Here is a 56,226-nt window from a genome sequence, read left to right on the forward strand (position 1 = left end):
GAACTGCGGGGCCCTTCGACGTATTGCCCGGTGAGAGCAATGGCGGAGGATACGAGATTCGAACTCGTGAGGGGTTGCCCCCAACACGCTTTCCACATGTTCGTACGAGGGTCCGGAGGGGGTCGTATCCGTCCTGACCTGCGGCGGAGCGTTCGCCTTGGCTCCGTCTGGACGGGCCCGGACGGGGGCGAATGAGACCAGAACTGAGACCGGGCGCGGTGGGTCGGACCGCTCTCCCGGCCCCACTCGCCGCGGCTTTCGGTCTGTCCGTGCGGGGAGGGCCGTCTGTGGGATTGCCTTGACCGGGTCGGTCTCTCCCCTCCACACTAGGTGTATGACATTTGTACGACAGGTTGGAGGGGGCGTGGAGACCACAGGAGCTCACAAGAAGAAGGCAGCCAAAAAGGCCGCCGCGACCGCGGTGAAGCGAAATGCGGCGGCGGCCGTGCTCGGGCCCAGTCGGTTGGCGCAGGTCCGGCTCCGTGGCGATGAGATGCAGGCCCTTCAGGAGGTCATGCGGACACTGCACCTCAACTCGACCTCGGATGCTCTTCGCGAAGGGCTGAGGCTCCTCGCGCGGGAAGCGGCCGAGGTCGGGGCGGTCGAGGAGATCCGCGCCTTCTACCAGGATCAGGGTGTGCCTCTGCCCGAGGGCGTGGTCGAGCCGACCGATGATGAGCTTGCGGCAGCGGACGAGATGCAGTGGTGAGCCCGGGGACGGCGCTCCGTGGCGAAGTATGGGTCTGCGCACTGCCGCAACCGGTTGGGCCGCACCCCGTCGTCGTCCTCACCGTCAACCGGATCGCGGAGCCGCTCGCCTCGGTGACGGTCGCGCTGATCACCGGCACGTCCGGTCCACAGGTCACGCACGTTCCGATCGGGCCTGACGCCGGACTGACGAAGTACGACGAGTCGTACGTGAACTGCGCTGACCTCCACACGGTTACGAAGTCGAGGTTGCGAAGGAAGCTGGGGCTGCTTGCTCCGGGAGAACTGCACCGTGTGGAGGACTCGGTCCGTCTGATTCTCGGGCTGCAGCGCTGACCTGGTGCGGCCTGACCTACGTCGGCATGACGCCCTGGATGCGGGACAGCGTGAAGACTCGTACGGCGTCCCGCAGGTGGCACCACGCTTCGAGGTGGGGCGGGTCGAGTTCGAGGCGGCCGCGGCGGACGGCGGGCGCGCCTTCGCGGTCGTGGAGCCCGAGATCGTTCGGGCCCCGGTGCTGCGGGCGCTGGACGCGCCCGAGTCGGCGTTCTGGCGGATCGACGTGCCCCGCTGACGGCGACGGAGCTGACCGGCCGCTTGGGGCGCTGGAACCTGCGGACGGGCCGCCCGCTGGGTCCGTAGCGGGCGGGTGGTGGCCGGACCCCGCGCCCGGGACGGCGCGGGTTCGGCGGCATCCGCTCGCCTCGTCCGGGCGACGGCGCGATCCGGACGTGGCGCGCGGCGGTATCACGCTCGACGGCGTCGGAGGACCGGATCGGCGTCGTCCGAGAATGGCGTGGATCAGTGTTTCGAGTGAGGCGTTCATGGCCAAGTACTCCCACCATGGGCTTATCACCGGTTGCCGGTCATCCTGCTGTCGCTGTCTTTCGTGAGCCCCGGGGCGGGCGGCCCGCCCCGGCGCTGGGTCCGCAGGTCGACGCCGAGGCGAGACGTGCCGCGCGCGTGCTGGCCGGGGTGGCGACCCACGCCGGACCCGTCGAACGGACCCGCGCGCTGCGGCACGCCGCCGCGGCCGCCGGCGCGTTGGTGGCCGCGCTGTCGGACCTGGCTCCGGCCATCTCGGGTGAAGCACTGCCGGCCGACTCGATCAGCCAGTCCTTCTTCCGGGTCCGCGAGGAGGAGCTGTCCGATCAGCAGGCCGCCCTGCACGGCGCCCTGGTCGTCCACCGCGCTCTGGAGGACCTGTGCGACGCGCCGCTGTAGGGCGGTGACCTGGCACTGGAGTTGGCGGGGATGCGTCAGGCGGTGGCCGACCTCACCGGCGCGACACCGGACACCGGCCGTGACGCCGGCCGGCGGGAGGCCGCCCCCGAGCCTGGTACGCGGGCGTCGCGCAAGGACGTGTGGAGCGCTCGGTGGCTCATCGGACACCAGGTCCACGTCCTGTTCAACGTCTGTGCCGCAGTCGCCGTGGCCGACGCCGCCGGCTATCTGAGGCGCGGCGACAGCGACGCCGCGCTGCTGCGGCAGGCGGACGCGACGACGTACGTGCGGGGCTTTCCGGCCGCCATGACCCGATGCTCCCGACCCCTGAGGCCCTCATCCCCACGGTGCTGATGAACGCCCTCGCCGGGTCACCCGTTCCGGCGCTGTCAAACCTGGGCCGGGGGCGCGGTGGTGGTCACGGCCGGGGCGGGCGGGTGCGCCCGTAGCGGGCTCGGGCGCCGACAGCCCGCTGGTGGGTGACGGGCGTGTGGCCCGGAGCCGGTACGGGGGACTCGGACGTACGAGCCAGGGGTGAAGACCATCCGGTTCGGCCGGGCGGGTCCCGTTCGCGCTGCCAGACTTCTGGCAGGGAACGCGCTGGTGGTGGCGTGGGCGATGCGGGGGCGGCGAGACGGTGTGGGCGTGACCGAGTACGACAGGACCGGTCGCGCCGTTCCCGACGGGGCGGGCCCGGGTGTGACCGGCCATGGTGTGCCGCGCGGACGCGCGGCGACGGAGGACGGGTCCGGCGGCGGGACCGACGGGCGGCGGCCGGGCGACGATCCGGGCCGGGAGCGGTGGGGCGACGCGCCCGGTGGGCAGCGTCCGGACGGCGGGCCCGGTCGGGAAGGGCGTACCGAAGGGGCCGGGGAGTGGCGGCGGGACGGCGGGCCCGCGCGTGCGGTGCCCCGGCACGTGGCCTGCGTGATGGACGGCAACGGCCGCTGGGCGCAGCGGCGTTCACTGCCGCGCACGGCGGGCCATCGGGCCGCCGAGACCACCGTCATCGACATCATCGAGGCGGCCCGGGGCGCGGGCGTCGAGTGGCTCAGCCTGTACGCCTTCTCCACCGAGAACTGGAACAGGCCCGACGCCGAGGTCCACTATCTGATGCGCCTGGTCCGCCGGGTGGTGCGCAAACACGCGCCGCTGCTGCTCGCCCGCGGCATCCGCTGCCGCTTCCTCGGAGTCGCCGACGCGCGCATCCCCCGTGAACTGGCGCGGGACTTCGAGGACTTGGCGACGCTGACCGCGGACAACCGGGGTATGACGCTGACCGTCGCCTTCGACCACGGCGGGCGTCGGGACATCGTCGAGGCCGCGAGGTCGCTGATCCTCAGCGGGACGCCCGCCGACCAGGTGACCGAGCGGCTTTTCGCGGACCATCTGCCGTTCCCCGACACCCCCGATGTGGACCTCGTCATCCGCACCTCCGGCGAACAGCGCATCTCCAACTTCATGCTCTGGCAGGTCGCCTATGCCGAATGGGTCTTCCCCGAGGCGCTGTGGCCGGACTTCCGGGCCCCCGACTTCCTCGCCTGTCTGCACGCCTACCGGCGCCGCGACCGCCGCTTCGGCGGTGTGCCGCCCCTGACCACCGGAGAACCCTTATGAGCAACGGAGACCCCCTCATGACCACCGGCACCACGGGGACGACCGACGAGGCACCCCTGTTCGGCCCCGAATCGCAGTTCCACGCCTTCTTCGACGACCCGCGCTGGGCGCTGGCCATGATCCGCGCCACCGTACTGGAGGCGGCTCACCCGCAGATCGGCGCCGCGCTCGCCGACAACTCCACCTTCGTCGCCCACCCCTGGCGCCGGCTGCGCAACACCTTCCTCAGCATGCGGCGCATGTTCGGCGGCGACCCGGCGGAACGCGAACGCGAGGCCGCCCGCCTCAACCGTTTGCACGCCCGCATGAGCGGCTCCGACACCCGCGGCCGTCCTTACGACGCGATGGACCGCGCGGCCCGCGCCTGGGTGGTCGCCACCCTCTTCGAGAGCGCCGTCACCATGTGCCGGCTCAGCGGCCAGCCGCTTGGCCAGGACACCATGGAGCGGATGTACGCGGAGTACCGCGTGTTCCTCGCCGCGCTCGACGGTGACGCCGGGGGGCTCCCCGAGGAACTCCACGACTTCTGGGGGTACTTCGACCAGGTCGTGGAGAACGAGCTGGAGAACACCGAGGCGGCCCGCGTCATCCTCTACCGCCTCTTCGACCACCTGCCCGCCCCGGCGCTGCTCGGTGGCGCGCCGACGCTGTGGGCGGCCGGCCGGGCCGTCGCCGGTCCGCTCCTCGGTGCCATCACCGTCGCCTCGCTCCCCGAGCCCTACCGCCGCCGGGCCGGCCTGCCGGACATGCCGGGCGCCCCGACCCTCATGCAGGGCGCCTACTGCGCCGCCGGGCTCGCCCGCTTCCTGCCCCAGGGCTGGATCAACGCCGAGAGCATCATCGAACTCCTCTCGCTCTCACCCGACAGCGACGACCCCCGCGCCCGGACCATGGCCGCCCTGGGGGCCCGCATGAAGCGAGCCTCGGCCCTGCTCCGCCTCCTGATGCCCCTGGGCGGCGACGCCGACCCGGGGCCGGCGCCGTCGGCCGCCACGGGGGAGGGCCGGCGCTCGGCGGAGGAGTTCTTCCGCAGGGTGTTGGACCAGACCGGCGACGGCCACCTCGACTGGCCCGACCTCGCCGCCATGGCCCGCGAGCTCTCCACCCGCCTCGACCTGGACGAACCCGAGGAGACCCGGCTCTACGACGCCTTCGCCGCCTGGTGGCGCGAGCTCCAGGCAGCCCTGGACACGGACGGCGACGGCCGCGTCAGCGCCGACGAGTACGCGGCCGCCGTCCCCTCCCTCGCCGGGCCCGCGCTCATCCGCGTCGCCGAGGTGCTCTTCGACGCCACCGACAAGGACGGCAACGGCACCATCGACGCCGACGAGTACCGGGCCCTTTTCCACACCGGCTTCCACCGCGACCTCACCACCACCGACGGCACCTACGGCCGGAGCGCCTTCGTGGGCGACTTCGTCTCCTTCATGTCGGGCCGCCGCGCGAGCACCCCGTACGACCCGCTCCTCGCCGACGCGTAGGGACGAAGCCTCGTATCCTTCGAGGCCCGGGTGCCACAAGGCGCCCGGGCCTCTTGGCTCGGCGCGCCAACGCCGCGTACCGCCACCCCGCCGCGTGGACGAAGTCGGCCGCCGGGGCCCGACGGCCGGGAACCTCAGCGGACCGTGCGCCCGTTGCGGCCGGAGCGTCGAATGTGCAGGACCAGGTACACAAGCCCGGCGATGAACACCACGATGCCGATGAGCAGCAGATAGAACAGCCCCTTGACGACGACTCCGATGATGCCCAGCACGATCGCCGCGATGACGAGGAGCAGGAAGAACGTCATGACGCGTACACCTCTTTGTCGGGCCGGTCAGCGGCGGGCGAGCTGACGCTCACCGCTCGCACCCCGCTGGTAGGGCAGGCCGTAGTGTTCGAACACCGCTACCTCGTCCTCGGCGGGCAGGACGTCGTCCGTGCCGATCGCCGGGCACTTCTTCACCAGCGCCTTGTCGTAGTCGACCTTCACATAGCCGGGGCCGAGGATCGCACCGGTCAGGGGGACGAACACCAGACGGTGGCGGGTGGGCAGGCCGACCTGGACGGTGGCCATGGCCGGGTCGTCCGTGCTGGTGTCCACGTAGACGGCCTCCAGCGTGCCGATCCGGTGGCCGTCCGAGTCGACGACGTCGTGGGTCCGCCACTCACGGATGTCCGCGATCTGGATCATCCCGGGGTCCCCCTTCGCTTCTCGCGGTTGTGGACCGGAAGCCGGGTACCTCTCCCCGCCTGCCCCGCAAAGCCCACCCTCACCAGCGCGGTCGCCCCCGCCGCACCCATTGCGGCGGCCCCGACCTCTGGAAAGCCCCATGGGCCCGTCTTCCACGCGGGCTCCACGCCGACTCGGGCCGCGTCCCACCGATGCGGGGGCCCAGGCCATGAGGGGGCCGTGCCCGGTTCCCGGCGGAGGCGGTCGTCGCGGTGCGCGGGCGAGGGTGTCCTGGGTGATTTCGCGTTCGACGCGGACGCCGCCCTGCCCTCGTGGCGGGAGACCCGGGCCCCCTTGCCTGTTACCGATCCAGGGAGTGTTGCCTAATCACAGGAAAAACGTTGCCGTGATCCTGGCGTCACAGTGTGGTTCTCACGAATGCGGCACTGGGATCGCTGGCCACCCTTATCGACGCCGGCGAACCCGAACGCGCCACCCACCTGCTCCGCCACCGCCGCACTACCCGCCACCAGCGCACCTACGAAGACCTGCTCCTGACCCACCGCGCATAACAGTCCTCCTCGATTGGCACATTTCCTAGGTTGCTGCCGTGGGGTCGCCAGGCGGCCCGGCGGGTCAGCCGCGGGTGCAGCCGGTCCCACGCCTGTGCAGTCGCCTTCCCGTAGAGCCGGGTGTTCGTGACCGTCACGGCCTGCTCGGTGCCCCAGGTTGGGGGGTCGCCGAAGACGAACTTGCCGCCGTGCTTGGGCGGTCGGCCGCCCTTGGGGTTGGCCCGGTGGAACTCCTCGCGGGAGGGTGTCGGACGCCGCATCACCCGGTCTGAACGGAGCCGGCCGAGGATCTCGACGGGCAGGTCGCCCAGCAGGTGGGCGATGCGCGGGGCGTCATATCCGGCGTCCAGCACAGCCAGGATCGCCCGGCCGCCATTGGCCGGCGGTGTCCAGCCGCTCGACGACCTCACGGATCTGCACTCTGGTCATCGCGGCGTCGGCTCTCAGGGCCGTGGAGTTTCCGCTGGGCATCCTATTTTGTCCCTCTGGCAGTGAGGCCCTGGTCGCACTCTTCTGCTGCCGGGTCAAGGGACCGACTTGGGCTGGTGCCCGCGCCGCAGAGCCTCGTGGTGGTCGCCCAGGAGGACCCTGGTCCCGGTGCGGTCGACGATCACACTCCCCGTGACCTGCCGTTGACGGGGAGCAGGCGAAGACCGTTCGTAGAAGTCCACGGCCGTCCGCTGTGCGCAACTGAGACCACATACGTCGAAGGGCCCCACCGCGAACGGTGGGGCCCTTCGACATCGTGCCCGGTGAGGCACTGGCGGAGGATACGAGATTCGAACTCGTGAGGGGTTGCCCCCAACACGCTTTCCAACTGTTCGTCTGGGGGTCCGGCTGGGGTCATGGGTGTCCTGGCCTGCGGCGGAGCCTTCGGGCCAGGCTCGTCGGAATAGTCCTGAACAGAGGCGAACGAGACCAGGAATGAGACCAGGCCCCTGGCTTCCGATGATCCCTGAGAGGCCCTCGGGGCTTGTCAGGCGAGTGGGGTATCCGAGTCTTGGGCGAGCTGCCTCCGCGAGAGCGGCTATGCGTCCGACAATGGTCTTGCAGCCGGGCAATCTCGGTGTCCTGCCGTCGTCCTGACAAGGCCTCTGACAGGGCGGTGATGACGGTCTTCTGATGTGACCACGCGGCCCAGGTACTCGCCGGGCCTCGGGGTGTCATGGCGCGGACCGGTCGTGAGGGCTGCTCGTTGATCTCCATGCGCGAAACGTAGGAATCGCACACTCGCGTCAAGGTCAAGCGACGGTCACAGGCGGCGCTCCGAGCCTCCCGCAGGTATGCGCCGAGTGCCGCTTACTGATCGCCGAGAATCGCGATGTGCGCAGTGAGGCGATCGTGATGGCGCTGCACCTCGTGCAGGAACTCCGCGTGCAACATCGCCGTGCCGCCACCGGATTCGTCAGCGAGGCTGAGCAGAGCTTCCCTGATCTACCGCACGGACAGCCAGGACCCCAGCAGTGAGCGGATCACGAGCACCTGGTCGATGGTGGACCGGCAGTAGCCGCGAAACCCATTGCTGAAACGACCGGGGACGAACAGGCCTTCGTCTTCGCAATGCCGCAACGACCGCGCGCTCACGCCGCTGGCTCTGGAAGCTTCACTGATCTTCATACCTGGGGACAGCGTCCCGACGGGCCGCGACCTTCCTGCACTCATCACGGCGCGGGCGAGACGTGATCAGACGTCAGCAAAGCACGTCGCAACCCGGCCGCTCGCGACGGCCGGCCCTCCGCCCGCTTGGCCAAGACGCGTGACATTACTGTGTGGCGCACGGTATTGTGTCTCTCGTGTCTACTGAAGAACTGACCCTGGGCCAGGCCCAGGAGTTGCGCCGCGGCACTGTCGTGCTGGCATGTCTGGCGCTGCTCCGGGCACCGCAGTACGGCTATGCGCTCCTGGTGACGCTGAACGACGCCGGGGTCACCGCCGACGGCAACACCCTGTACCCGTTGTTGCGTCGGCTGGAGAAGCAGGGCCTGCTCACCAGCGAATGGAACACGGAGGAGGCCCGGCCGCGGAAGTTCTACCAGGTGAGCCCGGAAGGCTCCCGAGTACTCGCCGGACTTGTCCGCGAGTGGCAGGAGCTCGTTACCTCGATCTCACGACTTGTCAAGGAGAGCGGATGAGTACGAACACTACGAACACACTGACCGAGCGCTATGTACAGGAGGTCGTCCGCCGCATTCCGGCCGACCAGCGCGACGACATCGCCGACGAGTTACGTACCACGATCGCCGACACCGTCGAGGCGCACGGCTCGGCCGATGCCCGCTCCGCGGAGCGGGAGGTGCTCACGGAGATGGGGGACCCGATTCGGCAGGCCGCCCGGTACGCGGGCCGGCCGCTCGCGCTGATCGGGCCCGATTACTACCCGGCGTACATGCGGCTGCTGACGGTGCTGCTGTCCACCGTCCTGCCTGCCGTCACCATCGGCGTCATGGTCTTGGACATCGCCGACAACAGCAGCCTGGGGTCGGCGATCAGTAGCGGTATCGGCACCCTGCTCATGGTCGGCAGCCAGATGATCGCCTGGCTGACCCTGGTGTTCGCCCTGGTCGAGCGCGGTCGAACCCGAGAGGGACTTACCGCAATGACTACCAAGGCATGGACACCCGACGACCTGCCCGAGGAACGGCAGAAGGACACGACCAGTGTGCGCGCCTGCGTTTCGATGGCCTGGCACGCCCTGCTGGCCGGGGCGATCGTCTGGCAGCACGTCACGGAGCCCTACCGGGCGGACGGTGCCGACCGGAACGGCCAGCACCTGCAGATCCTCGACCCCGGCCTGTGGTCCGGCTGGATCTGGCCGGTGCTGGCAGGGCTGATGGCCCTCGTAATCGTCGAGTTGGTCCGGATCGCCTCGCGTGGCTGGACGGTTCGGCTGGCTTGCTGCTACGCCGCGGCCCAAGCCGTGTTCTCGCTGCCCCTCGTCTGGATCGTCTACCGTCAGATGTTCTTCAACCAGGCCTTCCTGACCGACGTCAACAAGGACTGGACGACTCCGAACGCGCTCTACAACGCCTTCGCCTTTGTGGTGCTCCTTTCTGGCGCCGCGTCGGTCGTCAGGCGTTTTCGCGCCGCCCGCGGCTGACACCAACTCGCCTCGAACGGGTAAGGGCCCGTCACGCGACCTCGGCTGCGACCAGCCGTTTCAGCTGTCTCCAGGAGATCAGGCACGCGCGGGAGGATGCCGACGCCCTCGCGCCGCGTGACGGCGTGCTACTGCGGGTGACCTGGTTCGACGATGATGTCCGGCAGGGGAGGCTGCTCGTTACCGTCCACCACCTGGCCGTGGACGCTGTCTCGTGGCACATCCTGCTCACCGACCTGTACACCGCGTGGGAGAGTCTGGCCGCAGGCTCCACCCCGCAGTTCGGCCCTGTGCCCCTGCCCATGCGGGACTGGGCCGGTGAGCTGCACACCGCGGCGAAGTCACCCGCCCTGCTCCGCGAACTTCCCTACTGGCACAGGACACTGGGCGCGAGCAGTATCGCTGTCACCGATGCCCGGCTTTCTCCTTCCCGCGACATCTACGCAACGGCCGGCGAGCTCAGTCTCACTCTTCCCGCGTCCCTGACCACGCCCCTGCTCACCACGGTCCCCGCGGCCCTGGGCACGGGCACAAACGAGGTCCTGCTCACCGGCCTGGCGCTCGCCGTCAGCGCCTGGCGCCGCGGGAGGGAACCGGGCGGCAGCACCGCCGTACTGCTCGACGTGGAAGGACACGGGCGCGAGCAGCTGACCGAGGGCGCCGACCCTTCGGGCACCGTCGGTTGGCTCACCTCGCTGTACCCGGTACGGATCGACACGGGAATCGATGACTGGCACCCGCACGACGGCGCGGCGTCGGTCACCCGGCTCGGCGAGGCGGTGCGCCGCGTGGCCGCTCAGTACGGTGATGTCCCCCAGCGCGGGCTCGGCTTCGGCCTGCTGCGCCATCTGAACCTGGACATAGGGCCCCAGCTGTCCGCTTATCCGAGTCCACAGATCGGCTACAACTACCTGGGCAGGCAGGATGGTCCCGGAGGCGGGCCCGCCCGGGCGGCCGCGGACTGGAACGTGGCGCCCGAATCGGACGCGCTGCCCGTCGGCGCCGATCCGCGGATGCCGATGCCGCACGTCGTCGAGCTGAACGCCGCAATCGACGGCGGCCCGGCGGGCCCCCGGCTGGTCGCCCACTGGCTCTGGGCACGTCTGATCCTTTCCGAGGAGGACGTCAACGGCCTGGCTGAGCTCTGGTTCGCGGCACTGCGCGCACTGGTCGGCCATGTGGCGAATGTGACGGCGCCCTCCCGTCCGGCCCTGGCCCTCCCGGGGGAGCGGGAGCCCGACGAGAAGGAACTCGTCCGGCTCGGCACCCGTATCGGCGCACCGGTCGTCCAGGTACTACCGATGACGCCGTTGCAGGAGGGGCTGCTCTTCCACGCCCGGTACGACAGCCGGGACCTCGACGTCTACAACGTGCAGATCTCTCTGGAGGTCCGGGGTCCGCTGGACGTCCACGCGCTCCAGGACGCCTGCGACGCCCTGCTGCACCGCCACCCGATGCTCCGTGCGGCATTCCTCCAGCGTGCCACGGGCGAGCCGGTGCAGGTCATCCCTGAGCGGACCCGGATGCCCTGGCACACCCACGATCTGACCGCCCTCGCCCCGCGCGAACAGGCCGAGCAGATGGCCACACTGCTGGACTCCGACCGGCGGCAGCGCTTCGACCCTTCCAAGCCTCCGTTGATGCGCTGCACACTGGTCACGCTCGCCGAAGATCGCCTGCACATCGTGCTGAGCATGCACCATCTGCTCGTCGACGGCTGGACCACCTCACTGCTGCTGCGCGACCTGCTCGCCCTCTATGTCCACCGCGGAGACGACGGTCGTCTGCCCGTGCCCGGCCACTACCCGGACTACCTGAGGTGGCTTGCCGCGCAGGACCAGGTCGAGGCGCGCGCCGTGTGGACCGAATCGCTGGCGGGCCTCGATGCGCCCACGCTGCTGTGCCCCGACGCGGACGCGGCTCGGATACGTGCCCTGCCCGAACGTACCGTCGTGGATCTGACCGAGGCGGAGACCTCCGCCCTGCTCGGCATGGGGCGACAGCAGGGCGTCACGCTCAACACGCTGGTCCGGGTGGCATGGGCGCTGTGCCTGCACCGGGAAACCGGGCTGCGTGACATTGTCTTCGGCGCCACCGTCTCGGGCCGGGTCGCCGAACTCCCCGGCGTGGAAGAGATGGTGGGTCTGTTCATCAATACCGTGCCGGTCCGGGTCCGTCTTGACCCCGCCGAATCCCTGGCCGATTTGTTCGAGCGCCTCCACACCGAACACGCCGGTCTCCTCCCGTACCACCACCTCGCGCTGCCCGAGATCCAGCGGGCGGCCGGCCTCGGGACACTCTTCGACTCCTGTGTCGTCTTCGAGAACTTCCCGACCACCGAGTCCCTGCCGGGGGGACCGGACAAAGACCTGCGGCTTCTGGAGGCCACCGGCCACGACGCCTACCACTACCCGCTGAAGCTGATGGCCGCCCCCGGGCCGCGGCTCCACCTGGAAGTCAGCCACCGCCCCGACCTGTTCGACGTCGGGTTCGGCGGCCGCACGGCCGACCTACTGCGCGAGTTGCTGCTCGCCCTGCCATCGGCGCCGGACTCCCCGACCGACCGCTTCCTGACCCCGGCCCCAGCGGCGGTGCACCCCGGACAACACCTTCTCCGCGAGCTGATCGCGGAGGTTTTGGGGCTCGACGCCGTCGGCGCGGACGACGACGTGTTCGTCCTCGGCTGCGACTCGCTCAGGGCGCTGCGCCTGGCCGGCCGGATCGAGGCCGCCTTGGGACATGCCGTCGACGTGGAGACCATCTTCCGCTGCCGTACGGCACGCACGCTCGGCAGTGCCCTCACCGAACACCGACACGAAAAGGACTGAAACCATGTCAAACCCCTTCGACAACGAGGACGGCACCTTCCACGTGCTCGTCAACGACGAGCGGCAGCACTGCCTGTGGCCAACGTTCGCCGTGGTGCCCGCGGGCTGGAACATCGTCCTGCCTGAGGCCGCCCGGCGGCACTGCCTCGACTACATCGAGAAGAACTGGACCGACATGCGTCCGGCCAGCCACATCGCAGCGACCACAGCGGTCTGATCCCACCTCGTTCGAAAGGCGTCACGTTCCATGCAGCGCATCATGCTTAAGTCGAAGATTCACCGCGCTACCGTCACCGAGGCCAATCTGCACTACGTCGGCTCGGTGACCATCGATCCCGACCTCATGGACGCGGCGGACCTGCTGGTGGGAGAGCAGGTGCACATCGTGGACGTGAACAACGGTTCCCGTCTGGAGACGTACGTCATCGAAGGCGAACGCGGAGCGGGAACCATCTGCATCAACGGCGCCGCGGCCCGTCTGGTGGCCCCCGGCGACACGGTCATCATCATCGGCTACATGTCGGTGGACGACGAGGAGGCCCGCAAGCTGGAGCCCCAGGTCGTCTTCGTCGACGAACACAACCGTGCACTCAGGACGGGCACCGACCCGGCCTCCTGACGCAGCGAGCGGCGGGCGAGGGGCCCGTTGAACACCTACCGATCCCCTCGCCCGCACCTTCGCGTGGCAGTGCGCCCCGTGCCGGATCCGGCACAGGCGGAACCGGCAGATGGCCGGCGCACGGGCGCCGACTGCACCGCCCGCGATCCCTCTCCTCCTGGCTCTCCGGGCGGCCCGCACTGCTCGGCCGACGGATTCAGGTCGGGCCGACGGGCGGCCTGGCCGTTCTCTGGCTGCTGGTGCGCCTCGACGTCCACAGTGGGTACGTCTGCGTCCCCTGGGGCTGACCGTCTCGGCGCTGAGGTGCGAAGTGTGCACCGCGGATTGCAACTGAGTACATGTGCAAGCCAGTTGGCCATACTGGGAGGCAATCGCCGCGTTCCGGGAGGATCCTGCGCCGGTCCGCCCGAAGCCCTACTGGACAGATCACCGGCCAGTACGTTCTGTGATCATCGCAGGACGATCCGGTCTCATCTGGCACGAGGCGTGAGGGCGAGCGCTACTGGTGACGCCAGAAGCAGGAGTCAAGTTCGCCGGCCGGTATGTACTGCAGGAAACCATCGACAGGGGCGGAACGGGCGTCGTCTGGCGTGCCTGAGACGAGCGGCTGGATCGACAGGTCGCGGTCAAGTTCACCCATCCGCACTTCGACCGGGCCACGCAGTAGGTCGGCATAGTCGTGTTGGAGAGGAGTTTAGCCGGCAGCCCGATGACGGCCCCGAGGTGGTCGTCGTCCAGGACTCGGAGGCGGATGGCTCCCTCTTCGCCACCGCGAAAGAGGACGCCGTGGGGCCAGGATGACGCCGGCGCGGCCCTTCTCCGGTGCCATTGCTGGCGATCATGTATTGCACGAAGGCCCACTCGGTCGACTTTGCTGCTGCGGTGCCGCCGATGGCGCGGGGGTCGTTGGCCCAGGGGCTGCGTCCCACAACCGGTCTCGATCTGCTGCTGGTCACCGTCGTCAGTCGGGGGCGTCCTTGCCCGTATTCGGGTGGCGCTCAGGAGCCGTGGAGTGTCCGCTGGGCATCCTATTGTGGTCCTCCGCCGATGAGGGCGTGGTCGCCCTCTCCGTTGGCCGCTTCAAGGAGTCGACTTGGCTGATACGGCTCGTGCGCTGTCGCGGGGCTCATGGCGGCCGCCCCACAGAGCCTTGGTGTTGACGCGCTCGACGATCACGACCTGGTGACCTGATCGTTGGCAGAGAGCAGCCGGTGCCTGTCCGGGGAAGTCCACGGCTGTCCGCCCTGCGTAGCTGAGACCACATATGTTGAAGGGCCCCACCGCGAACGGTGGGGCCCTTCGACATCGTGCCCGGTGAGGCACTGGCGGAGGATACGAGATTCGAACTCGTGAGGGGTTGCCCCCAACACGCTTTCCAACTGTCCGCGTGCCCGTACGGGGCAGTCCAGGAGGGGTCGCCTGGCAGGTCAGGAGGGGTGTGCGTACGGCAGTGAACGGTGGTGGCCGTCGGTGCACTGGACAAAGACCAGGACAACGAGGACTGCGGGTACGGCAGATGATGAGCCCTCGCTGGGCCACCGCAACTCGGCTGCTAGCTGCACAAGTTACTGGTGGCAGCCGATACTGAGGCGCAGGCGCAGGCGCAGGCGCAGGCGCAGGCGGGTGGCAGGGGAAGGGGAAGGGCATGGAGACGTTCGATCTGAGTCGGCTGACGGACTTCGACTTTGAGGCCGTCTGCAAGGACCTATTTGAAGAGGAGCTTGGCGTCAGGCTTGAGCTCTTCGCCGCTGGCGCCGACGGAGGAGTCGACCTGCGCCATCTCTCTTCGGAAGGAGAGTCACTTGTCGTCCAGTGCAAGCACTGGCACCGGTCCGGGCGTGCAAAGCTGATTGAGTACATAGAAAATACCGAGGCGGCAAAAGTAGCGAAGCTTAATCCGCAACGATACGTCCTTGCCACATCAGTCTCTCTGACTAGAAGTGCCAAGGATAAGCTGTTCGAAATCCTCCAGCCCTACGTTAAGACGCCCAGTGATATTTACGGGAAGGAGGAGATTGACGCCCTTCTGCGTAAGCGTGATCATATCGTCCGTCGACACCTTCGCCTGTGGCTCACGAGCGCTTCAGTTCTAAACTCGCTGCTCGCCAAGAACGTTGTGACCCGCTCTCAGGCATTGGCTGAAGAGTTTGACAGTACGCTACGAACCTATGCGGTCAACCCCAGTTACGACAGGGCTCTCGAACTTCTTGAGAATAGACACGTCTGCGTAATCGCAGGGCTCCCTGGAATCGGCAAGACAACCCTGAGTCAGGTCATCAGTGCCCACTACATGGCTATGGGGTATGAGCTTGTAGAGATCTCAGAGGATTCCGATGAGGCGAACCATCTGTGGAACGACGAGCTGAGCCAGGTCTACTACTACGATGACTTCCTTGGGCAGACGACGTTCGATGAGAAGCTTGCGAAAAATGAGGACAGTCGGCTTCTTTCGCTGATGAAGCGAGTCGAAAGAAGTCCCAACAAACGCTTTATTCTCACAACTCGCGAATATATCCTCGCGCAGGCCAGGCAGCGGTATGAACGCCTGGATAGGCATTCGTTCGACATTCATACTTGCGTCATCGATCTGTCAGACTACACGTATCAGGCTAGAGCCTCCATCCTCTATAATCACGTTTACAACTCGCCGCTCCCTCAGGCGATCAAGCAGTCATTTGCAGACGAGAGAGTATATCGCCCGATCATCGAACACCGGAATTTCAATCCGCGTATCCTCGCAGTCACACTTGCAGACTCGGGGTTGCTTTCGGGTCACCACGAGTCGCTGAGCGACAATATCGTCGCTAACCTCGAAGATCCATACAGGGTCTGGGATCACATCGTCCGAAATCAACTGGGTGAAACCGATGTAAAGCTTCTAAAGCTCATTCTCACGTTCATGTCGGATATTCGCCTAGATGAGCTGCAAGAGCTTTGGATGGAACTTGGCGAACCTCTGCGCGAACTGCGTAGGGCGCTGGGTGTGCTCGACGGAACAATGCTAAAGAGCGTGCATCAGTTTGGGGCTATACACGTCGGCTTCCATAACCCGTCCGTTCGAGACTATCTGGTCAGCTATGTCCAGTCGGACATAGGGGAGGTAATTTCTCTCATTTCGCTGGTTAGGAGGTTTGAGCAACTAGAGGCTCTCTGGCTCATATTCCCCGCGCGAGGTGGAGGCCCTATGGCTGAGACCTACATAAGGCGGCTAGAGCAGCTTGAACGGGTCGCTTCCGCGGTCTTCCATGCTGAGCCTGTCAACCTGCGTAATTCTAGGGGCGGGAAGAATTATGTGCGTCGTGCTTGGCTGAGTCTGGAGATTGGGCTTGATCTTGATTCGGAGGTCATCCGGGAACTGGCTCTTGAAGCGGCTTCTGAGGCAGATACTATTTTGAATGCATCGGAGTCCACTGACCTGCATGCGTTCTTCCAAACCCTGGCTCGATACAAAACGGTCAGAGGTGAAGAGATTCTGTTCGACTGCATATCGTGGGCGGTTGAATGGATTATGGGTGACCTCAGTGATTGGAGCCTCATCGAAGAAGCTGAAGACTTTCTCCGTTCCATTCACCACTACGACCCCGGGATCGAGGTTTCTAAGGCTCTGGCGAGGCTGGATTCGGCGCGGGACGACTATGCTCAATCGGCCTTCGAAGATTGGGCGCAAACTCGCCGGGATCCGGTGTTCTCCGGATCGGAAATGAAGGAAGTGATCGACCACTACAAGGCAGTCGGGTCGACTGCTCCATTTGACATGAGTGAGTACGACAACGTATTGCAGCGCTTGGACGAGTTTGATGCAGAGCATGAGGCGCCCTTTGTAGCACCTCGGCAAGAGAGTGCCGCAGGGATTACATGGAATGAAGCCAGAAAAGTTCATAGCATGATGCAGACCCTGCGGGGATCGTCTGACTAGCCGGAGCCGACGGACCCATTCGAGGTCCCCATGGGAGACTGTCACTACAGCAGAGTGCCAACGAGTAGGTCACGTGCCGCATGGTCCCCCGGTAGATCCAGTGCTCGTGAGGTCCAGGAGCGAGCCGAGGATGACGGGCAGCACCTCTGCAAAGTCGGATCACAGTTCCGCGGCAGCATCCTGTCTGCGATGAGCCACCAAGCCACGTTCCTTGGGGTGCTGCCCTCGACCTCGCGGCGACCGGTGTTCCGTCGGCCATCTACCTGGGCAAGGACGGACGCCGGCACGCCCGTGTGCCCACTGTCCGCAAAGCCGTTCAGGGGGGTTCGTGGCAGTGCGCGAAACCGGTGGGGCCGGGTACGCGTACGACGGTGAACGGAGGTGTTCGGGGTGCACTGGACGAAGACCAGGACAACGAGCGGAGCTGAATGAGACGGAGCGTCCACACGAAAAGCGGTCGTGCAACCAAGCTCTCCACGGTCCCCGGCGACCGTGGGACCCTTGGCAGCGAGCGACGGAGCGATGCGAGAGGAGCCGAAGTGTCGGAGGCCAGTCCGCGCGGAACCTACCTGGTCATCTCGGAGGCACTGCGGAAGGGAATCGAAGAGGGCGAGATCACCGGCCCCTTGCCATCTGAGGCTGATCTCATGCGCTCGCACGGTGTCGCCCGCAACACGATCCGTCGGGCACTAAAGGTGCTCGAAGCAGAAGGGGCTCTTGAGTCCGCGCCCGGGATTGGCTGGCGTGTCGCCCGCGAGGGGGACCGTCGCTCTCTCGCTGAGCGGATGGCCGACCTGATCGCTGAGGACGCTCTCGCGATTGGCGACACGTACCCGTCCGAAGCCAAGCTCTGCGCACGGTTCGACGTATCGCGCACGGCGGTGCGTCGCGTGCTCGCCAACATGGAGGGAACCGGGTTGCTCGCCACCGTTCACGGCAAGGGGCGCACGGTACGCGCCCTCCCCACGACGGCCGGCCGGTCGTAGCCTTGGCCGCCATGGGACTAAATGAGTGGGCGTATTCAACCTCCGAGTCACTGCTGGCCGAACCGCTGCCGCGAAGGTGGGCGCACTCTCTAGGGGTCGCTAAGTGTGCTCGTGCGCTGGGGCCGATCCTGGGGGACGATGCCGAGCTACTGGAAGCGGCGGCAGTGTTGCACGACATCGGCTATTCGCCGCGCATCGCCACCACCGGCTTTCACCCGCTGGACGGGGCGCGCTTCCTTCGTGACCAGGAAGGAGCCGACGAACGGGTCGTGCGACTCGTGGCCCACCACTCCTGCGCTCTCCTGGAGGCTGAGGAGCGAGGGATCCGGCATGAGCTTGAGAGTGAGTTCGAGCTGGAGCGCCCCGGCCTGGTTGACGCGCTGGTGTTCTGCGATATGACGACCACGCCGGACGGGGAGCAGACCACGCCTGCCGATCGGGTTGGTGAGATCGTGCAGCGCTACGGTCCCGACACGATCGTGGGTCGTTTCATCCAACGGGCAGCGCCTGAGATCTACGCCGCCGCCGACAGGGTGGAGAAGCGCCTAGCCGCGGTGGCTACTGGCCATCAGCCGATGTAGGGCTGCTGCCGGGAGTCGTCCAGGCCGTGCCGGATGCGCAACCGCATCGACGGATGGATGTTCAGGTCATCGAGGTCCGTTGGGTCAACCCAACGGACCTCTTTCGATTCGCTGCTGGTGCGCAGAGCCCCGCCGGTCGGGTGGGCCCGGAAGCAGATCGAGAACTGTTGCCGCACCTCTCCGTCGTCGTACGCCAAGACGTGCTCTGGGTTGGTGTAGAGCCCCACGACGCTGTCGATCTCGACGGTTATGCCTGTCTCTTCCAGCACCTCCCGGACGACGGTGTCGCTGATGCTCTCACCGATGTCATGGCCGCCGCCCGGGAGCGCCCACAGGTCGTTGTCCGTCTTGTGGATGATCAGAAGCCGTCCGTCATCGTCGCGGACGACTGCCGTAACCGACGGCACGACGGAGTTGGCCGCAGGGGCGTTCGGGTCGCGAAAATAGTCGATTCGGCTCACGCGTGCAGACCTCCGCAATCGGCGGGTGAAGAGATGGGCCTGGCTGACTCCCAGACCCGTTCAACGCTCTCAGCGTACGCATCGAACAGTTCGCCCCCTGGCACGCGTTGAAGATGCAGCACAGGGGCCATGTACGCCCCGACCCCGTACAGATGGCCGTTGGCCAGCATCTCCTCATCGGCCCGGTAGATCGAGTTGTAGAGCGTCGTGCTGTGCAGCCGGAACTCGACTCCGGGGAGCCCGAAGAGTGAGCCGTAGTTGATGAGGGCGTTTCGAATCTTGCTGGCCATGGCCGGCCCGATTCCCTCATCCTCACCACGCACCGCCACGGCGGGGCTGCCCGGGTCCCCGAGCATGAAGCGGACGCGGACGCCGGCCGCTGACTTTTCCTTGACAACTTTGTGGAACGCGGGGTCCTCAGTGAGCCAGAAGCCCGAGTAGACGAGCACGTCGAAGTGCTCGCGCGCTTGCGCGTAGAGCTGTGGCCACAACCGGTTCGGAACGACCGATTTATGGGGGTAAAGCTTGATCAGCTCAGCATTTCCCGCCTCGGTGACCTCTGCTGATGTCCGTTCCTCCGGCCACAGGTAGGACACTTCACATTGCAGTAGCGAGGCAGCGGCGTACTGGAAGCGCCGGTAGGGCTTGCGTTTTGGGTCACCGATCCAGCGCTCGACCGTCTTGGCCGTAACCCCTAATCGCGCGCCCACTTGATCGAGCGTCATGCCGCTCTCAACGATCGCGCCTCGAAGCCTCTCGTTGGCCATGTCGTGCTCTCCCCCGGCTGGGACGACTTGGGACGACTTCACCGTAGCCAAGTCGTGCACAGGTCGTACAGGTGCGGGGTCGATCGTCTTCGTTGCAGAGGCCAAGCTGGAAGCACATCGACAGCGAGGACTCGCAGAACCGAAGAGCCGAAGGGCTTGACGGGGCGAATTCGTCTCTGCATGATGAGGAACACGTACTACATGTTCCTCATCTGGCAGTGCCCGACTGGGCGCTTGTTAGAGGTGTTTGACCTGCACGAACGCTGAGGGCGGGGACGCTGCAATCCCGCAAAAGGCCAGGTAGGACGCAATGGGCTCCGGCCCGACTGGCGAGGTGGCCCGGCGACCGCGAGCAACGGCCGGAGAGTGGGGACTTGGTCCCCCTTGCAGCAACGTCCACACAAGCGTCGTCAGAGGAGGTCCAAACGTTCGTTCGTCTCGATGGTCGTAGGCCGGGTTCGACTCCCGGCCGGGGCGCTACCGGACCGCCACTGGTCCGGCCCTGCCGGGTGGCCGCCTCTCACCACAAGACCGAGGCCGCCCGGTTCCCTTCGCGAAACAGGGAGATCGGCAATGACTGAGCGCACCTTCGTCTCCACCTCCACCGGTCCCGTCGTTCTGGGGCTGGACCTGCCGATGGGCAGGGTGCACGTGCAGGTCCTCGACAGCCTCACCCACGCTCGGGTGACACTGCGGACCGCCGACACGTCGGGCCCGGCCGCCGACGTGGTCAATGCGGCCCGCATCACCGAGAACGGCCAGACCATCGCGGTAGAGGTCCCGGAGATCCGGGGCAACGTGATGATGCAGAGCGTCCGGGGCAACCGGATCACGCAGAGCATGGGCACGGTCTATGGATCGGTCACCGGCGTCACCATCGTCAACGGCCGCGTCGTCACTGGCGGGGGCACGGACACGGTGACCCGGGTCGGCGAGATCGAGGCCCGGGTCTCGCTCCCGGCGAATTCCTCGCTCGCGGTCGTCTCCCAGTCCGCCGACGCTGTCGTGGACGGAGACGTGGACCGCATCGAGTTCCGCTCCACCTCCGGCGACTTGCACGCCGACGGGGCCCGCACCGTGACCGCGTACAGCACTTCCGGTGACCTGAACGTGTGGCGCGTGGCCGAGTACGTCGCGGCCCGCTCCGTATCCGGAGACATCTCCGTGGACCTGTACAGCGGCAGCGACGCCGAGCTGATCACCACATCCGGAAACGTGAGCGTGCACGCGACGCTCAGGGCGTCCGGCACCGTGCGGGCTAACAGCGTCTCGGGCGACGTGAGCGTCAACGGCGGCCGCGACTTGCACGTCAGCGCCCGCAGCGTCAGCGGCCACGTCCGCACCCGCTGACCTTCCGAACCTTCCTCCTGCCGGGGCGGCCGCCTCTCACCACAAGACCGAGGCCGCCCCGGTTCCCTTCGCCTTCAGGAGAGATCCACCATGCGTACGTACATCGGCAGCCACCAGGCGCTGAACGCGATCGAGTTCGAAGAACTGGCCCTGGGCTTCGACGAACTGCCCCTCGGCCTTGACCGGGACCTGTTCCGGGGCCCGCTCACCCCGGAGTCGCCCGAGGAGCGGGCGGCCCGCCTCGATGTGGCCCGCGAGGTCATCGCGGAGCTGGCCGCTCAGGGGGAGGGCGGTGACGAGATCGCGGCGTGGGACGCGCTGTACGCCGACGCGCTCACCCGCACCGTGCCCTTCCTGCGTGCCGCCCGCTCTGCCGGCCGTTCCGCTGGGACGGAGGAAGCGGCATGAGCGAGATCCTGACATCCCTGGCCGCTGCTCTGCCTCTGGCGTCCGGCTGGTCGATCCACAGTCTGTGGATGCGGCGCCGGATCGCCTCGGCCCGCCGTGACCCGCTGACCGGTCTGCTGAACCGGGACACCTTCGAGGAGCGGGCCAGCAAGTTCCTGAACGGTGGTCCTCTGGCGGTCTACTTCGTGGATTTCGACAGGTTCAAGCAGACCAACGACACCTACGGGCATGCGGCGGGGGATGCGGTCATCCGCGCCACCGGACATCGCATCCAGGAGTGGGCGACCGAGAACGGTGGTCTCGCGGCCCGGTTGGGCGGGGATGAGTTCGTGGCGGTCACCAGCGTCTACAGCGCGGGTGAATTCGACTGGACCCTGTATGAGCTGTCCGACCGGTTGGAACGGCCCGTGGCCTTCGAGGGCACCCAGCTCGGCGTGGCCGCGTCGATCGGCACCATCCGGATCGACCCGCGCACGGAGCTGGCCGACCTGTCCGCGCTGCTGCGGCGCGCGGATGAGGAGATGTACAGGGCCAAGCAGGCGGGGGTTGGTTGGAGCGTCGCCCCGAGCGTCGCCCCGACCCTGGGGACGGTCAACGGCCGCCGGGCCGGCCGCCGTGGCACCACCGGCGGAATCGGGGGCGCGGCATGAACCGCACCCCGAAGACCCTTCTGGTTCTCGCTCTGGTCGGCGTGGTCGGTATGGCGTTCCGCGTCTCGTGGAACGCGCAGCGGGACGTGGCCCGCACCGTCGGCGCGGACGCCACGGCCGCTCTGCTCTATCCGTTCGTGGTCGATGGCCTGATGGCCCTAGCGCTGGTCGCCACCCTCGTACTGACCGGCCGCGACAAGACGTTCGCGCTGCGCGTGCTGGCCGGGTACACGGCTGCGTCGCTGGTCCTCAACTACGTGCACGGGCTGGTGCCCGCACTGCACGGCGGGGGACAGCGGATGCAGTTGGCCGACTGGGCCCCCGCCAACTGGGTCCTGGTGCTGCTCGCCACCTCCCTGCCGGTCGGGTCGATTTTCTTCGGCTCGGACCTCGTGGCGAAGGTGCTGCACCACCGCCCCGCCTCGATCACAGATCAGGATGAAACGGCAGAGACGACAACAAATCGGTTGGGGCCTGACCTGCACGAGTCGGCACCCGAGACCCCGCCCGAGGCGACCGAACTCCCTGCCCCGCAGTCGGCCGAACCGGAACCGGCAGTCGTCCCGGAGCCGATGGCCGAACCGGTCGCGGAAGTCGAGCCGGTGACGTCGACTGAACCGGTCTCGCTGCGGCCGGTGGCCGCTGTCGAGTCGGCCCCGCGCCGGGCAACCGGTCGGGTCCCCGACTCGGCTCGCACCCCCCGCCCGACGCGCACCCCCGACGAACTGCTTGCCGAAGCCCGGTCGGCCACCGCTGAGTGGTCGGACACGGAGCTGACGGCTGAGGCAATCCGTAAGGCGGTCCGTACGTCGTCGGCCAGGGGCCGACTCCTGCGGGACACGCTCAAGGCCGAGCGCTCAGCACCGAATGCCGGTGCTGAGGCGACCGCCGCGTAATGGCCGCCCGCTTCTACGACCCGACCGGAGCCCGCTATGGCGTCCCCACGTTTCCGTGGCGGATGGCTCCGGACGGGTTGGCGACCCGTCGTCAGCTCCGTGCCCGCGGCTTGCGCCCCGACGGGCAGGACGTGGCCGCACAGGTCCTCTGGTTCTCCCGCCGCTACCGGCGCAAGGGTGCCAGCCCGATCCGCGTCGCCTACCTCTACCGCCTCGACCGCGCGAAGCCGGTCCGGCCGATGACGCCCGCGAAGTGGGCCGCGCTCGCCAAGGCGAACGCCGCTCAGCGGGTCTGCACCGAGTGCCGGCGGGATGCCGGATACCGCATTCCCGCCTCGCTCGGTATGTGCGTGACCTGCGCGGACGCCCCCCAGCTCGCTGCCTGAACCTGCCCGACTTCGCTCAGCGGGCCCCGGACGGCTCGCCTGCCAAAGCACCGTCCGGGGCCCTTCCAACCCCACTCGTCAGAGGGAGCACATCAACCGTGTCTGAGAACACCGTGGTTGGCCAGACCGAAGAGCCCGAGCGTCCCGACGCCGAAGTCTTCGACATCACCACCAAACGCCCCGCTGCCGCCCCCGCCCCGGAAGCGGCCAAGGCGCCCGTTGCTGCCGCGCCGGTGGAGGCGGACGACAACGAAGACGAGTCGCCCCGGCTTCGGCCGGTGGACTCGCCCCGCCTTCCCGATCCGGGCATCACGACCTACAAGCGGCTGCCGATCCTGCCGAGTTGGCTGACCTCGAAGCCGGGGTTCGTCTCCACCACTCAGCGCGCGGCCGGCAACGCGTTCTACGCGGCCCGCTTTCATGGCATCCGCACCCCCTGGTACGCGCTGCGGCTCGGGATGAACGCCCCGCGCGGCGCGGCCCGCATGGTCCGCGACACCAACCGGTGGATGTGGGACGCCGAAGCCGCCCCGCTGCGCGCGTATGAGGTCTACAAGGAGAACACCGTCGAGTACCTGAAGCTGTCGCGTCAGCGGGACAGCCGGGTGCGGCTGCGGGTGTTCGTCACCGCTGTGGGTGCGGTGTTCGGTGCCGCGTTCGCGCTGACCTTGTATGTCATGGCGCCGGGCTGGCTCGCGGTGCTGGCGTCGGCTGCGGTGCTGGTCGCCGGTTTCTGGGGCGCGCCCCAGGACCAGCCGGTGATCGGCCCGGCGGTGCTGAAGACCGAGTTGCAGAAGCTCACCGGCTCGATCGTGCTGCGTGCGCTGGACAGCATCGGCAATCAGAAGCTGTCGGCCGCTATCAAGAAGGGCGGCGACATGAACGGGATGCGCTTCACCTCCGAGATCACTCGCGACGGGCCCGGATACCGCGCTGACCTTGACCTTCCGTGGGGTGTGACCCCGGAGGACATCATGGAGGAGCGCAAGCCCCTGGCGTCCGGGCTGCGGCGCAAGGTCGGCTGCGTGTGGCCCTCTGCCGACCCGACCGAGCATGAGGGACGGCTGATCCTGTGGGTGGGCGACAAGCCCATGAACGAGACCACGAAACCGGCCTGGCCGCTGCTCAAGTCCGGCAGCGTGGATCTGTTCAAGCCCGTCGTGTTCGGCAACGACCAGCGCATGGGCGATGTCGCCGTGACCTTGATGTTCGCGTCCGTTGTGGTCGGCTCCATTCCGCGCATGGGCAAGACGTTCCTGATGCGCCTGTTCCTGCTGATCGCGGCCCTGGACCCGCGTGCGGAGCTGTACGCGTTCGACTTCAAGGGCACCGGCGACTTCGGCGCACTGGAGCCGGTCTGTCACCGCTACCGCGCCGGTGACGAGGACGAAGACATCCTGTACGTCCTCGAATCGCTGCGAGAGCTGCGCACCGAGCTGCGCCGCCGGGCGAAGGTCATCAAGTCACTGCCGCGCACGCGCTGCCCGGAATCGAAGGTCACCGCAGAGCTGGCCAACGACAAGGCGCTCGGGCTGCACCCGATCGTCGCCGGGTTCGATGAGTGCCAAGTCCCCTTCGAGCACGAGAAGTACGGCAAGGAACTCGAAGAGATCGCAACCGACCTGTGCAAGCGCGGTCCCGCGCTCGGCATGGTGACCCTGTTCGGCACGCAGCGGCCCGACGCGAAGTCCCTGCCCACCGGCATCTCCGCCAACGCGGTGCTGCGGTTCTGCCTCAAGGTCATGGGCCAGCCCGCCAACGACATGGTGCTCGGCACCTCGATGTACAAGGCGGGATACCGGGCCACGATGTTCTCCCGCACCGACCGCGGCATCTGCTGGATGGCCGGTGAAGGCGACGATCCGCGCATCGTGGCGTCCGCGTTCGTGGACGCGGTCGGCGCGGAGAAGGTCGTGGCCCGGGCGCGGAAGATGCGCGAGGAGTACGGAAACGTCACCGGCCACGCGATCGGGCAGGCACCCGAGAGCGGTGAGGCCGCGTTCGATCTGCTGGCCGACGTTCTCAACGTTGTGCCGGCCGATGAGGACAAGGTGTGGAACGAGAAGGTCGCCACCCGCCTCGCGGCCCTGCGCCCGGAGGTCTACGGCGGGTGGAAGGCCGAGACGGTGACCTCGAACCTCAAGCCGCACGGCGTTGCCGCGCAGGATGTCTGGGGCTCCACCGACAAGGGGAAGGGCACCACCCGCCGCGGCATCGCCCGCGCCGACATCCTCACAGCCGTCACGGTGCGTGACGGAAAGCGGTCCGGGAGCTGACGCGTACGGGCGCTAGACCTAGCGGCCACCGCTGCTAGGTCTAGCACCCCCGCTAGCACCCCACTTGCGCTCTGATCAGCGATCTCGCACCTAGCACCCCACCTGCGGAAACACCGGAAACCGCCTGGAAGGGCACCCCATGACCCTCATCCTCCTTGCTAGCGCCTGCCTGCTCATAGTCACTCTCGGTTATGCCAGTCTGTGTGCGTCCAGCCCATTCGGGGACTGCCGCAAGTGCAAGGGCTTCGGCTACGCCCTCAAGAAGAACCGGCGCGGACAGCTCAAGCCCGGCAAGACCTGCCGCCGCTGCCGGGGCGAGCGCAAGCGCATCCGCACCGGCCGCCACCTCTACAACCTCTGGCTCCGCATCTACCGCGAAGGCCAGACCAACACCCCCCGCAAACCCGCCTTCAAGCCGACCCAGAAGGGCTGACCCATGGCAGTCACCATCTCGCTCCTGCTGATCTTCGGCATCTTGCTCGTGCTCGTTCTGCGCACCAGCAAGAGCTACGGCACCGCGTTCCTGGCCGCGATGTTCGGCTTCTACCTCGCGGGAACCGGCGCCGCCCCCACCGTCAACAGCCTCATGACCGCTCTCGCTCACGCCCTGCCCAACTGATCCCGGAAGGAACGGCCGTGAACGAACCGATCCTCGCGCGCCACTGGCTCGCCCTGGCCGCCCCCAAAGCGGCCCCGGCCGTGGCCACGTCCACCGTGCTGATCCTGGCCCGGATCTGGAACGCCAACGGCGCCCAACACAGCTTCGGCAACGCCGCGTTGATGACCGTGCTTGCGGCCGGTGCCGCTGCGGCCGGCGCCTCTCTGAGCCGGACCGGAGACAGCGTTCTCGCAGCGAGCGGGTACGGCATCGCCGGTGCCTTCGCCCTCACCGGCGCTGCCGCCTACGCCGATGGCCTGCCGCTCCCGCTGCTCTTGTGGGTGCTCGCCACCACCATCGCCTACGGCTTCACCGCCCGGCACTGGCGCACCGACCGCCGCGACACCATCGCGCACGAGCGGCACATGAGCGAACAGCACACCGTGCACGCTCACGTCGAACGCGTCGAAGCCCTGCGCGCCGGGGCACAGATCGAGTCCGCCCGCGCCGGTGCCGCCTACGCCGAACAGCTCGCCACGGCCCTGATCACCCGCGCCACCCTGCCCGGCTGCGACGCCATCCAGCTCGCGCGGGCCGGGCTGCCCGAACTGCCCGCTACGGAAAGGAAGTCCCTGTGAAACGCCGCTACCGGCCCCGGCTGCGCATCCAGCGCGCGACCTGGCCCAGCCCGGCCCTGATCCTGACCGACACGCCCCGCCCCAACTGCCCGCAGTGTGAGGGGGACGGGGGCATCGAAGAGGACTACGGCGACTCCGAGACCGGCGAGTACGCGGGCACCCACTGGTACGCGTGCACCTGCTGGAACGAGGCCTGCTGTTGGTTCCTGCTGCCCCTGCCGCGCCGCCCGCTCTGGCCGCGCCGCACCGGCACGGCCCCCGACCCGTGGGCCACCGACGAACCGCCGTTCTAATCCCCGAGAAAGGACACCCGTCATGCACAGCATCACCCGGCCCGCGACGCTCTTTACCCAGGTGGACGGCCGCAATTACCGGCCCGAGCCGATCAGTCTGGACGCGGCCCGCTCCGGTATCCGCAGGTCCCGTGCGAGTCGCGACACGGTGGACGCGGTGAACGTCTACGCCACCACCGACCGCGACGGGACCGCGCTGCACGTCGCCTACATCCACCACACCCCGGGCCGCTGGTCCAACGTGTCCGAGGTCATCGACGTGTACGAGATCCCCACCGACGCCCTGACCGACCTGTAGCTATGCCCGGGGCGGTCGCCTCTCACCACAAGACCGCGACCGCCCCGGCTCTCTGTCCCTTCGCAGAAACAGGAGAACCCCCAGCATGACACCAACCCATGCCCCGGCGCTGCTGTGCGCCGCACTCGCTGCCGCTCAGCGCGGCTGGCCCGTCTTCCCCGTGCGCCCTGGCGACAAGCGGCCCGCCGGACACCCCGAACGGGACTGCCCCGGCACCGGCCGGTGCACCAAGGGCCACCGCACCCCGGAGCAGCGCGCCACCCTGGACGCGGACAGCATCCGCGCCTGCTGGGGCACGGCCCCGTACAACGTCGGGATCGCCACCGGCCCCGCCCATCTCGTCGTGGTGGACCTGGACCTGCCCAAGAACGCCGACGACACCGCACCGGCCGAGTGGGCGGGCATGGCCGATGGGCTGGACGTGTTCGCCGCCCTCTGCGAACGAGCGGGCCAGCCGCTGCCGACCGAGACGTACACCGTGCGCACCCGCCGTGGCGGACAGCACCTGTACTTCACCGCCCCCGAGGGAAAGACGCTACGCAGCACGGGCGGCAGCCTGGGGTGGAAGGTTGATACCCGAGCCTGGGGCGGGTACGTGGTCGGCGCCGGAAGCATGGTCGGCACCCGGGCCTATGAGGCCATTCACGACGCCCCTGCCGCCCCCCTCCCTGCGTGGCTCAGTGACCTGATCACCACCCAGCCCGCACCGGCCCCCATGCCGCTGTCGGAGCTGTCCGCCCGGATGCGCAACGCCACCGCCTACAGCACCACCGCCCTGCGCGGGGAACTGGAAAAAGTGCTGTCCGCCCGTGAGGGCGGTCGTAATCGCTCGGTGTACTTCGCCGCCTACGCCCTCGCAAGGCTGATCCGCACCGGGGACCTGACGGAAGCCGCGGTCACCACGGAGCTGATGAGTACGGGGCAGTCCATCGGCCTGTCCGCCGGGGAGTGCCGCACCGCCATCCGTTCCGGGCTGATCCGGGGCGGAGCGGGGGAGGCGAGTGCGGCATGAGCCCACAGCCTGTGGACAGTCCGGACCTGTGGGCCGGGCTGAGCCTCGTTGAGGAACCCGGAGCAGAGCCGGTGTGGGAGGACCCCATCCCGCTCACCGCGCGTCGTGAACTCCCCGCCTTTCCCACGGAGGTGTTCCCGGCCTGGCTCGGGGACTTCGTGCGGGCCGTTGCCGAGGAGACGCAGACCCCGGTGGACATGGCCGCCTCGCTCGCCCTCGCGGTGCTGTCGACCGCTGCCGGTGGCCGCGCTGTGGTGCATGTCCGGGGCCGGTGGCGGGAGCCCACGAACACGTTCGTCGTCGTCGCGCTGCCGCCGGGCAACCGGAAGTCGGCCGTGTTCTCCCTGATGACGAACCCGCTCTACAAGTCCGAAGCCCTGCTTGCCGCGGCATCGGCCAGCACCATCATCGAGGCGGAGATTACGGCGAAGCTCGCCAAGGAGGTCGCGGAGAGCGCGGCCACCAAAGCGGCCCGCGCGGAGGCCGACAAGCGTGACCAGCTCGTGGCCGAGGCCATCAGCCTCGCGCAGACCGCCGAGTCGCTCACCGTGCCCGCCAAACCCCGTCTGCTGGCCGATGACGCGACCCCGGAAGTCATTGCCTCGCTGCTGGCCGAACAGGGCGGCAGGCTGGCCGTGATGAGCGCGGAAGGCGGCATCTTCGACATCATCGCCGGACGTTACTCCGGGACCCCGAACATGGAGGTCTTCCTCCGTGGGCAGGCAGGGGACCGGCTTCGCGTGGACCGCCGTGGGCGTGAGGAGTTCATCGAGTCGCCCGCGCTCACCATGGGCCTGACCGTGCAGCCGTCCGTCATCGAGGACATCGGCCGCATCAAGGGAGCAGGAGACAGGGGCTTGTTGGCCCGCTTCCTGTACTCGCTGCCCACCTCCCTCGTAGGGCATCGCAAGATCCTCCCCGACACGATCCCAGACGCGGTGGCCGACACCTACGAGGAACGCGTCATCGCTCTGACCATGTCGCTCGCAGACTGGACAGACCCGGCGGTCCTACAGCTCTCGCCCGAAGCTAACGACGCTTTGGTGGCCTACGAGCGCCGCCAAGAACCGCGGCTGCGTAAGCGCGGCGGGGACCTTGGTCATGTCGGGAACTGGGCCGCGAAGTTGGGCGGTGCGACCTGCCGCCTCGCGGGACTGCTGCACCTGGCTACGCACACCGAGAACGGCCACACCCAGCCCATCACCGCCGACACTATGCGCGACGCGGTCAAGCTCTCGGACTACTTCACCGGCCACGCCCTGGCGGTCTTCGACCTGATGGGCGCAGATCCCGTGGCCAACCGCGCCCGCACCGTCCATGACCTGCTCCGCACCAGCGAGTGGACCGAGATCAGCAAACGCGACCTCATGGCCAAGCTCTCCCGCTCAGAGTTCCCCACCGTCGCAGACCTCGACCCCGCGCTGAACCTGCTGGAAGACCACGGATACATCCGAGCCCAGCCCGTCCACCGCACCGGCGGACGCGGCCGGCCACCGTCGCCGCGGTACCTCATCCACCCCCAGCTGAGCCAACCCACCGCCTGACCTCCGCCACAGAAACCACAGAATCACAGAAATAACCCGGCCCCGCCTCTGACCTGCACAAACACCGTCAGGAGCGGCAGGCGTGCTGCTGCCACAGAAACCCACGGAAGTCCCACACAAATACGAGCCCGCCCCCGGCTCCTTATTTCTGTGGGACTTCCTGCGGTTTCTGTGGCGACTCGCCCCCACCGGCATCCCCGCAGGTCAGCCCACCTGCCCCGGCTTTCTGTGTATTTCGCGGTTTCTGTGGCGCCCCACAGAGGAGCGAAGCCCATGAACACCCCTGAGAGTGCTGCGACGCTCACCGACGACGACCCGACCGTTGCCCTCCTGACAGTGGAGGAGGCAGCCCGACGTCTCCGCATCGGACGGACGTACTGCTACCAGCTCATCCGCACCGGCCAGCTTGAAACGGTGCCGCTCGGCCGCTTGCGCCGGGTGTCGGCCACGGCTGTGCCTGAGTTCGTCGCCCGTCTGCGCGCTGCGAACCGCGCTGCCTGAGAGGACGCCCGTGGAAGAGAAGAAGGCGAAGAAGGGCACCCGCCGCGCCAACGGCGAAACCGCGATCTACTTCGGGAAGGATGGCCGCTGGCACGCCAGAGTGCCGATGGGCTACCGGGACAACGGCGAGCCGTACCGGAGGCACATCACCCGCACCTCAGAAGACCTCCTCAAGGACGAGGTTAAGCGGCTGGAGAAGCAGCGCGACCAGGGGACTGCCCAGCAGCCCGGGAAGCTGTGGACGGTCGAAAAGTGGCTGTGGCACTGGGTCGAGAACATCGCCAAGGAAGTCGTCAGCGAGAACACCTATGACGGCTACGAGGTGGCCGTTCGGGTGCACCTCGTTCCCGGCATCGGCAAACACCGGATCGACCGCCTGGAGCCGGAACACCTGGAGAGCCTGTACCGCCGGATGAAGGCGAACGGCAGCAAGCCCGCCACGGCTCATCAGGCCCACCGGACCGCACGTACCGCCCTGGGTGAGGCGGTACGGCGTGGCCATGCGGCGAAGAACGCCGCCGCGCTGGCCAAGCCGCCCCGGGTAGAGGAGGCCGAAGAGGAGATCGAGCCCTACTCGGTTGAGGAGGTGCAAAGCCTGCTGATTGAGGTCAACAAGCGCCGGAACAGCGCTCGTTGGATGCTTGCCCTTGCGCTCGGCCTACGCCAGGGGGAGACCCTGGGGCTCCGGTGGGCTGATGTGGACCTGGATCACGAGTATCTGAAGCTGCGCAGGAACCGGTTGCGGCCGAAGTACGCACACGGATGCAAGGAGGCCGATCCGTGTGGGCGGAAGGCCGGTTACTGCCCTATGCGCGAGCAGGTCCGGCGTGAGACGAAGAACACCAAGTCACGCGCGGGACGCCGTGCGGTGCCCTTGCCTGGTCCTTTGGTCCGGATGCTCCGGGCGCACAGGGAGGCGCAGGCCCGCGAGCGGAAGGCGGCCGGCGACCAGTGGACTGAGTCGGAGTACGTGTTCACCAAGCCGCTCGGTGGTCCGCTCAGTCCGAACACGGACTATCACGACTGGAAGAAGCTCATCGGTGACGCCGGGGTGAGGGACGCGCGTCTGCACGACGCACGGCACACGGCCGCCACCGTGCTCATGCTGCTAGGGGTTCCGGACCGCGTCATCGACCAGATCATGGGTTGGGAGCCGGGGACGTCTTCCCGGATGCGTGCGCGGTACCTGCACGTTCCCGACGCCATGTTGAAAGACGTGGCGCAGAAGATCGCGGAGGCCATCTGGGGCCCCGCGCAGAAGGGCCTTGTGGACAAAGACCAGGACAACGGGAGCTGAGGAACGACGAAGGGCCCCGCAGCGAACTGCGGGGCCCTTCGACGTATTGCCCGGTGAGAGCAATGGCGGAGGATACGAGATTCGAACTCGTGAGGGGTTGCCCCCAACACGCTTTCCAAGCGTGCGCCCTAGGCCACTAGGCGAATCCTCCGCGGCAAACAATACAAGACGTTGAGGGGTGCTCGCGAACTCGTTCGCCGGTCCGGGGATCGGGTACTCTGAGCGCAGCCCCTCACGTGGCGCTATCTGACTGAACTCCCCCAGGGCCGGAAGGCAGCAAGGGTAAGTTGGCTCTGGCGGGTGCGTGGGGGGCGCTTGGTTTTTCGCGCGGGTGCGGGTCCACTCCCCCTGCGTGGGCGCACTTGCGGCCGACTGAGGCCGCTGGGGGATCCGTCGGCGGGCCCGGTTGTCAGTGGGCCCCGATAACCTCGTATGCGTGTCGTCCCTTGCGTTGTACCGCCGCTACCGCCCCGAGTCCTTCGCCGAGGTCATCGGGCAGGAGCATGTCACCGACCCGCTGCAGCAGGCGCTGCGGAACAACCGGGTCAATCACGCGTACCTGTTCAGCGGTCCACGGGGCTGTGGCAAGACGACCAGCGCCCGGATCCTCGCCCGGTGTCTCAACTGCGAGCAGGGGCCGACGCCCACGCCGTGCGGGGAGTGCCAGTCCTGCCAGGACCTCGCGCGCAACGGGCCGGGTTCCATCGACGTGATCGAGATCGACGCGGCGTCGCACGGTGGCGTGGACGACGCCCGTGAGCTGCGCGAGAAGGCCTTCTTCGGCCCCGCGTCCAGCCGCTACAAGATCTACATCATCGACGAGGCCCACATGGTGACCTCGGCCGGCTTCAACGCCCTCCTGAAGGTCGTCGAGGAGCCGCCGGAGCACCTCAAGTTCATCTTCGCCACCACCGAGCCCGAGAAGGTCATCGGGACGATCCGGTCCCGTACGCACCACTACCCGTTCCGGCTCGTCCCGCCCGGCACCCTGCGGGAGTACCTCGGCGAGGTCTGCGGCCGCGAGGGCATCCCCGTCGAGGACGGCGTACTGCCGCTCGTGGTCCGCGCCGGCGCAGGGTCCGTGCGTGACTCGATGTCCGTCATGGACCAGCTCCTCGCCGGCGCCGCCGACGACGGTGTGACGTACGCCATGGCCACCGCCCTGCTCGGCTATACGGACACCTCGCTGCTCGACTCCGTGGTCGACGCCTTCGCGTCGGGCGACGGCGCCGCCGCATTCGAGGTCGTCGACCGCATCATCGAGGGAGGAAACGACCCGCGCCGCTTCGTCGCCGACCTCCTGGAGCGGCTGCGCGACCTCGTCATCCTCGCCGCCGTCCCGGACGCGGGGGAGAAGGGGCTCATCGACGCCCCGGCCGATGTCGTCGAGCGGATGTCGGCGCAGGCTTCCGTGTTCGGCGCGGCCGAGCTCAGCCGCGCGGCCGACCTCGTCAACGCGGGGCTCACCGAAATGCGCGGAGCCACCTCGCCCCGGCTCCAGCTCGAATTGATCTGCGCCCGGGTGCTGCTGCCCGCCGCATACGACGACGAGCGCTCGCTCCAGGCCCGTATCGACCGGCTAGAGCGGGGGGCCGTCCAGTTCCAGGCCGCGCCGGGTGGCGGCCCCGCCATGGGGTACGTGCCGGGGCCCGAGGCGCATGCGCCCCTGCACCAGGGCGGTCCCGGAGGCGGTCCCGGTGGCCCGGGGGCTCCTGCCGCATTCGGTGCGCCCGGTGGGTCCGGCGGTCCCGGCGGGCCAGACGCCGCTCGGGCCGAGGTGCGGGGTGCGGGGGCGACGGGTGCTCCGGTGCAGATGGGCGGGCCCGCCCACTCCGGCCCGGCCGCGCCCCCCGTTTCGGCCGCTACGCAATCCGCCCCGCAGCAGCACCAGCCCGCCCCGCAGCAGGCGCCTTCCGGTCAGCCTCAGTCTGATCAGCCCCAGCCCGGTCAGGCTCAGCCCGTACAGGCGCAGCCCGCCGCGCAGGCCGGGCCCGCTGCCGGCGCATGGCCGTCCGCCGCCGCGCCCGGCCAGGGGAGTGGCGGCCAGCGTCCCGGCGCCTGGCCCGGTGCGTCCGCGCCCGGGTCGGGGTCCGGAACCGGGGCCGGCTCCGGTGCCTGGCCCTCCGCCGCCTCGGCCGGGTCTCCCGGGGCCGCGGGGCCCTCCGCCCCCTCCGCCCCCGAGTCCGCGCCGGCCCCCACCGCTCCCGCCCCGACCGCCGCCGCGCAGGGCAACGCCTTGCAGGTGCGCAACATGTGGCCGGACATCCTGGAGGCCGTCAAGAACAAGCGGCGCTTCACCTGGATCCTGCTCAGTCAGAACGCGCAGGTCGCCGGGTTCGACGGCACCACCGTCCAGCTCGGCTTCATCAACGCCGGTGCCCGGGACAACTTCGCGAGCAGCGGCAGCGAGGACGTGCTGCGCGGTGTGCTCTCCGAGCGGTTCGGGGTCCAGTGGAAGGTCGAGGCGATCATCGACCCGTCGGGCGGCGCCCAGCCCCCGGCCGCCGCGGCCAACTTCGGCGGCAGCGCACCCCGGCCCGCTGCCCCGCCCCAGCAGCACCAGCCTCAACAGCACCAGCCCCAACAGCACCAGCAGGCCCAGTCGTCCTCGCCCTCGCAGTACCCCGGGGCTCAGCAAGGGACCCAGGGGTCCCAGGGAACCCAGGGGTCCGCAAGCTCGGGCTACGGCTCGTCCGGCTCGGCCGGGTCCGGCGGGTCCGCCGGGTCCTCCAGCGCGCACTCCCAGTCCCAGGGCTACCCCTCCTCCGCACAGCAGTCCCCGCAAGCCCCCGCCCCCCAGCGCCACGAGGAGCCCCCGCCGCCCCCCGTCCGGCCGGAGGACGACGTTCCGGAGGACGACGACCCGGACCTCGTGGACAACGCGCTCTCCGGCCACGACCTGATCGTGCGCGAGCTCGGGGCCACCGTCGTGGAGGAATATACGAACGAGGGGTGAGCATCCGCCTGGTGGCCCGCACAAAGATCACGCCATCGCGGCGGCTAGGCTGACTGCCGTGAAGGTCCTTGTCATCGGCGGCGGTGCCCGCGAGCACGCCCTGTGCCGTTCCCTGTCCCTCGACCCCGACGTGACGGCGCTGCACTGCGCCCCCGGCAACGCCGGGATCGCGGAGGTCGCCGAACTCCACCCCGTGGACCAGCTGGACGGGGCCGCGGTCGCCCGGCTCGCCGTCGAGCTCGGCAGCGAGCTGGTCGTGGTCGGGCCCGAGGCGCCCCTCGTCGCCGGGGTCGCCGACGCCGTCCGGGAAGCGGGCATCCCCTGCTTCGGCCCCTCGAAGGAGGCCGCGCGGCTGGAGGGCTCCAAGGCCTTCGCCAAGGACGTCATGGCGGCGGCCGGCGTGCCCACCGCCCGCTCCTACCTCTGCACCACCCCCGAGGAGATCGACCGCGCGCTCGACGCCTTCGGCGCTCCCTACGTCGTGAAGGACGACGGCCTCGCCGCGGGCAAGGGCGTGGTCGTGACCGACGACCTCGCCGCCGCCCGGACCCACGCGCTGGCCTGCGAACGCGTCGTCATCGAGGAGTTCCTCGACGGCCCCGAGGTCTCGCTCTTCGCGATCTCCGACGGCGTCACCGTCCTTCCGCTCCAGCCCGCGCAGGACTTCAAGCGTGCGCTCGACGGCGACGAAGGCCCCAACACCGGTGGCATGGGCGCCTATTCACCGCTTCCGTGGGCCGATCCGAAGCTCGTCGACGAGGTCATGGAGAGCGTGCTCCAGCCGACCGTCGACGAACTGCGCCGCCGCGGCACCCCGTTCTCCGGTCTGCTGTACGCGGGTCTCGCGATCACCTCGCGCGGGGTGCGGGTCATCGAATTCAACGCGCGCTTCGGCGACCCCGAGACCCAGGTCGTCCTCGCCCGCCTGCGGACCCCGCTCGCGGGCGTCCTGTTCCACTCCGCCAACGGCACCCTCGACGTACAGGAGCCGCTGGCCTGGCGTGACGACGCGGCCGTCACCGTGGTCATCGCCTCGCACAACTACCCCGAGGCCCCCCGCACCGGCGACCCCGTCGAGGGGCTCGCCGAGGTCGCCGCGCAGGATGAGCCCACCGCGTACGTTCTGCACGCCGGTACGCGCAGGGACGGCGACGCCGTCGTGAGCGCGGGCGGCCGGGTCCTTTCGGTCACCGCGACCGGCGCGGACCTCACCCAGGCCCGGGAGCGGGCGTACGCGGCGGTCGGCCGGATCCGGCTCGACGGCTCGCAGCACCGCACCGACATCGCCCGCAAGGCGGCCGGCGCACAGGGCTGAACTCCCTCTCCACTTCCCCATCGTCCGCGGGGCCCCGGTTGCACGCCGGGGCCCCGCGGCGTTGCGGCCCGGCGGCGCGATGAGCCCAAAACGGCCCGGAAGTGACCGGCCGCGGACAACCACACCTTTGCCCAAAGCCATTCCATCGAGTGACGGCTGGCCCATCCGGATGACTCCCGCCCAAGGCCCAACTATGGTGCGGCGAAGGCGTTCCGGCACTTGGCCCACCGGCATTGCGATGTCAGTGGCGGGTGCCACAGTGGGGGCATGAGCAACGTCGCCGCAGGGCAGAGGGGGTGAAGTCCGGCCGTGTCCGGTACCGCAATGGGTGGAGAAATGGGTGGAGAGGCGGGCGCGCAGCATGCGCGTTCGCGGGCTCTCGCCGTGCTGCGCATCCGCAGCAGGGCGCTGGCCGTGGCCCTGCTGCCGACGGCCGTCGCCGTCGTGCTGATCGTCGCCGCCGCGCAGGGCCGGACCGAAGGCGGTGGCTGGTCCACCGTGCGCTGGGCGGTCATCGCGGTCGCGGTGCTCGTGCTGCTGCTCGCGGCCGCCGTGTCGGCGGTCATCGCACGGGCCAGACCGGCCCTCTCTCCGACGGTGGACGTCGCGGAATCGGCCGCCCCCGACCTGTACCGCCTGGTCAGGGACTTGGCGGAGCGCCTCGGCGTGCCGGCGCCCTCCGCGATAGCCCTCACGCCTGACTGCGACAGCTGGCTGGAGGACCGTACGCATCGGGCGCACGCCGCGGCCGTGCGGCGGTCGACGCCCGCCGGCCCCGTACGAAGTGGCACCGAGGCGGGTGCCGAGGTCCGCGCCGTCGCCGGGGGCGGCCGCGGCCGCCGGGTGCCGGCCGCGCCGGTCCTGGTCATCGGCTCGCCCTTCATGTGGTGGATGCGCGTCGGTGAGCTGCGCGCGATCCTCGCCCCCGTCGTCGCCGGTACGGGCCCCTCCGCGCACCCGGACATAGCAGCCGCCCGCCGTTTCGTGCGCGGGCTCGACGCGGCGGTCGGTGTGGCCACGAAGCCCGGGCTCGGCCCGGTGCGGCGGCTCGCGCTCGGCTGCACCGGCTCGATCGCCCGGCTGCTGCTCCGCGGCTGCCGGGTGCACGCCGGCGAGATGGAGCGCGGGGTCGCCGCCGCGGCGTCCGAGCGCGCACAGGCGGTGGACTACGGGGTGCGGATCGTCGCCCAGGAGCAGGTCGGGCTCGCCTACGCGGGCTGGGACCGGCTGCTGACCCGGGTCGCGCTGCCCGCCTGGCGGATGGGCCGCTGGCCCTCACGACTCGACGCGGGCGTGGTCTCGGCGCTGACCGAGCTGTCCCGCCGCGACCGTCTCGCGGAGGGTTTCACCTCCCGGCTCGGCGAGCGGCCGGCCTGCGACCTCCTGGAGGAGCCCGGCATCGCGGACGAGGCGACGTCGCTGCTCGCCGCGCGGCTGTTCCACGGCGGCCCCGCCGAGCCCGGGCCCGACTGGGCGCCGCTCGACTGGGCGGCGTATCCGGAGGAAGTCGTCGACCGCAAGTGGCGTATGGAGGCGGCTCGGCTGCACCGGGTGCTCGACGGGCTCGGCGAGCGGCGCGGCGCGCGGCCCGCGGCGCCCACGCTCGCCCGCGTCATCGACCACCTGACCGCCTCGGGCGACGACGTCGCGGACCGGCTGGCCGCCGGGATCGCGGCGGAGGTGGCGGGCGAGGAAGCCGCGTCCGCGCCGCCCGCGCCGATCCCCGAGACCTGGTGCTTCGACACGATGCCGCTCTTCCCGCTCCAACCGCCGCGTACGGGGCGGGAGTTGCTCGCCGACCATGTGACGGCGATGGTGTGCTGCGCCGCGGTCGACACGGCGGGCGCGACACCGGGGCTCGACTGGCTGGACGGCCCGTCGCTCCTCGTCGACGAGGTGCGCCGCTCGGACCTGGCCACCCCGGTGCTGACCCTGATCGAGGACGGGGACGCGGATGCGCTGCGCGACTGGCTCACCTCCATCGGCATCCGCCCGGAAAAGCCGGTCCGCCTGGTCTGACCGAGCCCGGTCGTCCACCGGTCCGCCTGGTCTGACGGAGGCCGGTCCTCCGGGCGGGCTCGCCGCGACCTCTGCGGCCCGCAGCCTTCAAGGCCGGCCCCCACGCCGCCGCGCCGAGTTCGCCCCGACACATCCGGAATGCCGTGTTCCGCTTCACGTCAATTCGCGACGAACGGTGACGGAGTGCGTGCGTTATGTGATGTGCTGGGGATCGGTAGCTGACAGGCGCGGCAGCACGCCGGCGCCGATGTTGTTGCGGGGGAACGAGGGAGGGAAGTGGCATGGGGGTGGAACGGTCGGAGCACATCCGGCGCTGGGAGTCGGGTGCCCTCGCGCACGCCGTCTCGGACCCCTTCGGGCAGGGCCCGCTGCCCTGGCTCCGCGGCAGTGAGACGTACTTCGACGACACCGGGCACGTGGTGCCCTGGTACGTCGACCACGTCGATCACCTGCCGCTCCAGCGCGGCACCTCGCGCAGTACCGTCCGCGGCAGCGCCCGCGTCAGCGGCCCGCGCACCGCGGACGACGTACGCCGGCAGATCAAGGGGTTCGCCTCCAGCGGGGCCGTCGCGCCCGGCGAGGCCATCGACTTCCACATCACCGTCGACCCGCCCCAGCAGTTCAGCGTCGATGTCTACCGGATCGGTCATTACGGTGGCGACGGGGCCGCGAAGATCGCCACCAGCCCCCGGCTCTCCGGGATCGTCCAGCCGCCCCCGCTGACCGCGGACCGGACCGTCTCCTGCCACCACTGGTGGCAGTCCTGGCGCTACCAGGTCCCCCCGCACGCGGCGGTCGGCGCGCATGTCGCCGTCCTGACCACCGCCGACGGCTACCGCTCGCACATCCCGTTCACGGTCCGCGACGACCACCCGGCCGATCTGCTCCTGCTGCTGCCCGACATCACCTGGCAGGCCTACAACCTCTACCCGGAGGACGGCCGCACGGGCGCCAGCCTCTACCACGCCTGGGACGACAAGGGCGGGCTGCTCGGCGAGGAGGACGCGGCGATCACCGTCTCCTTCGACCGCCCCTACGCCGGCGCGGGCCTGCCCCTGCACGTCGGCCACGCCTACGACTTCATCCGCTGGGCCGAGCGCTACGGCTACGACCTCGCCTACGCCGACGCCCGCGATCTGCACGCCGGCCGGGTCGACCCCACCCGCTACCGCGGCCTCGTCTTCCCCGGTCACGACGAGTACTGGTCGGCCCCGATGCGCCGCGCCGTCGAGCTGGCCCGGGACGGCGGCACCTCACTCGTCTTCCTCTCCGCCAACACCATGTACTGGCAAGTCGAGTTGGGCCCCTCTCCGTCCGGCGTGCCCAACCGGCTGCTGACCTGCCGCAAACGCCGCGGCCCCGGCCGCCCGGCACTGTGGCGCGAGATCGCCAAGCCCGAGCAGCAGCTCCTCGGCATCCAGTACGCGGGCCGCGTCCCCGAGCCCGCCCCCATGGTCGTACGCAATGCGGAGCACTGGCTGTGGGAGGCGACCGGCGCCGGTGACGGCGACGAGATCGAGGGCCTGGTCGCGGGCGAGGCCGACCGCTACTACCCGCGCACCGCGCTCCCCGAGCACCGCGACCGCATTCTGCTGGCCCACTCGCCGTACCAGGACAGCGAGCAGCACACCCGGCACCAGGAGACGTCCCTGTACCGGGCGCCGTCGGGCGCGCTCGTCTTCGCCTCGGGCACCTTCGCCTGGTCCCCGGCGCTCGACCGGCCCGGCCATGTGGACCCCCGTATCCAGCGCGCCACGGCCAACCTCCTGGACCGCATCTGCAAGCGGGACTGAGCGGCAGCGCCCACCGGATCCGGGCCGCCGCGCGCGTACCGACCGGACCCGCGACCGGGGGAGCCCCGCACATGGGAGAGAATCGGAACCGCTCCCTGGATCAACCTACGCGGAGGAACCGTGTCCGGATTCGTAGAAAAGCCCGAGCCGATCGAGGTTCCGGGCCTGACCCACCTGCACACGGGCAAGGTGCGTGACCTCTATCGGAACGAGGCCGGCGACCTCGTCATGGTCGCCAGCGACCGGATGTCCGCGTACGACTGGGTGCTGCCCACCCAGATCCCCGACAAGGGCCGGGTGCTCACCCAGCTCTCGCTGTGGTGGTTCGACCTGCTCGCCGATCTCGTCCCCCACCATGTGATCTCCAGTGAGGTGCCCGCCGGCGCCCCCGCCGACTGGGCGGGCCGCACCCTGGTGTGCAAGTCGCTCGCGATGGTCCCGGTGGAGTGTGTGGCCCGCGGCTACCTCGCGGGCTCCGGCCTCGTCGAGTACAACCAGTCCCGTACGGTGTGCGGCCTCGCGCTGCCCGAGGGCCTGGACAACGGCTCCGAGCTGCCCGCGCCGATCTTCACCCCCGCCACCAAGGCCGCCGTCGGCGACCACGACGAGAACGTCAGCTACGAGGAGGTGGCCCGCCAGGTCGGCGCGGAGACCGCCGCCCTGCTGCGCCAGACCACCCTCGCCGTCTACGGCCGGGCCCGTGACATCGCCCGCGAGCGCGGCATCATCCTCGCGGACACCAAGTTCGAGTTCGGCTTCGCGGGCGAGGAACTCGTCATCGCCGACGAGGTGCTCACCCCGGACTCCTCGCGCTTCTGGCCCGCCGACACCTGGCAGCCGGGCCGCGACCAGCCCTCGTACGACAAGCAGTACGTCCGTGACTGGCTGACCTCGGCGGAGTCCGGCTGGGACCGCACGAGCGAGCAGCCGCCGCCCGCGCTGCCGCAGCGGGTCGTGGACGCGACCCGGGCCAAGTACATCGAAGCGTACGAGCAGCTCACCGGCGTCGGCTGGGCGTAGCGCCTGCCCGGGCCCGAGCGGCCCGGACCGAGCGCCCCCGGACACGGAGAAGCCCCCCGGTCGAGGACCGGGGGGCTTCTCCTGCATGGAGCGAACGACGAGGTTCGAACTCGCGACATCCACCTTGGCAAGGTGGTGCTCTACCAGCTGAGCTACGTTCGCATGCGCCGTGGCGCGGAGACCACTATACCCAACCTCGCTCGCGGGCGAGACGCACCGCCGTATGACGGTTCCCGGCGCCCAGCTTGGCGGCGGCCGACGAGAGGTAGTTGCGGACCGTCCCCTGCGACAGCGCGGCCCGTTCGGCGATCTCCGCGACGGGCGCCCCGTCGGCCGCGAACCCGAGCACCTCGGCCTCGCGCACGGTCAGCGGCGAGTCCCCGGCGGAGATCGCGTCGGCCGCCAACTCCGGGTCCACATAACGGTTTCCGGCGTGCACGGAGCGGATGATCTCGGCGAGCCGCTGGGCGCTCACCGTCTTCGGGACGAACCCGCGCACCCCCGCCGAAAGGGACCGCTTGAGGTGGCCGGGGCGCCCGTGGCTGGTGACGATCATGGTCCGGCAGGAGGGCATTTCGGCCCGCAGCTTTGTGGCCACCGTCACACCGTCCGCGCCCGGCATCTCCAGGTCGAGCACCGCCACATCGGGCCGGTGGGCCCGGGCCATCGCGAGCGCCTCGGGCCCGGACGCGGCCTCCGCGACAACCTCCAGGTCGTCCTCAAGCCCGAGCAGCGCCGCCAGCGCACCCCGGATCAGATGCTCGTCGTCGGCAAGCAGCACACGCACCCGGCTGACCGGCCCGCCTTCCGCGCCGGCCGGTCTCACCTGGGCATCTGCACCCTCCGCCGGGGCCGCCGGGGAACCCGCACCCTCCGCCCGGGCCGCCGGGGAACCCGCACCCTCCGCCCGGTTCATCGGCGAACCCGCACCCTCCGCCCGGTGCGCCGCGCCGCCCGCATCCTCCGCCCGTTTCATCGGGGCACCTCCGCCGTCAGCCGGAACATTCCCTCGCCCGCCGGGCCCGCCTCCAGGGTGCCGCCGAGCGCGGAGAGGCGTTCGCGCAGGCCTGCGAGGCCCGAGCCGGGGGAGGTGCTCGGCCGCTCCGGTACGCCGTCGTTCTCGACGACCAGGGTCGCGGTCCGCTCGGTGACGGCGAGGTTGATCGCCACGCTGCGGGCGTCGCCGTGCCGCAGCACATTGGTGGTGGCCTCGCGCACCACCCAGCCGAGCGCCGACTGCGTCTCGACGGTCAGGCCGTCGGCGGGCCCGCTGTAGGCGCAGCCGATCCCGGCCGCCGCAAGGACGCCGCGGGCGCCCTCGATCTCGACGCCGAGGTCGGCCTCGCGATAGCCGCGCACCACTTCCCGTACCTCTTTCTGTGATTCCTGGGCGATGCGCTGCACCTCCACCATCTGCGCCACCGCCTCGGGCCTGCCGCGCTGGGCGAGCTGGACGGCGAGTTCGGCCTTGAGCGCGATGACGGCGAGGTTGCGGCCGAGTACGTCGTGCATGTCACGCCCGAACCGCAGCCGTTCCTCGGCGACCGCGAGCCGCGCCTCGGTCTCGCGGGCCCGGTCGGACTCCCACATCACCGACAGCGTCCAGGCCCCGCAGCGCGCCATCAGCAGGATCCACATCCCTGACAGGGCGACCACGAGCGCCAGCGCCAGCAGGCGCCCGCGCCCCACCCCGGCCGCCGCGAACACCGCCACGGTCGGCAGGGCGAGCAGGGTGAACCGGCCGAGGAACCTCCGCGGCGCGGTCAGCGTGCTGTACGTCATGCCGAACGGCATCACGAGATAGGGGGTGATCATGACGAGGTCGGCCTCCGTGAGGCCGTGGGCCGCGTACAGCGCGGCGACCAGACAGAGCGAGGCCACACAGAGCCCGAGGGCCACCAGGAGCGGGCGGCGCGGCGCGGTGCCCCGCCCCAGGTACTCGTCGAGCGCGCCCCAGTGGGACCGAATGCCCTGGTGGGCCTGGGCAGCGCCGACGACGAGCACCGCCACGGCGAGGGAGAGCGGCAGCGGCTCGTGGCGCAGGTCCGTCAGGACGAACGTCACCTCCCAGCTGAGGAAGAAGAACCAGATCGTGCACCGCCAGATCAACCGGCTCTGCAACTCGACCTTCTCGACCCTGCTGCGGTCCCGCCAGTGGCGCCGATGCCACGCCCGTATCCGCCCGACCACGCGTCTGCCCCCCGTCTCAGCGCCGCGGATCCCAGCGGAAGCGCTTGCGCACGACCACGACCGCGATGAACGTCCAGACAACCATGACGAGCAGTTCCCGCAGTACCTCGCCGGCGTCCGCGCCACCGGTCCAGCCGTTCCTGATCAGCTGGATCACCGGGGTCAGCGGCAGCGCGTCGCACACCGCGGCCACCTTGCCGGGCAGCACGTCGAGCGGGACGACCAGGCCGGATCCTGCGGTCGAAAGCAGCATCATCGGCATGACCGCGATCTGGGCGCCCTCGGCGGTCCTGGTGACGGCGGAGGTCGCGGCGGCGAGCGCGCCCATCATGACGATGCCGAGCAGAAGGCCGACGACCGCGAGCCACCACGACGACGGCAGTGGCACGTGCAGCCACAGCGTGCAGCCCGCCACGAGCAGCACGGACTGCGCGAGGGCGATGAGCACCGCGGGCAGCGCCGCGCCCGCGAGGATCTCCCGGTCCCGCAGCTCACCGGTGCGCAGCCGCTTCAGGACGAGTTCCTCACGGCGTACGACGTAGATGCCGACGAGCGGCGAGTACAGGGCGAAGAGCAGGGCGAAGCCGAGAGAGCCGGGCAGCAGCACGGTTCCGGCGTTCAGGCCGTGTGCGCCCAGGTCGATGCTGTCGACCGTGCCGTACATGGCGGCGGTGAGCATGCCCGGCAGTGCGACCACGGTGAACAGTGCGGACTTGTTGCGGCCGAGCAGGGTGAGTTCGGCCCGTGCCAGCGCCGTCATGCGGTCGGCGGCGGACTTCCGGGTCCGGGCGGGTTCCAGGACCGGGCTCTGCGCCGCGGCCAGGGTGGTGCTCATCGGACGGCCTCCGTTTCCGTGCGCTGATCGTGCGCGATCTTCAAGAACGCCTCTTCGAGCGAGGCCGAGCGCACATCGAGCCCCCGCAGCTCGACCCCGCCGTCCTGTGCCCACAACAGCAGCCCCGTGGCGGCGAGTTGGAGCTCCCTGGTCTTCAGTCGTACGGTGCGGCCGGCCATCTCGTGGCCGACGACGCCGAGCCGGTCGAGCGGCGGCAGGTCGCCCAGGTGGTAGCCGTCGGGGAGGTCGAAGGAGATGTGCGAGGGCTGGGCGGCGACGACCTCGTCGACGCTGCCGCTCGCCGCGATCCGCCCCTCGTGCAGGATCGCGAGCCGCTCGGCGAGCGCCTCGGCCTCCTCCAGGTAGTGGGTGGTCAGGAGCACGGTGGTGCCGCAGTCGCGCAGCGCCCGCACCAACTCCCAGGTGTCGCGCCGCCCTTCGGCGTCCAGACCGGTCGTCGGTTCGTCGAGGAAGAGCACCTCGGGCCGTGCGAGCAGCGCGAGCGCCAGGTCGAGCCGCCGCTTCTCGCCGCCCGAGAGCTGCTTGACCCGTACCTGGGAGCGCCGGGCGAGGTCGACGAGTTCGAGCGCCTCGCCGACGGGCCGCGCCCCACTGGTGCAGCCCGCCCACATCCGTACGGTCTCGGCGACGGTCAGCTCGGCGGGGAAGCCGCCCTCCTGGAGCATCACGCCGGTACGGGGGCGCACGGCGGCCCGTTCGGTGTACGGGTCGTGGCCGAGCACCCGGACGCGGCCGCCGCTGGGCGCGGCGAGGCCTTCGAGGAGTTCGACGGTGGAGGTCTTGCCGGCGCCGTTGGTGCCGAGCAGCGCGAAGAGTTCGCCGCGCGCCACGGAGAAGGAGATTCCGGAAACGGCCTCGAAGCCTCCGGCATAGCTCCGCCGCAGCTCCTCGACCTCGATCACATCTGCTGTGCCTGTGCCTGTGCCTGCTGTGCCTGACATGACCTCAGCGTCGCGCCGCGAGCCGGGCGGTGGCAGTGCGCGGTGTCATCACCGCGCATGACAAATGTCAGGAGGAGGACGCCACGTGGCCGGGCAGGAAGGAGAGCGCCACGTGGCCGGGCATACGACGAAGGCCCCGGTTCGATGAACCGGGGCCTCACGTGCTTCCTGAGCGGACGACGAGATTCGAACTCGCGACCCTCACCTTGGCAAGGTGATGCTCTACCAACTGAGCCACGTCCGCATGCATCCGCCAGCTCTCACTGGACGGCGCGAGCACTACTCTACCTGATCCAAAAGGACCACCGGCAGGCAGTGCAGAGCGGGTGACAGGAATTGCACACTGCGCCTCCCCCCTGGAAGGGGGGTGTTCTACTACTGAACTACACCCGCACGCTCCGGTGGACTTGGCTTTTCGGCCTTGCCCCTCGGCGTGCTCCAGACTCTAGCTGATCAGCAGGGGGGGTGTGCAACTCCGGTGTCCGGGGCGGCCGCAGGGCCACCCCGGACGGGGGGTCGTCAGCTCGCTTCGGCGAAGGCCTCGTAGACCTTCTTGGGGATCCGGCCACGGGCCGGCACGTCCATCTTGTTGGAGCGCGCCCAGGCGCGGACGGCCGCCGGGTCGGGGGCGACGGCGGTGTGCCGGTAGGTCTTCCCGGACTTCGACTGCTTGCGGCCCGCCGTCACGTAAGGCGCGAGCGCCTTGCGCAGTTTCTTTGCATTGGCGGGATTGAGATCGATCTCGTAGACCTTTCCGTCCAGGCCGAACGTGACCGTTTCCGCCGCTTCTCCGCCGTCGATGTCATCGGAGAGTGTGACCACTACGCGCTGAGCCACGGATATCGGATCCTTCCTACGGCATCGCCACTTGCACGTACCTGACGTATCTGACGTACCTGACGTGCTGCGATACCGGCCTTCCGGCTGTTATGGAGCAATGTCGCTTTCGCTGGGATTCCTTTGTACAGCGGCACCCATTGCAATGTGAAGCCCAGCCAATTGCATCAGCGTGTCTCCACGCAATGACTTCGGCGACTTTTTCTCGGGATTTTTCCCACGTGTTGTCGCCGCCGAAACCAGAACGTGATCAGGCCTTGAGGATATCTACCCGCGTAGATTTTCTGGGCGGGTACTCTGAGGGAACCGCCTTCGCACCACACCACACCGGGAGTGCCAGTGGCACGCGTCGTAGTCGACGTCATGCTCAAGCCGGAAATCCTCGACCCGCAGGGACAGGCGGTGCAGCGCGCACTGCCCCGTCTCGGCTTCGAGGGGATCGGCGACGTACGTCAGGGAAAGCGTTTCGAGCTCGAGGTCGAGGGGCCGGTCGACGGGGCCGCCCTCGCCCGCATCCACGAGATGGCCGAGACCTTCCTCGCCAACACCGTCATCGAGGACTTCACCGTCAAGGTCGAGGAGCAGTCCAAGTGACTGCACGTATCGGCGTTGTCACCTTCCCCGGCACGCTGGACGACCGGGACAGCCTGCGGGCCGTGCGCATCGCCGGCGCCGAGCCGGTCTCGCTCTGGCACCGCGACAAGGACCTCAAGCAGGTCGACGCGGTCGTCCTGGCCGGCGGGTTCAGTTACGGGGACTATCTGCGGGCCGGGGCCATCTCCCGGTTCTCGCCGGTGATGGAGACCGTCATCGCGCAGGCGAAGGCCGGTCTTCCGGTCCTCGGCATCTGCAACGGTTTCCAGATCCTCACCGAGTCGCACCTGCTGCCGGGCGCCATGCTCCGCAACAACCACCTGCACTTCATCTGCCGCGAGCAGACGCTGCGGGTGGAGAACGCGGAGACCGCCTGGACCGCCGATTACGAGGCGGGCCAGGAGATCCGGGTTCCGCTGAAGAACATGGACGGCCGTTACGTCGCCGACGAGCACACGCTCGACGAGCTGGAGGCCGAGGGCCGGGTCGCGTTCCGCTACCTCGACGGCAACCCGAACGGCTCGCTCCGTGACATCGCCGGCATCACCAACGCCGCCGGCAACGTCGTCGGCCTGATGCCGCACCCCGAGCACGCCGTGGAGCCGCTGATCGGTACGGGCCGTACCGACGGCCTCGGATTCTTCACCTCGATCCTGAAGAAGCTGGTCAACGCCTGATGACTCTCGACACTGTTCTGCACGCCGCCGAGACCCCGGACGTCGAGCAGCCCTGGAAGGAGCTCGGCCTCAAGGAGGACGAGTACGCGCGCATCCGGGAGATCCTCGGCCGCCGCCCGACCGGCGCCGAGCTCGCCATGTACTCCGTCATGTGGTCCGAGCACTGCTCGTACAAGAGCAGCAAGGTCCACCTGAAGCAGTTCGGCGACAAGGTCCCCGAAAACGACGCCATGCTCGTCGGCATCGGTGAGAACGCGGGCGTCGTCGACGTCGGCCAGGGGTACGCGGTCACCTTCAAGGTCGAGTCGCACAACCACCCCAGCTACATCGAGCCCTACCAGGGCGCGGCCACCGGCGTCGGCGGCATCGTCCGCGACATCCTCGCCATGGGTGCCCGCCCGGTCGCGGTCGTCGACCCGCTGCGCTTCGGCGCGGCCGACCACCCCGACACCCGGCGCGTGCTGCCCGGCGTCGTCGCGGGCATCGGCGGCTACGGCAACTGCCTGGGGCTGCCCAACATCGGCGGCGAGGTCGTCTTCGACGCCTGTTACCAGGGCAACCCGCTGGTCAACGCCGGCTGCATCGGCGTGATGAAGCACGAGGACATCCACCTCGCGCAGGCGTCGGGTCCCGGCAACAAGGTCATCCTGTACGGCGCCCGCACGGGCGGCGACGGCATCGGCGGAGTCTCGGTCCTCGCGAGTGAGACCTTCGACTCGACGGGCCCGGCCAAGCGCCCGGCCGTCCAGGTCGGCGACCCGTTCCAGGAGAAGCTCCTCATCGAGTGCACCCTGGAGATCTTCAAGGAGAAGCTCGTCGCGGGCATCCAGGACCTCGGTGGCGCGGGCCTGTCCTGCGCGACCTCGGAACTGGCGAGCGCCGGCTCGGGCGGCATGCGCGTCGAGCTGGACACCGTGCCGCTGCGCGACTCCTCGCTCTCGCCCGAGGAAATCCTCATGAGCGAGTCGCAGGAACGCATGTGTGCGGTGGTTGAGCCGCAGCACGTCGAGCGCTTCATGGAGATCTGCGAGAAGTGGGACGTCATCGCCACCGTCATCGGTGAGGTGACCGAGGGCTCCCAGCTGGAGATCTTCTGGCACGGCGAGCAGATCGTGGACGTTCCGCCGCGCACCGTCGCCCACGAGGGCCCGGTCTACCACCGGCCGTTCGCCCGCCCCACCTGGCAGGACGCGCTCCAGGCCGACGACGCCGGCAAGCTGGCGCGTCCGCAGTCGGGCGACGAGCTGAAGGAGCAGGTCCTCAAGCTGGTCGGCTCCCCGAACCAGGCCTCCAAGGCGTGGATCACCGACCAGTACGACCGTTTCGTGCAGGGCAACACGGTGCTCGCGATGCCCGAGGACGCGGGCATGGTCCGCATCGACGAGGAGACCAACCTCGGCGTGGCCATGGCGACCGACGGCAACGGCCGGTACGCCAAGCTCGACCCGTACACCGGCGCCCAGCTCGCGCTCGCCGAGGCCTACCGCAATGTGGCGGCCTCCGGCGCGAAGCCGCTCGCCATCTCGGACTGCCTCAACTTCGGCTCCCCCGAGGACCCGGACGTGATGTGGCAGTTCGCCGAGGCCACCCGGGGTCTCGCGGACGGCTGCCTCCAGCTCGGCACCCCGGTGACCGGCGGCAACGTCTCGCTCTACAACCAGACCGGCGAGACCGCCATCCACCCGACCCCCGTGGTCGCGGTGCTCGGTGTGATCGACGACGTGAACCGGCGCACCCCGATCGCCTTCGCCGAGGAGGGGCAACTGCTCTACCTGCTCGGTGACACCCGTGAGGAGTTCGGCGGTTCGGCGTGGTCCGAGGTCGTCCACCAGCACCTCGGCGGTCTGCCGCCCCAGGTCGACCTGGACCGCGAGAAGCTGCTCGGCGAGATCCTGATCTCGGGTTCGCGCGACGGCATGGTCGACGCCGCGCACGACCTGTCCGACGGTGGTCTGATCCAGGCGGTGACCGAGTCGTGCCTCAAGGGCGGCAAGGGCGCGCGCCTGGTCGTGCCGGACGGGCTCGACGCGTTCACCTTCCTGTTCTCCGAGTCGGCGGGCCGCGCGATCGTGTCCGTGCCGCGTTCGGAGGAGCTGCGCTTCACCGACATGTGCGGGGCGCGCGGCCTTCCGGCCACCCGGATCGGTGTCGTGGACGGCGAAGCAGTCGAGGTGCAGGGCGAGTTCAGCCTCGGCCTCGCTGAGCTGCGCTCGGTCCACGAGGCCACGATCCCGGCGCTGCTGGCCCAGTAGGGTCTCGTAGTCCACACCAACTCGACGGCCCCGCACCCCTGTTGAGGGGTGCGGGGCCGAAGTCCTGCCGGGGCGCGGGGTTTGCGGCGGAGCGTGCCGAGCGGGCGTTCGCGCAGGTCGAGAATGGTCTCGGGGGTCATCCTGGCCCGGCGTAGGCTCGGATTCATGCCCCCGGCCAAGAAGCGCACCCGCAGATACGACCCGGCGAAGACCCGGGCCGCCGTCCTCGCCCAGTTCGGCCACGTACGCCACGCCGTCCGCACCCTCACACCCGAGCAGCTGGGCCGGCCGACACGGCTCGGCGACTGGACGGTGCGCGAGCTCGTCGTCCACCTCACGATGTCGCTCGGCATGCTGGAACGCCGGCTCGCCGCGGTGGAGCCGCTCAAGCAGGAGGTGGCACTACTCGACCGGCCATTCACCACCGCGTCCGAGGCAGATCAAGTAAGCGATACGGTAAAGGAGTTGGCGGCCTCCGTCGACGACCTCGACGCACTCTTCGAGGAGCGGGCCGCCCGTACCGCAGAGCTCTTCGCGACCACCGCGGACGACCGCCTCCTGCCGACCCGGTCCGGCGCGATGACCTTCGCCGACGCGTTGGTGACCTGGACCGTCGAACTCACCGTCCGCACCGACGACTTGAACGACGCACTTCCCGAACTCGGCGTCCCCTACGGACCCCAGGCCCTCGCCGCGTGCGTCCGGCTGCTGGCCGACGCCCTCGCCGTGAAGGCGCCCGGCGGCTCGGTCGAGGTGCGGGTCCCGCCGTACGCGGTGGTGCAGTGCGTGGCCGGCCCGAAGCACACGCGGGGCACCCCGCCCAACGTCGTCGAGACCGACCCGCTCACCTGGGTCCGCCTCGCCACCGGGCGCATCGGCTGGGCCGAGGCGCTCGACGCGGCGAAGGTCGCGGCGAGCGGCGAGCGGGCGGACCTGGCGGCGGTTCTGCCGGTGATGCCGTGACCGGGAGAAACCATGGGGTACTCAGGGGCAGTCAGCCGTGCTTGGTACCACTCAGGGGTACTTGAGGAGCGTCGCGTCCGTCTTCTCCCAGGCAGCGCGGAGCCCGGCGAGCCGGTCCGGGTCGTCCGCCGCGCGGTCCGCCTGTTCGCGCTGGTCGGCCGCGAGATGGAACAGCTGGTCCTGGCCGCTCCGGCCCCGGTAGTACTTCCAGTCCCCGCGCCGCAGGGCCCGCTCGCCGCGCACCCGCCAGAACAGGTCCCGCTCGCGGGGCTGCTCGCCGTGCAGCAGGTACCCGGCGAGGCTGGTGCCGTCGAGCGGATAGGCGGGGTGCGGGCGCGCCCCGGCGAGTTCGAGCAGGGTCGCGGTCCAGTCCGGCGAGAAATTCGGCACGTGGCTGACCTGGCCGCCGTCGAGCCGGGACGGCCAGCGCACGATGGTGGGGACGCGGATGCCGCCCTCCTGGAGCGAGGCCTTGTTGCCGCTCAGCGGCCAGTTGTAGGAGAAGCGCTCGCCGCCGTTGTCCGAGGCGAAGAACACCAGGGTGTCGCGCTCCTGCCCGGAGCGCTTGAGCGCGTCGAGCACGGTGCCGACCGACCGGTCGAGGTCCTCCACCATCTCGGTGTACTTCGCGACCGAGCCCCCGTCGTAGTGGAACAGCGCGCCCGGCTCCCCGGCCTTGATGCGGCGTACGACTTCCGCGCTCTCCTCGGTGTCGCCGTCGGCGATCCAGGGCCAGTGCGGGGTGGTGAAGTTGAGGTTGAGCAGCCACGGCCGGGCGTGCGCGCGCCCCACGTACTCGACGGCCCGCTCGGTCAGGATCCGGGTGTAGTACCGCAGGTCCTTGTACTCTGCGTCGCCCTCGTACAGGTCGTACTCCCCGGCGAGGCCCAGCTTGGAGTAGTACTCCAGAGCGCCGCCGAAGTTCCCGAAGAACTCGTCCCAGCCGGACTTGGTGGGCGAGTAGTCGGGGAGGTAGCCGCAGTGCCACTTGCCGACCAGGGCGGTCGCGTAGCCGGCGCCGCGCAGCAGGGACGCGAGCGTGGGGTGGTTCGGGTCGAGGCCCACGCTGTGGTCCGCGATCGGCTCGGCGAGGCCGCCTTTCGTACGCCCGGGGAAGCGCCCGGTGTACAGGCTGAACCGGGTCGGCGAGCAGGTCGCGGAGCCTGCGTACGCATCGGTGAACCGCACGCCCTGGCGGGCCAGGCGGTCCAGGTTGGGGGTGCGTATGTGCGGCGCCCCGTATGACGACAGGTCGGCCCAGCCGAGGTCGTCGCCGAGGATGAACAGGATGTTCGGCCGCGCGGAGTGCCGTCCCGGGGCGGCACGGAACGGCCGCTCCCCCCGGTCGACGGCGGCCGCTTCGGCCTCGGTGGCGGGCAGCCCGACGGCGGCGGCCGCGGCGGTGGCCCCGACAGCGCCGCCGAAGGCGCGACGGGACAGTTTCTGGGTGTGCGAGGGCACGGAAGGGCTCCAGAGGAAGAGGTGGAGAAAGGGGCCCTCAGGACGTCACGGGCCGGCCCTTGCGGGCGGGGGAGTCAGGGGGCGGGTCTGGGGCGTACTTACGCGCAGCGACAGATGGCGCTGGCGACACGGACCAGGTCGACGTGCCGGCGCTCGACGAGGGTGACCGCGAGGTCACTCAGAGGCTGCATGGTGCAGGAGCCTCACGCAGTGCACCGGCACCTGTCAATGAGCGTCCCGAACTGCGAAACCGGAGCGAACTCCGTCACACACCAGCCGGTCGCAATCCGTCACCACAAGCAGTCGCAAACACTGGGAAGGCCGCTGGTGTGCCCGGGCCCACCTGCGGTGATGCCGTGTCGGAGGGAAAGGAGGCCGGCCGCGGAGGACCGAGGCGCGAAAGCTACAAAAGCGGGCAGCTGCTCGGCTGTTGATATCCCCAATTCGGACCAGTGGTCGATCTCGCCTACACTCGGAGGCGTGCCACGTGGTGACGGACGACTCAACCACGACCTGCTCCCCGGTGAGAAGGGCCCCCAGGACGCTTGCGGCGTCTTCGGTGTCTGGGCTCCGGGTGAAGAGGTCGCGAAGCTCACTTACTTCGGGCTCTACGCCCTCCAACATCGGGGCCAGGAATCCGCGGGCATCGCGGTCAGCAACGGCTCCCAGATCCTCGTCTTCAAGGACATGGGACTTGTCTCCCAGGTCTTCGACGAGACCTCTCTCGGTTCACTCCAAGGTCATATCGCGGTCGGTCACGCCCGCTACTCGACCACGGGTGCCTCCGTGTGGGAGAACGCGCAGCCGACGTTCCGGGCGACCGCCCACGGCTCGATCGCGCTCGGCCACAACGGCAACCTGGTGAACACCGCGCAGCTCGCGGAGATGGTCGCCGAGCTGCCCAAGGAGAACGGGCGGGCCACCCAGGTCGCCGCCACCAACGACACCGACCTGGTCACCGCGCTGCTCGCGGGCCAGACGGACGACGACGGCAAGCCGCTGACGATCGAGGAATCGGCCGCCAAGGTTCTTCCGCAGGTCCAGGGCGCGTTCTCGCTGGTCTTCATGGACGAGCAGACGCTGTACTGCGCCCGTGACCCGCAGGGCATCCGCCCGCTGGTCCTCGGCCGCCTGGAGCGCGGCTGGGTCGTCGCGTCCGAGAGCGCCGCTCTCGACATCTGTGGCGCCGCCTTCGTCCGCGAGATCGAGCCGGGCGAGCTCGTCGCCATCGACGAGAACGGCCTGCGCACCTCCCGATTCGCAGAAGCGAAGCCCAAGGGCTGTGTCTTCGAGTACGTCTACCTGGCGCGCCCCGACACCGACATCGCGGGCCGCAACGTCTACCTCTCCCGCGTGGAGATGGGACGGAAACTCGCCAAGGAAGCGCCGGTCGACGCCGACCTGGTGATAGCGACTCCGGAGTCCGGCACCCCCGCCGCCATCGGATACGCGGAAGCCAGCGGGATTCCGTACGGCTCGGGCCTCGTCAAGAACGCCTACGTCGGCCGTACGTTCATCCAGCCCTCGCAGACCATCCGCCAGCTCGGCATCCGGCTCAAGCTGAACCCGCTCAAGGAAGTCATCCGGGGCAAGCGCCTGGTGGTCGTCGACGACTCGATCGTCCGCGGCAACACCCAGCGCGCCCTGGTGAAGATGCTCCGCGAGGCGGGCGCGGCCGAGGTCCACATCCGGATCTCGTCGCCGCCGGTCAAGTGGCCCTGCTTCTTCGGGATCGACTTCGCGACGCGCGCGGAGCTGATCGCCAACGGCATGACCATCGACGAGATCGCCACGTCCATGGGCGCCGATTCGCTCTCGTACATCTCGACCGACGCGATGATCGAAGCGACGACGATCCCCAAGGACAACCTCTGCCGCGCCTGCTTCGACGGTGTGTACCCGATGGAGCTCCCCGACCCCGAGCTGCTCGGCAAGCAGCTCCTGGAGTCCGAGCTGGCCTCCGGCCCCGCCGCGACCGCGGCCGCCGACGCCCTGCGCCGCCCGTAAAACCCCCGCAGTACGACACGAAAGTTCTCCAGAGCCATGCCCATGTCATCTGCTGAACCCAATGAGCGCGCTCCGCACGCGGGCACCGGTGCCAGCTACGCAGCCGCGGGCGTCGACATCGAGGCGGGCGACCGCGCCGTCGAGCTGATGAAGGAGTGGGTGAAGAAGACGAAGCGCCCCGAGGTCCTGGGTGGCCTCGGCGGATTCGCCGGTCTCTTCGACGCCTCGGCCCTCAAGCGCTACGAGCGCCCGCTGCTCGCCTCCGCCACCGACGGCGTCGGCACGAAGGTCGACCTCGCCCGCAAGATGGGCGTGTACGACACCATCGGCCACGACCTCGTCGGCATGGTCGTCGACGACCTGGTCGTGTGCGGCGCCGAGCCGCTCTTCATGACCGATTACATCTGCGTCGGCAAGGTCCACCCCGAGCGGGTCGCGGCCATCGTGAAGGGCATCGCCGAAGGCTGTGTCCTCGCGGGCTGCGCGCTGGTCGGCGGCGAGACCGCCGAGCACCCGGGCCTGCTCGGCCCCGACGACTTCGACGTCGCCGGCGCCGGTACGGGTGTCGTCGAGTACGACCAGCTCCTGGGCGCCGACCGGATCCGTGAGGGCGACGCCGTCATCGCGATGGCGTCCTCCGGTCTTCACTCGAACGGGTACTCACTCGTCCGGCATGTGGTCTTCGACCGCGCCGGGATGAGCCTGGACCAGCACGTCGAGGAGTTCGGCCGCACCCTCGGCGAGGAGCTCCTGGAGCCCACCAAGATCTACTCGCTGGACTGCCTGGCCCTGACCCGTACCACCGAGGTGCACGGTTTCAGCCACATCACCGGCGGCGGCCTTGCCAACAACCTGGCCCGGGTCGTCCCCGACCACCTGCACGCCACGGTCGATCGCTCGACCTGGACGCCGGGCGCGGTCTTCGACCTCGTCGGCACGGCGGGCAAGGTGGAGCGGCTCGAACTGGAGAAGACGCTCAACATGGGCGTCGGCATGATGGCGATCGTGCCCGAGGGCTCGGTCGACGTGGCGCTCCAGACCTTCGCGGACCGGGGTGTCGACGCCTGGGTCGCGGGGGAGATCCTGGCGCGCGGAGATCACCGCGACGGCGCCGAGCTCACCGGTGACTACGCCAAGTAGCAGCAGCCGCGCCGGAAACCCCGCCGCACGCCCGGGCGGGGTCCCCGTGGGCGTACGAGCGCACGCAGGCAGCACGAAACCCGGTCAGGGGCGAAGGCCCCGACCGGGTCGGTGTGCTCAGAGCAGCTACAACGTACGGTGCTGCGAAAAGCGGGATCAGCGAAGTCAAGCGCCGCGGCGCTGCGACGACGGACCGGACTCTTCGTCCTCGTCGTCGTCATTCCCGTACAGCTCCGCATAGCGGGCGTACGGGTCGTCCTCCTCCTCGTCCTCCAGTGGCTCCGCGTTCGGCGGTTGGCTCACTGTCGGGTTAGGAGTAGATGCGCCCAGCTCGTTGGCCAGACGCGACAGGTCAGTCCCGCCGCTGCTGTACTTCAGCTGGCGGGCGACCTTCGTCTGCTTGGCCTTTGCCCGGCCGCGCCCCATGGCTCGACCCCCTCGGTGACGGGGCTCGACGGCCCCAGAGTCTTGACACGCGTTCATGATCCGGAACGGTCTCTCCATGGAGAGACCGCGTCCGTAGGGGTTCAACGGTACCTGCTTCCGCGGCCATACGGTACGCCGCCCGCATGACGCGCCACTTGGCAGAACCAACAAAGCGCCCCGTCCTCGCTGGTCAACCGCGATTTTAACCTCTTCTCGGGGTCCGACCCGCCGACCGGCGTGAGTCATGTCTCTCAGCGCGGTCGGCGGGCCCCCCGAAGGCTCAGTGCCGGCGTGCTTCCGCCATGCGCTGTTCGGCGATCCGGTCGGCCGCGGCAGCCGGCGGAATGCCGTCTTCCTTTGCGCGAGCGAATATGGCCAGCGTGGTGTCGAAGATCTTCGCCGCCTTCGTCTTGCAGCGGTCGAAGTCGAAGCCGTGGAGCTCGTCGGCGACCTGGATCACGCCACCCGCGTTCACCACATAGTCGGGGGCGTACAGGATCGAGCGGTCGGCCAGATCCTTCTCCACACCCGGGTGCGCGAGCTGGTTGTTGGCCGCGCCGCACACCACCTTCGCGGTCAGCGCCGGGACGCTCTCGTCGTTGAGGGCGCCGCCGAGCGCGCACGGGGCGTAGATGTCGAGCCCCTCGGTGCGGATCAGCGCCTCGGTGTCGGCGGCGACCGTCACCCCGGGGTGCAGCTCCGTGAGAGCGCGTACCGACTCCTCGCGCACATCCGTGATCACGACCTGGGCGCCGTCGGCGAGCAGATGCCCGACCAGGTGCCGGCCGACCTTCCCGACGCCCGCGACGCCCACCGTGCGGCCGCGCAGGGTGGGGTCGCCCCACAGGTGCTGGGCCGAGGCGCGCATGCCCTGGAAGACACCGAACGCGGTCAGCACGGACGAGTCGCCGGCGCCGCCGTTCTCGGGGGAGCGGCCGGTCGTCCACTGGCAGGTGCGCGCCACGACGTCCATGTCGGCGACATAGGTGCCGACGTCGCACGCGGTCACGTACCGCCCGCCGAGCGAGGCCACACAGCGGCCGTAGGCGAGTAGCAGTTCTTCCTTTTCAGAGGCCGTGATCGTGTCGGGATCGCCGATGATCA

At 69.3% G+C, this 56,226-nt stretch carries 54 protein-coding genes, 4 tRNA genes, 1 other RNA gene and 3 pseudogenes (1 of these 62 only partly in view); 42 read left to right on the forward strand and 20 right to left on the reverse strand.

The window, feature by feature from the left end:
* The first annotated feature begins 364 nt into the window (after window positions 1-364).
* The 7 genes and pseudogenes from AB0D31_RS22800 (at window position 365) to AB0D31_RS22830 (ending at window position 5,030) form a co-directional block, all read left to right on the forward strand.
* Complete coding sequence (locus tag AB0D31_RS22800; protein WP_362726059.1) at window positions 365-709, forward strand: hypothetical protein; 345 nt, start codon at window positions 365-367, stop codon at window positions 707-709.
* On the forward strand, window positions 706-1,044 hold the full coding sequence (locus AB0D31_RS22805) for a type II toxin-antitoxin system PemK/MazF family toxin (protein WP_362726062.1): 339 nt from the start codon (window positions 706-708) through the stop codon (window positions 1,042-1,044). The genes AB0D31_RS22800 and AB0D31_RS22805 overlap by 4 nt, the downstream gene beginning before the upstream one ends.
* Window positions 1,045-1,177: 133 nt before the next feature.
* A pseudogene (locus AB0D31_RS22810) lies at window positions 1,178-1,350 on the forward strand (histidine phosphatase family protein); the annotation flags it as partial.
* 333 nt (window positions 1,351-1,683) lie between these two features.
* Window positions 1,684-1,932: a hypothetical protein gene (locus AB0D31_RS22815; RefSeq protein ID WP_362726065.1), complete on the forward strand. Its 249-nt coding sequence runs from the start codon at window positions 1,684-1,686 to the stop codon at window positions 1,930-1,932.
* Window positions 1,933-1,962: 30 nt separating this feature from the next.
* On the forward strand, window positions 1,963-2,286 hold the full coding sequence (locus tag AB0D31_RS22820; RefSeq protein ID WP_362726068.1) for a hypothetical protein: 324 nt from the start codon (window positions 1,963-1,965) through the stop codon (window positions 2,284-2,286).
* 552 nt (window positions 2,287-2,838) lie between these two features.
* Complete coding sequence (gene uppS, locus AB0D31_RS22825) at window positions 2,839-3,549, forward strand: polyprenyl diphosphate synthase (RefSeq protein ID WP_362726217.1); 711 nt, start codon at window positions 2,839-2,841, stop codon at window positions 3,547-3,549.
* Window positions 3,550-3,566: 17 nt separating this feature from the next.
* A complete protein-coding gene (locus tag AB0D31_RS22830; RefSeq protein ID WP_362726070.1) occupies window positions 3,567-5,030 on the forward strand; it encodes an oxygenase MpaB family protein in 1,464 nt (487 codons plus the stop codon).
* A 134-nt stretch (window positions 5,031-5,164) separates the two neighbouring features.
* Here AB0D31_RS22830 and AB0D31_RS22835 read toward each other — a convergent pair whose 3' ends face one another.
* The 4 genes and pseudogenes from AB0D31_RS22835 to AB0D31_RS22850 all read right to left on the reverse strand — a co-directional run bounded on the left by AB0D31_RS22835 (window position 5,165) and on the right by AB0D31_RS22850 (window position 7,890).
* Window positions 5,165-5,338, reverse strand: coding sequence for a hypothetical protein (locus AB0D31_RS22835; protein WP_362726073.1), 174 nt, complete (start codon window positions 5,336-5,338; stop codon window positions 5,165-5,167).
* Between the two features lie 27 nt (window positions 5,339-5,365).
* A complete protein-coding gene (locus AB0D31_RS22840; protein WP_362726076.1) occupies window positions 5,366-5,722 on the reverse strand; it encodes a PRC-barrel domain-containing protein in 357 nt (118 codons plus the stop codon).
* A gap of 598 nt (window positions 5,723-6,320) precedes the next feature.
* Window positions 6,321-6,708: pseudogene (locus tag AB0D31_RS22845) on the reverse strand (transposase); the annotation flags it as partial.
* A 999-nt stretch (window positions 6,709-7,707) separates the two neighbouring features.
* Window positions 7,708-7,890 (reverse strand): MerR family DNA-binding transcriptional regulator, encoded by a 183-nt coding sequence (locus AB0D31_RS22850; protein ID WP_362726079.1) that lies wholly within the window; start codon window positions 7,888-7,890, stop codon window positions 7,708-7,710.
* A 176-nt stretch (window positions 7,891-8,066) separates the two neighbouring features.
* Here AB0D31_RS22850 and AB0D31_RS22855 point away from each other — a divergent pair, with 176 nt between their 5' ends.
* The 5 genes from AB0D31_RS22855 (at window position 8,067) to panD (ending at window position 12,817) form a co-directional block, all read left to right on the forward strand.
* On the forward strand, window positions 8,067-8,405 hold the full coding sequence (locus AB0D31_RS22855; RefSeq protein WP_362726082.1) for a PadR family transcriptional regulator: 339 nt from the start codon (window positions 8,067-8,069) through the stop codon (window positions 8,403-8,405).
* A complete protein-coding gene (locus AB0D31_RS22860; RefSeq protein WP_362726084.1) occupies window positions 8,402-9,370 on the forward strand; it encodes a hypothetical protein in 969 nt (322 codons plus the stop codon). Before AB0D31_RS22855 ends, AB0D31_RS22860 begins: the two co-directional genes overlap by 4 nt.
* Before the next feature lie 125 nt (window positions 9,371-9,495).
* Complete coding sequence (locus tag AB0D31_RS22865; protein WP_362726087.1) at window positions 9,496-12,198, forward strand: condensation domain-containing protein; 2,703 nt, start codon at window positions 9,496-9,498, stop codon at window positions 12,196-12,198.
* Window positions 12,199-12,202: 4 nt separating this feature from the next.
* Complete coding sequence (locus tag AB0D31_RS22870) at window positions 12,203-12,415, forward strand: MbtH family protein (protein WP_362726090.1); 213 nt, start codon at window positions 12,203-12,205, stop codon at window positions 12,413-12,415.
* A 30-nt stretch (window positions 12,416-12,445) separates the two neighbouring features.
* Complete coding sequence (panD, locus tag AB0D31_RS22875) at window positions 12,446-12,817, forward strand: aspartate 1-decarboxylase (RefSeq protein ID WP_362726092.1); 372 nt, start codon at window positions 12,446-12,448, stop codon at window positions 12,815-12,817.
* A 723-nt stretch (window positions 12,818-13,540) separates the two neighbouring features.
* Here panD and AB0D31_RS22880 read toward each other — a convergent pair.
* Window positions 13,541-13,678, reverse strand: a pseudogene (locus AB0D31_RS22880) (hypothetical protein); the annotation flags it as partial.
* 784 nt (window positions 13,679-14,462) lie between these two features.
* Here AB0D31_RS22880 and AB0D31_RS22885 point away from each other — a divergent pair.
* The 3 genes from AB0D31_RS22885 (at window position 14,463) to AB0D31_RS22895 (ending at window position 18,300) form a co-directional block, all read left to right on the forward strand.
* Window positions 14,463-16,733, forward strand: a complete 2,271-nt coding sequence (locus AB0D31_RS22885; RefSeq protein ID WP_362726095.1) for a restriction endonuclease — start codon at window positions 14,463-14,465, stop codon at window positions 16,731-16,733.
* A 539-nt stretch (window positions 16,734-17,272) separates the two neighbouring features.
* Window positions 17,273-17,719 carry a GntR family transcriptional regulator gene (locus AB0D31_RS22890; protein ID WP_362601733.1) on the forward strand — a complete coding sequence of 149 codons (447 nt, stop codon included), beginning with the start codon at window positions 17,273-17,275 and terminating at the stop codon, window positions 17,717-17,719.
* A gap of 11 nt (window positions 17,720-17,730) precedes the next feature.
* The gene (locus tag AB0D31_RS22895; protein WP_362726098.1) at window positions 17,731-18,300 is read left to right on the forward strand and encodes an HD domain-containing protein; all 570 of its coding nucleotides are present in this window, start codon (window positions 17,731-17,733) and stop codon (window positions 18,298-18,300) included.
* Here AB0D31_RS22895 and AB0D31_RS22900 read toward each other — a convergent pair.
* Window positions 18,288-18,761: an NUDIX domain-containing protein gene (locus tag AB0D31_RS22900; RefSeq protein ID WP_362726100.1), complete on the reverse strand. Its 474-nt coding sequence runs from the start codon at window positions 18,759-18,761 to the stop codon at window positions 18,288-18,290. The genes AB0D31_RS22895 and AB0D31_RS22900 overlap by 13 nt on opposite strands.
* Window positions 18,758-19,528 (reverse strand): XRE family transcriptional regulator, encoded by a 771-nt coding sequence (locus tag AB0D31_RS22905; protein WP_362726101.1) that lies wholly within the window; start codon window positions 19,526-19,528, stop codon window positions 18,758-18,760. Before AB0D31_RS22905 ends, AB0D31_RS22900 begins: the two co-directional genes overlap by 4 nt.
* A 573-nt stretch (window positions 19,529-20,101) precedes the next feature.
* Between AB0D31_RS22905 and AB0D31_RS22910 the strand changes: the two genes are divergently transcribed.
* The 15 genes from AB0D31_RS22910 to AB0D31_RS22980 all read left to right on the forward strand — a co-directional run bounded on the left by AB0D31_RS22910 (window position 20,102) and on the right by AB0D31_RS22980 (window position 31,675).
* Window positions 20,102-20,878 carry a DUF4097 family beta strand repeat-containing protein gene (locus AB0D31_RS22910; protein WP_362726103.1) on the forward strand — a complete coding sequence of 259 codons (777 nt, stop codon included), beginning with the start codon at window positions 20,102-20,104 and terminating at the stop codon, window positions 20,876-20,878.
* Window positions 20,879-20,968: 90 nt separating this feature from the next.
* Entirely contained in the window at window positions 20,969-21,286 is a 318-nt protein-coding gene (locus tag AB0D31_RS22915) for a hypothetical protein (protein ID WP_362726106.1), read from the forward strand.
* Window positions 21,283-21,936: a GGDEF domain-containing protein gene (locus tag AB0D31_RS22920; RefSeq protein WP_362726109.1), complete on the forward strand. Its 654-nt coding sequence runs from the start codon at window positions 21,283-21,285 to the stop codon at window positions 21,934-21,936. Before AB0D31_RS22915 ends, AB0D31_RS22920 begins: the two co-directional genes overlap by 4 nt.
* On the forward strand, window positions 21,933-22,832 hold the full coding sequence (locus AB0D31_RS22925; RefSeq protein WP_362726111.1) for a DUF2637 domain-containing protein: 900 nt from the start codon (window positions 21,933-21,935) through the stop codon (window positions 22,830-22,832). Before AB0D31_RS22920 ends, AB0D31_RS22925 begins: the two co-directional genes overlap by 4 nt.
* Window positions 22,832-23,218: an RRQRL motif-containing zinc-binding protein gene (locus tag AB0D31_RS22930; RefSeq protein WP_362726114.1), complete on the forward strand. Its 387-nt coding sequence runs from the start codon at window positions 22,832-22,834 to the stop codon at window positions 23,216-23,218. Before AB0D31_RS22925 ends, AB0D31_RS22930 begins: the two co-directional genes overlap by 1 nt.
* A 98-nt stretch (window positions 23,219-23,316) precedes the next feature.
* Window positions 23,317-25,494, forward strand: a complete 2,178-nt coding sequence (locus AB0D31_RS22935) for a cell division protein FtsK (RefSeq protein ID WP_362726117.1) — start codon at window positions 23,317-23,319, stop codon at window positions 25,492-25,494.
* A gap of 139 nt (window positions 25,495-25,633) precedes the next feature.
* A complete protein-coding gene (locus tag AB0D31_RS22940; protein ID WP_362726120.1) occupies window positions 25,634-25,927 on the forward strand; it encodes a hypothetical protein in 294 nt (97 codons plus the stop codon).
* Between the two features lie 3 nt (window positions 25,928-25,930).
* Window positions 25,931-26,113, forward strand: coding sequence for a hypothetical protein (locus AB0D31_RS22945; protein ID WP_161244336.1), 183 nt, complete (start codon window positions 25,931-25,933; stop codon window positions 26,111-26,113).
* A 17-nt stretch (window positions 26,114-26,130) separates the two neighbouring features.
* The gene (locus AB0D31_RS22950; RefSeq protein ID WP_362726123.1) at window positions 26,131-26,730 is read left to right on the forward strand and encodes a hypothetical protein; all 600 of its coding nucleotides are present in this window, start codon (window positions 26,131-26,133) and stop codon (window positions 26,728-26,730) included.
* Window positions 26,727-27,023 carry a hypothetical protein gene (locus AB0D31_RS22955; protein ID WP_362726126.1) on the forward strand — a complete coding sequence of 99 codons (297 nt, stop codon included), beginning with the start codon at window positions 26,727-26,729 and terminating at the stop codon, window positions 27,021-27,023. The genes AB0D31_RS22950 and AB0D31_RS22955 overlap by 4 nt, the downstream gene beginning before the upstream one ends.
* A 22-nt stretch (window positions 27,024-27,045) precedes the next feature.
* A complete protein-coding gene (locus AB0D31_RS22960; protein ID WP_362726128.1) occupies window positions 27,046-27,321 on the forward strand; it encodes a hypothetical protein in 276 nt (91 codons plus the stop codon).
* Between the two features lie 85 nt (window positions 27,322-27,406).
* A complete protein-coding gene (locus AB0D31_RS22965; protein ID WP_362726131.1) occupies window positions 27,407-28,333 on the forward strand; it encodes a bifunctional DNA primase/polymerase in 927 nt (308 codons plus the stop codon).
* Complete coding sequence (locus AB0D31_RS22970; protein ID WP_362726134.1) at window positions 28,330-29,877, forward strand: YfjI family protein; 1,548 nt, start codon at window positions 28,330-28,332, stop codon at window positions 29,875-29,877. The genes AB0D31_RS22965 and AB0D31_RS22970 overlap by 4 nt, the downstream gene beginning before the upstream one ends.
* Window positions 29,878-30,150: 273 nt before the next feature.
* The gene (locus AB0D31_RS22975) at window positions 30,151-30,378 is read left to right on the forward strand and encodes an excisionase family DNA-binding protein (protein WP_362726137.1); all 228 of its coding nucleotides are present in this window, start codon (window positions 30,151-30,153) and stop codon (window positions 30,376-30,378) included.
* Between the two features lie 10 nt (window positions 30,379-30,388).
* The gene (locus tag AB0D31_RS22980; RefSeq protein WP_362726140.1) at window positions 30,389-31,675 is read left to right on the forward strand and encodes a site-specific integrase; all 1,287 of its coding nucleotides are present in this window, start codon (window positions 30,389-30,391) and stop codon (window positions 31,673-31,675) included.
* A 63-nt stretch (window positions 31,676-31,738) separates the two neighbouring features.
* On the opposite strand, the gene AB0D31_RS22985 is transcribed toward AB0D31_RS22980, so the two are convergent.
* Window positions 31,739-31,826 (reverse strand) — tRNA-Ser (locus AB0D31_RS22985).
* Window positions 31,827-31,898: 72 nt separating this feature from the next.
* On the opposite strand from AB0D31_RS22985, the gene ffs reads away from it, so the two are divergent.
* The 6 genes from ffs to AB0D31_RS23015 all read left to right on the forward strand — a co-directional run bounded on the left by ffs (window position 31,899) and on the right by AB0D31_RS23015 (window position 40,778).
* An RNA gene (gene ffs / locus AB0D31_RS22990) (signal recognition particle sRNA small type) lies at window positions 31,899-31,997 on the forward strand.
* A gap of 114 nt (window positions 31,998-32,111) precedes the next feature.
* Window positions 32,112-34,631, forward strand: coding sequence for a DNA polymerase III subunit gamma and tau (locus AB0D31_RS22995; RefSeq protein WP_362726143.1), 2,520 nt, complete (start codon window positions 32,112-32,114; stop codon window positions 34,629-34,631).
* 58 nt (window positions 34,632-34,689) lie between these two features.
* Entirely contained in the window at window positions 34,690-35,946 is a 1,257-nt protein-coding gene (gene purD, locus AB0D31_RS23000) for a phosphoribosylamine--glycine ligase (RefSeq protein ID WP_362726145.1), read from the forward strand.
* 324 nt (window positions 35,947-36,270) lie between these two features.
* Window positions 36,271-37,965 carry a hypothetical protein gene (locus tag AB0D31_RS23005; protein ID WP_362726147.1) on the forward strand — a complete coding sequence of 565 codons (1,695 nt, stop codon included), beginning with the start codon at window positions 36,271-36,273 and terminating at the stop codon, window positions 37,963-37,965.
* 281 nt (window positions 37,966-38,246) lie between these two features.
* Window positions 38,247-39,758 (forward strand): N,N-dimethylformamidase beta subunit family domain-containing protein, encoded by a 1,512-nt coding sequence (locus tag AB0D31_RS23010; RefSeq protein WP_362726150.1) that lies wholly within the window; start codon window positions 38,247-38,249, stop codon window positions 39,756-39,758.
* Window positions 39,759-39,878: 120 nt separating this feature from the next.
* Window positions 39,879-40,778, forward strand: coding sequence for a phosphoribosylaminoimidazolesuccinocarboxamide synthase (locus AB0D31_RS23015; protein WP_362726153.1), 900 nt, complete (start codon window positions 39,879-39,881; stop codon window positions 40,776-40,778).
* Between the two features lie 86 nt (window positions 40,779-40,864).
* Here AB0D31_RS23015 and AB0D31_RS23020 read toward each other — a convergent pair.
* From AB0D31_RS23020 to AB0D31_RS23055, 8 genes are all read right to left on the reverse strand, one after another.
* Window positions 40,865-40,940: transfer RNA gene (locus AB0D31_RS23020), tRNA-Gly, on the reverse strand.
* Between the two features lie 22 nt (window positions 40,941-40,962).
* Complete coding sequence (locus AB0D31_RS23025) at window positions 40,963-41,565, reverse strand: response regulator transcription factor (protein ID WP_362726155.1); 603 nt, start codon at window positions 41,563-41,565, stop codon at window positions 40,963-40,965.
* Window positions 41,566-41,750: 185 nt separating this feature from the next.
* Window positions 41,751-42,968: a histidine kinase gene (locus tag AB0D31_RS23030; RefSeq protein ID WP_362726158.1), complete on the reverse strand. Its 1,218-nt coding sequence runs from the start codon at window positions 42,966-42,968 to the stop codon at window positions 41,751-41,753.
* A gap of 16 nt (window positions 42,969-42,984) precedes the next feature.
* Window positions 42,985-43,803, reverse strand: a complete 819-nt coding sequence (locus AB0D31_RS23035) for an ABC transporter permease (protein ID WP_362726161.1) — start codon at window positions 43,801-43,803, stop codon at window positions 42,985-42,987.
* Window positions 43,800-44,765, reverse strand: a complete 966-nt coding sequence (locus tag AB0D31_RS23040; RefSeq protein ID WP_362726164.1) for an ABC transporter ATP-binding protein — start codon at window positions 44,763-44,765, stop codon at window positions 43,800-43,802. The genes AB0D31_RS23035 and AB0D31_RS23040 overlap by 4 nt, the downstream gene beginning before the upstream one ends.
* A 171-nt stretch (window positions 44,766-44,936) precedes the next feature.
* Window positions 44,937-45,009 (reverse strand) — tRNA-Gly (locus AB0D31_RS23045).
* Window positions 45,010-45,086: 77 nt separating this feature from the next.
* Window positions 45,087-45,158 (reverse strand) — tRNA-Gly (locus AB0D31_RS23050).
* Between the two features lie 126 nt (window positions 45,159-45,284).
* Window positions 45,285-45,602 carry an Lsr2 family protein gene (locus AB0D31_RS23055; protein ID WP_362726167.1) on the reverse strand — a complete coding sequence of 106 codons (318 nt, stop codon included), beginning with the start codon at window positions 45,600-45,602 and terminating at the stop codon, window positions 45,285-45,287.
* A 333-nt stretch (window positions 45,603-45,935) separates the two neighbouring features.
* Between AB0D31_RS23055 and purS the strand changes: the two genes are divergently transcribed.
* From purS to AB0D31_RS23075, 4 genes are all read left to right on the forward strand, one after another.
* On the forward strand, window positions 45,936-46,196 hold the full coding sequence (gene purS / locus AB0D31_RS23060; protein WP_362726169.1) for a phosphoribosylformylglycinamidine synthase subunit PurS: 261 nt from the start codon (window positions 45,936-45,938) through the stop codon (window positions 46,194-46,196).
* On the forward strand, window positions 46,193-46,873 hold the full coding sequence (gene purQ / locus AB0D31_RS23065) for a phosphoribosylformylglycinamidine synthase subunit PurQ (protein ID WP_362726172.1): 681 nt from the start codon (window positions 46,193-46,195) through the stop codon (window positions 46,871-46,873). Before purS ends, purQ begins: the two co-directional genes overlap by 4 nt.
* A complete protein-coding gene (gene purL / locus AB0D31_RS23070; protein ID WP_362726174.1) occupies window positions 46,873-49,125 on the forward strand; it encodes a phosphoribosylformylglycinamidine synthase subunit PurL in 2,253 nt (750 codons plus the stop codon). Before purQ ends, purL begins: the two co-directional genes overlap by 1 nt.
* A gap of 165 nt (window positions 49,126-49,290) precedes the next feature.
* Window positions 49,291-50,088 carry a sterol carrier family protein gene (locus tag AB0D31_RS23075; protein WP_362726177.1) on the forward strand — a complete coding sequence of 266 codons (798 nt, stop codon included), beginning with the start codon at window positions 49,291-49,293 and terminating at the stop codon, window positions 50,086-50,088.
* Between the two features lie 51 nt (window positions 50,089-50,139).
* On the opposite strand, the gene AB0D31_RS23080 is transcribed toward AB0D31_RS23075, so the two are convergent.
* Window positions 50,140-51,549 (reverse strand): sulfatase-like hydrolase/transferase, encoded by a 1,410-nt coding sequence (locus AB0D31_RS23080; RefSeq protein ID WP_362726180.1) that lies wholly within the window; start codon window positions 51,547-51,549, stop codon window positions 50,140-50,142.
* Window positions 51,550-51,647: 98 nt separating this feature from the next.
* Window positions 51,648-51,740: a putative leader peptide gene (locus AB0D31_RS23085; protein WP_324901219.1), complete on the reverse strand. Its 93-nt coding sequence runs from the start codon at window positions 51,738-51,740 to the stop codon at window positions 51,648-51,650.
* Window positions 51,741-52,029: 289 nt separating this feature from the next.
* On the opposite strand from AB0D31_RS23085, the gene purF reads away from it, so the two are divergent.
* Together purF and purM are read left to right on the forward strand one after the other, a co-directional pair.
* Window positions 52,030-53,556: an amidophosphoribosyltransferase gene (purF, locus tag AB0D31_RS23090; RefSeq protein ID WP_267058460.1), complete on the forward strand. Its 1,527-nt coding sequence runs from the start codon at window positions 52,030-52,032 to the stop codon at window positions 53,554-53,556.
* Window positions 53,557-53,598: 42 nt separating this feature from the next.
* A complete protein-coding gene (gene purM / locus AB0D31_RS23095) occupies window positions 53,599-54,696 on the forward strand; it encodes a phosphoribosylformylglycinamidine cyclo-ligase (protein ID WP_362726183.1) in 1,098 nt (365 codons plus the stop codon).
* 165 nt (window positions 54,697-54,861) lie between these two features.
* Here the strand turns inward: purM and AB0D31_RS23100 are convergent, their stop codons facing one another.
* Together AB0D31_RS23100 and AB0D31_RS23105 are read right to left on the reverse strand one after the other, a co-directional pair.
* Entirely contained in the window at window positions 54,862-55,122 is a 261-nt protein-coding gene (locus AB0D31_RS23100; protein ID WP_362726186.1) for a DUF3073 domain-containing protein, read from the reverse strand.
* Window positions 55,123-55,402: 280 nt separating this feature from the next.
* A protein-coding gene (locus AB0D31_RS23105; protein ID WP_362726189.1) for a Glu/Leu/Phe/Val dehydrogenase dimerization domain-containing protein crosses the window boundary here: on the reverse strand, window positions 55,403-56,226 show its 3' portion. It continues 274 nt past the right edge of the window; only the last 824 of its 1,098 coding nucleotides appear in the window; the start codon falls outside the window, past its right edge — the gene reads right to left on this strand; its stop codon occupies window positions 55,403-55,405.

Origin of the sequence: Streptomyces sp. NPDC048361 (assembly GCF_040651795.1) — a bacterium.
GTDB lineage: Bacteria > Actinomycetota > Actinomycetes > Streptomycetales > Streptomycetaceae > Streptomyces.

Excerpts from the sequence above, each read along its gene's own strand:
- AB0D31_RS22820 (WP_362726068.1), top strand. The coding sequence starts at position 1,963 with ATGCGTCAGGCGGTGGCCGACCTCACCGGCGCGACACCGGACACCGGC.
- AB0D31_RS22830 (WP_362726070.1), top strand. The coding sequence starts at position 3,567 with ATGACCACCGGCACCACGGGGACGACCGACGAGGCACCCCTGTTCGGC.
- AB0D31_RS22835 (WP_362726073.1), bottom strand. The coding sequence starts at position 5,338 with ATGACGTTCTTCCTGCTCCTCGTCATCGCGGCGATCGTGCTGGGCATC.
- AB0D31_RS22840 (WP_362726076.1), bottom strand. The coding sequence starts at position 5,722 with ATGATCCAGATCGCGGACATCCGTGAGTGGCGGACCCACGACGTCGTC.
- AB0D31_RS22850 (WP_362726079.1), bottom strand. The coding sequence starts at position 7,890 with ATGAAGATCAGTGAAGCTTCCAGAGCCAGCGGCGTGAGCGCGCGGTCG.
- AB0D31_RS22860 (WP_362726084.1), top strand. The coding sequence starts at position 8,402 with ATGAGTACGAACACTACGAACACACTGACCGAGCGCTATGTACAGGAG.
- AB0D31_RS22870 (WP_362726090.1), top strand. The coding sequence starts at position 12,203 with ATGTCAAACCCCTTCGACAACGAGGACGGCACCTTCCACGTGCTCGTC.
- panD (WP_362726092.1), top strand. The coding sequence starts at position 12,446 with ATGCAGCGCATCATGCTTAAGTCGAAGATTCACCGCGCTACCGTCACC.
- AB0D31_RS22885 (WP_362726095.1), top strand. The coding sequence starts at position 14,463 with ATGGAGACGTTCGATCTGAGTCGGCTGACGGACTTCGACTTTGAGGCC.
- AB0D31_RS22895 (WP_362726098.1), top strand. The coding sequence starts at position 17,731 with ATGGGACTAAATGAGTGGGCGTATTCAACCTCCGAGTCACTGCTGGCC.
- AB0D31_RS22905 (WP_362726101.1), bottom strand. The coding sequence starts at position 19,528 with ATGGCCAACGAGAGGCTTCGAGGCGCGATCGTTGAGAGCGGCATGACG.
- AB0D31_RS22910 (WP_362726103.1), top strand. The coding sequence starts at position 20,102 with ATGACTGAGCGCACCTTCGTCTCCACCTCCACCGGTCCCGTCGTTCTG.
- AB0D31_RS22915 (WP_362726106.1), top strand. The coding sequence starts at position 20,969 with ATGCGTACGTACATCGGCAGCCACCAGGCGCTGAACGCGATCGAGTTC.
- AB0D31_RS22920 (WP_362726109.1), top strand. The coding sequence starts at position 21,283 with ATGAGCGAGATCCTGACATCCCTGGCCGCTGCTCTGCCTCTGGCGTCC.
- AB0D31_RS22925 (WP_362726111.1), top strand. The coding sequence starts at position 21,933 with ATGAACCGCACCCCGAAGACCCTTCTGGTTCTCGCTCTGGTCGGCGTG.
- AB0D31_RS22930 (WP_362726114.1), top strand. The coding sequence starts at position 22,832 with ATGGCCGCCCGCTTCTACGACCCGACCGGAGCCCGCTATGGCGTCCCC.
- AB0D31_RS22940 (WP_362726120.1), top strand. The coding sequence starts at position 25,634 with ATGACCCTCATCCTCCTTGCTAGCGCCTGCCTGCTCATAGTCACTCTC.
- AB0D31_RS22945 (WP_161244336.1), top strand. The coding sequence starts at position 25,931 with ATGGCAGTCACCATCTCGCTCCTGCTGATCTTCGGCATCTTGCTCGTG.
- AB0D31_RS22960 (WP_362726128.1), top strand. The coding sequence starts at position 27,046 with ATGCACAGCATCACCCGGCCCGCGACGCTCTTTACCCAGGTGGACGGC.
- AB0D31_RS22965 (WP_362726131.1), top strand. The coding sequence starts at position 27,407 with ATGACACCAACCCATGCCCCGGCGCTGCTGTGCGCCGCACTCGCTGCC.
- AB0D31_RS22970 (WP_362726134.1), top strand. The coding sequence starts at position 28,330 with ATGAGCCCACAGCCTGTGGACAGTCCGGACCTGTGGGCCGGGCTGAGC.
- AB0D31_RS22975 (WP_362726137.1), top strand. The coding sequence starts at position 30,151 with ATGAACACCCCTGAGAGTGCTGCGACGCTCACCGACGACGACCCGACC.
- AB0D31_RS23005 (WP_362726147.1), top strand. The coding sequence starts at position 36,271 with ATGGGTGGAGAAATGGGTGGAGAGGCGGGCGCGCAGCATGCGCGTTCG.
- AB0D31_RS23010 (WP_362726150.1), top strand. The coding sequence starts at position 38,247 with ATGGGGGTGGAACGGTCGGAGCACATCCGGCGCTGGGAGTCGGGTGCC.
- AB0D31_RS23035 (WP_362726161.1), bottom strand. The coding sequence starts at position 43,803 with ATGAGCACCACCCTGGCCGCGGCGCAGAGCCCGGTCCTGGAACCCGCC.
- AB0D31_RS23040 (WP_362726164.1), bottom strand. The coding sequence starts at position 44,765 with ATGTCAGGCACAGCAGGCACAGGCACAGGCACAGCAGATGTGATCGAG.
- purL (WP_362726174.1), top strand. The coding sequence starts at position 46,873 with ATGACTCTCGACACTGTTCTGCACGCCGCCGAGACCCCGGACGTCGAG.
- AB0D31_RS23075 (WP_362726177.1), top strand. The coding sequence starts at position 49,291 with ATGCCCCCGGCCAAGAAGCGCACCCGCAGATACGACCCGGCGAAGACC.
- AB0D31_RS23085 (WP_324901219.1), bottom strand. The coding sequence starts at position 51,740 with ATGCAGCCTCTGAGTGACCTCGCGGTCACCCTCGTCGAGCGCCGGCAC.
- purM (WP_362726183.1), top strand. The coding sequence starts at position 53,599 with ATGTCATCTGCTGAACCCAATGAGCGCGCTCCGCACGCGGGCACCGGT.
- AB0D31_RS23100 (WP_362726186.1), bottom strand. The coding sequence starts at position 55,122 with ATGGGGCGCGGCCGGGCAAAGGCCAAGCAGACGAAGGTCGCCCGCCAG.